59 protein-coding genes (1 of these 59 running past the window's edge) are annotated in these 55,634 nt (G+C 68.8%); 21 read left to right on the forward strand and 38 right to left on the reverse strand.

Annotation, left to right across the window (positions count from 1 at the left end; all coding sequences use genetic code 11):
- Positions 1–165: 165 nt before the first annotated feature.
- Positions 166–840: a peptidylprolyl isomerase gene (locus tag ACSMFO_RS36415; protein WP_436462106.1), complete on the forward strand. Its 675-nt coding sequence runs from the start codon at positions 166–168 to the stop codon at positions 838–840.
- Between the two features lie 42 nt (positions 841–882).
- Here ACSMFO_RS36415 and ACSMFO_RS36420 read toward each other — a convergent pair whose 3' ends face one another.
- Together ACSMFO_RS36420 and ACSMFO_RS36425 are read right to left on the reverse strand one after the other, a co-directional pair.
- On the reverse strand, positions 883–1,176 hold the full coding sequence (locus ACSMFO_RS36420) for a hypothetical protein (RefSeq protein WP_436462107.1): 294 nt from the start codon (positions 1,174–1,176) through the stop codon (positions 883–885).
- The gene (locus ACSMFO_RS36425; protein WP_436462108.1) at positions 1,173–1,400 is read right to left on the reverse strand and encodes a hypothetical protein; all 228 of its coding nucleotides are present in this window, start codon (positions 1,398–1,400) and stop codon (positions 1,173–1,175) included. Before ACSMFO_RS36425 ends, ACSMFO_RS36420 begins: the two co-directional genes overlap by 4 nt.
- 563 nt (positions 1,401–1,963) lie before the next feature.
- Here ACSMFO_RS36425 and ACSMFO_RS36430 point away from each other — a divergent pair.
- The 3 genes from ACSMFO_RS36430 (at position 1,964) to ACSMFO_RS36440 (ending at position 8,253) form a co-directional block, all read left to right on the forward strand.
- Entirely contained in the window at positions 1,964–3,052 is a 1,089-nt protein-coding gene (locus ACSMFO_RS36430; protein WP_436462109.1) for an acyltransferase family protein, read from the forward strand.
- A 143-nt stretch (positions 3,053–3,195) separates the two neighbouring features.
- Positions 3,196–6,804, forward strand: a complete 3,609-nt coding sequence (gene metH / locus ACSMFO_RS36435) for a methionine synthase (RefSeq protein WP_436462110.1) — start codon at positions 3,196–3,198, stop codon at positions 6,802–6,804.
- A gap of 12 nt (positions 6,805–6,816) precedes the next feature.
- Entirely contained in the window at positions 6,817–8,253 is a 1,437-nt protein-coding gene (locus ACSMFO_RS36440; protein ID WP_436462111.1) for a PLP-dependent aminotransferase family protein, read from the forward strand.
- A gap of 54 nt (positions 8,254–8,307) precedes the next feature.
- Here the strand turns inward: ACSMFO_RS36440 and ACSMFO_RS36445 are convergent, their stop codons facing one another.
- Entirely contained in the window at positions 8,308–9,036 is a 729-nt protein-coding gene (locus ACSMFO_RS36445) for an alpha/beta fold hydrolase (protein WP_436462112.1), read from the reverse strand.
- Between the two features lie 48 nt (positions 9,037–9,084).
- On the opposite strand from ACSMFO_RS36445, the gene ACSMFO_RS36450 reads away from it, so the two are divergent.
- Positions 9,085–10,335, forward strand: a complete 1,251-nt coding sequence (locus ACSMFO_RS36450; protein WP_436462113.1) for a cytochrome P450 — start codon at positions 9,085–9,087, stop codon at positions 10,333–10,335.
- Between the two features lie 52 nt (positions 10,336–10,387).
- On the opposite strand, the gene ACSMFO_RS36455 is transcribed toward ACSMFO_RS36450, so the two are convergent.
- Complete coding sequence (locus ACSMFO_RS36455) at positions 10,388–11,845, reverse strand: MFS transporter (RefSeq protein ID WP_436462114.1); 1,458 nt, start codon at positions 11,843–11,845, stop codon at positions 10,388–10,390.
- Positions 11,846–11,931: 86 nt separating this feature from the next.
- Here ACSMFO_RS36455 and ACSMFO_RS36460 point away from each other — a divergent pair, with 86 nt between their 5' ends.
- Entirely contained in the window at positions 11,932–12,318 is a 387-nt protein-coding gene (locus tag ACSMFO_RS36460; protein ID WP_073849040.1) for a MarR family winged helix-turn-helix transcriptional regulator, read from the forward strand.
- A gap of 108 nt (positions 12,319–12,426) precedes the next feature.
- Here ACSMFO_RS36460 and ACSMFO_RS36465 read toward each other — a convergent pair whose 3' ends face one another.
- Complete coding sequence (locus ACSMFO_RS36465) at positions 12,427–13,323, reverse strand: LLM class flavin-dependent oxidoreductase (RefSeq protein WP_436462115.1); 897 nt, start codon at positions 13,321–13,323, stop codon at positions 12,427–12,429.
- A 108-nt stretch (positions 13,324–13,431) separates the two neighbouring features.
- On the opposite strand from ACSMFO_RS36465, the gene ACSMFO_RS36470 reads away from it, so the two are divergent.
- The 5 genes from ACSMFO_RS36470 to ACSMFO_RS36490 all read left to right on the forward strand — a co-directional run bounded on the left by ACSMFO_RS36470 (position 13,432) and on the right by ACSMFO_RS36490 (position 17,169).
- Positions 13,432–13,860, forward strand: a complete 429-nt coding sequence (locus ACSMFO_RS36470; protein WP_436462116.1) for a hypothetical protein — start codon at positions 13,432–13,434, stop codon at positions 13,858–13,860.
- Positions 13,854–14,069 (forward strand): helix-turn-helix transcriptional regulator, encoded by a 216-nt coding sequence (locus ACSMFO_RS36475; protein WP_037342341.1) that lies wholly within the window; start codon positions 13,854–13,856, stop codon positions 14,067–14,069. The genes ACSMFO_RS36470 and ACSMFO_RS36475 overlap by 7 nt, the downstream gene beginning before the upstream one ends.
- Positions 14,070–14,083: 14 nt before the next feature.
- The gene (locus tag ACSMFO_RS36480; protein ID WP_436462117.1) at positions 14,084–15,046 is read left to right on the forward strand and encodes an NAD(P)-dependent alcohol dehydrogenase; all 963 of its coding nucleotides are present in this window, start codon (positions 14,084–14,086) and stop codon (positions 15,044–15,046) included.
- Between the two features lie 83 nt (positions 15,047–15,129).
- Positions 15,130–16,665, forward strand: coding sequence for an alkaline phosphatase D family protein (locus ACSMFO_RS36485; RefSeq protein WP_073849042.1), 1,536 nt, complete (start codon positions 15,130–15,132; stop codon positions 16,663–16,665).
- Between the two features lie 162 nt (positions 16,666–16,827).
- Positions 16,828–17,169: a hypothetical protein gene (locus ACSMFO_RS36490; protein WP_073849043.1), complete on the forward strand. Its 342-nt coding sequence runs from the start codon at positions 16,828–16,830 to the stop codon at positions 17,167–17,169.
- Positions 17,170–17,206: 37 nt separating this feature from the next.
- On the opposite strand, the gene ACSMFO_RS36495 is transcribed toward ACSMFO_RS36490, so the two are convergent.
- Both ACSMFO_RS36495 and ACSMFO_RS36500 read right to left on the reverse strand, forming a co-directional pair.
- Positions 17,207–18,070, reverse strand: a complete 864-nt coding sequence (locus tag ACSMFO_RS36495; protein WP_436462118.1) for an alpha/beta fold hydrolase — start codon at positions 18,068–18,070, stop codon at positions 17,207–17,209.
- A 29-nt stretch (positions 18,071–18,099) separates the two neighbouring features.
- The gene (locus ACSMFO_RS36500) at positions 18,100–18,924 is read right to left on the reverse strand and encodes an ANTAR domain-containing protein (RefSeq protein ID WP_395868912.1); all 825 of its coding nucleotides are present in this window, start codon (positions 18,922–18,924) and stop codon (positions 18,100–18,102) included.
- Positions 18,925–19,263: 339 nt separating this feature from the next.
- Here ACSMFO_RS36500 and ACSMFO_RS36505 point away from each other — a divergent pair, with 339 nt between their 5' ends.
- Positions 19,264–20,697, forward strand: a complete 1,434-nt coding sequence (locus tag ACSMFO_RS36505) for a PP2C family protein-serine/threonine phosphatase (protein WP_436462119.1) — start codon at positions 19,264–19,266, stop codon at positions 20,695–20,697.
- A gap of 6 nt (positions 20,698–20,703) precedes the next feature.
- On the opposite strand, the gene ACSMFO_RS36510 is transcribed toward ACSMFO_RS36505, so the two are convergent.
- From ACSMFO_RS36510 to ACSMFO_RS36530, 5 genes are all read right to left on the reverse strand, one after another.
- Positions 20,704–21,258, reverse strand: a complete 555-nt coding sequence (locus ACSMFO_RS36510; RefSeq protein WP_360125504.1) for an isochorismatase family protein — start codon at positions 21,256–21,258, stop codon at positions 20,704–20,706.
- Between the two features lie 67 nt (positions 21,259–21,325).
- Complete coding sequence (locus ACSMFO_RS36515; protein ID WP_436462120.1) at positions 21,326–22,153, reverse strand: poly(ethylene terephthalate) hydrolase family protein; 828 nt, start codon at positions 22,151–22,153, stop codon at positions 21,326–21,328.
- 373 nt (positions 22,154–22,526) lie between these two features.
- Positions 22,527–23,708: a cysteine desulfurase-like protein gene (locus ACSMFO_RS36520; protein WP_436462121.1), complete on the reverse strand. Its 1,182-nt coding sequence runs from the start codon at positions 23,706–23,708 to the stop codon at positions 22,527–22,529.
- An 80-nt stretch (positions 23,709–23,788) separates the two neighbouring features.
- Complete coding sequence (locus ACSMFO_RS36525) at positions 23,789–25,774, reverse strand: WD40/YVTN/BNR-like repeat-containing protein (RefSeq protein WP_436462122.1); 1,986 nt, start codon at positions 25,772–25,774, stop codon at positions 23,789–23,791.
- Positions 25,775–25,890: 116 nt separating this feature from the next.
- Positions 25,891–26,694, reverse strand: a complete 804-nt coding sequence (locus ACSMFO_RS36530; protein ID WP_378414407.1) for a sulfite exporter TauE/SafE family protein — start codon at positions 26,692–26,694, stop codon at positions 25,891–25,893.
- A 91-nt stretch (positions 26,695–26,785) separates the two neighbouring features.
- Between ACSMFO_RS36530 and ACSMFO_RS36535 the strand changes: the two genes are divergently transcribed.
- On the forward strand, positions 26,786–27,559 hold the full coding sequence (locus ACSMFO_RS36535; RefSeq protein WP_038509915.1) for an AraC family transcriptional regulator: 774 nt from the start codon (positions 26,786–26,788) through the stop codon (positions 27,557–27,559).
- A gap of 142 nt (positions 27,560–27,701) precedes the next feature.
- Here the strand turns inward: ACSMFO_RS36535 and ACSMFO_RS36540 are convergent, their stop codons facing one another.
- Both ACSMFO_RS36540 and ACSMFO_RS36545 read right to left on the reverse strand, forming a co-directional pair.
- The gene (locus ACSMFO_RS36540; protein ID WP_436462123.1) at positions 27,702–28,517 is read right to left on the reverse strand and encodes a DUF1206 domain-containing protein; all 816 of its coding nucleotides are present in this window, start codon (positions 28,515–28,517) and stop codon (positions 27,702–27,704) included.
- A gap of 92 nt (positions 28,518–28,609) precedes the next feature.
- A complete protein-coding gene (locus tag ACSMFO_RS36545) occupies positions 28,610–29,020 on the reverse strand; it encodes a hypothetical protein (protein WP_073849051.1) in 411 nt (136 codons plus the stop codon).
- A gap of 112 nt (positions 29,021–29,132) precedes the next feature.
- On the opposite strand from ACSMFO_RS36545, the gene ACSMFO_RS36550 reads away from it, so the two are divergent.
- Positions 29,133–29,708: a dihydrofolate reductase family protein gene (locus ACSMFO_RS36550; RefSeq protein WP_436462124.1), complete on the forward strand. Its 576-nt coding sequence runs from the start codon at positions 29,133–29,135 to the stop codon at positions 29,706–29,708.
- 33 nt (positions 29,709–29,741) lie between these two features.
- Here the strand turns inward: ACSMFO_RS36550 and ACSMFO_RS36555 are convergent, their stop codons facing one another.
- Positions 29,742–30,035: a hypothetical protein gene (locus tag ACSMFO_RS36555; RefSeq protein WP_051972394.1), complete on the reverse strand. Its 294-nt coding sequence runs from the start codon at positions 30,033–30,035 to the stop codon at positions 29,742–29,744.
- Between the two features lie 33 nt (positions 30,036–30,068).
- Positions 30,069–31,175, reverse strand: a complete 1,107-nt coding sequence (gene rlmN, locus ACSMFO_RS36560; protein ID WP_436462125.1) for a 23S rRNA (adenine(2503)-C(2))-methyltransferase RlmN — start codon at positions 31,173–31,175, stop codon at positions 30,069–30,071.
- A 219-nt stretch (positions 31,176–31,394) separates the two neighbouring features.
- On the opposite strand from rlmN, the gene ACSMFO_RS36565 reads away from it, so the two are divergent.
- The 5 genes from ACSMFO_RS36565 (at position 31,395) to ACSMFO_RS36585 (ending at position 36,147) form a co-directional block, all read left to right on the forward strand.
- Positions 31,395–31,529: a hypothetical protein gene (locus tag ACSMFO_RS36565; protein WP_257485210.1), complete on the forward strand. Its 135-nt coding sequence runs from the start codon at positions 31,395–31,397 to the stop codon at positions 31,527–31,529.
- Positions 31,530–31,616: 87 nt separating this feature from the next.
- A complete protein-coding gene (locus ACSMFO_RS36570; RefSeq protein ID WP_436462126.1) occupies positions 31,617–33,785 on the forward strand; it encodes a YcaO-like family protein in 2,169 nt (722 codons plus the stop codon).
- Positions 33,785–34,993, forward strand: a complete 1,209-nt coding sequence (locus tag ACSMFO_RS36575) for an MDR family MFS transporter (RefSeq protein ID WP_436462127.1) — start codon at positions 33,785–33,787, stop codon at positions 34,991–34,993. Before ACSMFO_RS36570 ends, ACSMFO_RS36575 begins: the two co-directional genes overlap by 1 nt.
- Positions 34,983–35,450, forward strand: a complete 468-nt coding sequence (locus ACSMFO_RS36580) for an N-acetyltransferase family protein (RefSeq protein ID WP_436462128.1) — start codon at positions 34,983–34,985, stop codon at positions 35,448–35,450. Before ACSMFO_RS36575 ends, ACSMFO_RS36580 begins: the two co-directional genes overlap by 11 nt.
- 88 nt (positions 35,451–35,538) lie before the next feature.
- The gene (locus ACSMFO_RS36585; RefSeq protein ID WP_436462129.1) at positions 35,539–36,147 is read left to right on the forward strand and encodes a PadR family transcriptional regulator; all 609 of its coding nucleotides are present in this window, start codon (positions 35,539–35,541) and stop codon (positions 36,145–36,147) included.
- Here the strand turns inward: ACSMFO_RS36585 and ACSMFO_RS36590 are convergent.
- Positions 36,093–36,929 (reverse strand): class I SAM-dependent methyltransferase, encoded by an 837-nt coding sequence (locus tag ACSMFO_RS36590; protein ID WP_436462130.1) that lies wholly within the window; start codon positions 36,927–36,929, stop codon positions 36,093–36,095. The two genes, ACSMFO_RS36585 and ACSMFO_RS36590, sit on opposite strands and share 55 nt — an antisense overlap.
- A gap of 115 nt (positions 36,930–37,044) precedes the next feature.
- Between ACSMFO_RS36590 and ACSMFO_RS36595 the strand changes: the two genes are divergently transcribed.
- Positions 37,045–37,890 carry a VOC family protein gene (locus ACSMFO_RS36595; RefSeq protein WP_436462131.1) on the forward strand — a complete coding sequence of 282 codons (846 nt, stop codon included), beginning with the start codon at positions 37,045–37,047 and terminating at the stop codon, positions 37,888–37,890.
- 12 nt (positions 37,891–37,902) lie between these two features.
- Here the strand turns inward: ACSMFO_RS36595 and ACSMFO_RS36600 are convergent, their stop codons facing one another.
- The 5 genes from ACSMFO_RS36600 to rpsB all read right to left on the reverse strand — a co-directional run bounded on the left by ACSMFO_RS36600 (position 37,903) and on the right by rpsB (position 42,034).
- Positions 37,903–38,799, reverse strand: coding sequence for a phosphatidate cytidylyltransferase (locus tag ACSMFO_RS36600; protein ID WP_436462132.1), 897 nt, complete (start codon positions 38,797–38,799; stop codon positions 37,903–37,905).
- Entirely contained in the window at positions 38,799–39,356 is a 558-nt protein-coding gene (frr, locus tag ACSMFO_RS36605; RefSeq protein ID WP_038509892.1) for a ribosome recycling factor, read from the reverse strand. The genes ACSMFO_RS36600 and frr overlap by 1 nt, the downstream gene beginning before the upstream one ends.
- A 51-nt stretch (positions 39,357–39,407) precedes the next feature.
- Complete coding sequence (gene pyrH, locus ACSMFO_RS36610) at positions 39,408–40,151, reverse strand: UMP kinase (protein ID WP_005154669.1); 744 nt, start codon at positions 40,149–40,151, stop codon at positions 39,408–39,410.
- A 93-nt stretch (positions 40,152–40,244) separates the two neighbouring features.
- Complete coding sequence (tsf, locus tag ACSMFO_RS36615; protein WP_038509890.1) at positions 40,245–41,069, reverse strand: translation elongation factor Ts; 825 nt, start codon at positions 41,067–41,069, stop codon at positions 40,245–40,247.
- A gap of 92 nt (positions 41,070–41,161) precedes the next feature.
- Positions 41,162–42,034, reverse strand: coding sequence for a 30S ribosomal protein S2 (gene rpsB, locus ACSMFO_RS36620; protein WP_007032886.1), 873 nt, complete (start codon positions 42,032–42,034; stop codon positions 41,162–41,164).
- A 382-nt stretch (positions 42,035–42,416) separates the two neighbouring features.
- On the opposite strand from rpsB, the gene ACSMFO_RS36625 reads away from it, so the two are divergent.
- The gene (locus tag ACSMFO_RS36625; RefSeq protein ID WP_436462133.1) at positions 42,417–43,022 is read left to right on the forward strand and encodes a murein hydrolase activator EnvC family protein; all 606 of its coding nucleotides are present in this window, start codon (positions 42,417–42,419) and stop codon (positions 43,020–43,022) included.
- A gap of 250 nt (positions 43,023–43,272) precedes the next feature.
- On the opposite strand, the gene ACSMFO_RS36630 is transcribed toward ACSMFO_RS36625, so the two are convergent.
- The 16 genes from ACSMFO_RS36630 to ACSMFO_RS36705 all read right to left on the reverse strand — a co-directional run.
- On the reverse strand, positions 43,273–44,208 hold the full coding sequence (locus tag ACSMFO_RS36630; protein ID WP_038509885.1) for a FliA/WhiG family RNA polymerase sigma factor: 936 nt from the start codon (positions 44,206–44,208) through the stop codon (positions 43,273–43,275).
- A gap of 20 nt (positions 44,209–44,228) precedes the next feature.
- Positions 44,229–45,224, reverse strand: coding sequence for a tyrosine recombinase XerC (locus ACSMFO_RS36635; RefSeq protein WP_436462134.1), 996 nt, complete (start codon positions 45,222–45,224; stop codon positions 44,229–44,231).
- Between the two features lie 105 nt (positions 45,225–45,329).
- Positions 45,330–46,469 carry a DNA-processing protein DprA gene (gene dprA / locus ACSMFO_RS36640; RefSeq protein ID WP_436462135.1) on the reverse strand — a complete coding sequence of 380 codons (1,140 nt, stop codon included), beginning with the start codon at positions 46,467–46,469 and terminating at the stop codon, positions 45,330–45,332.
- Positions 46,466–47,977: a YifB family Mg chelatase-like AAA ATPase gene (locus ACSMFO_RS36645; protein ID WP_436462136.1), complete on the reverse strand. Its 1,512-nt coding sequence runs from the start codon at positions 47,975–47,977 to the stop codon at positions 46,466–46,468. Before ACSMFO_RS36645 ends, dprA begins: the two co-directional genes overlap by 4 nt.
- On the reverse strand, positions 47,978–48,364 hold the full coding sequence (locus ACSMFO_RS36650) for a YraN family protein (RefSeq protein WP_038509877.1): 387 nt from the start codon (positions 48,362–48,364) through the stop codon (positions 47,978–47,980). It lies immediately after the preceding gene.
- A gap of 243 nt (positions 48,365–48,607) precedes the next feature.
- Complete coding sequence (locus ACSMFO_RS36655; protein ID WP_003096226.1) at positions 48,608–48,931, reverse strand: DUF2469 domain-containing protein; 324 nt, start codon at positions 48,929–48,931, stop codon at positions 48,608–48,610.
- Positions 48,928–49,707 (reverse strand): ribonuclease HII, encoded by a 780-nt coding sequence (locus ACSMFO_RS36660; RefSeq protein ID WP_038509873.1) that lies wholly within the window; start codon positions 49,705–49,707, stop codon positions 48,928–48,930. The genes ACSMFO_RS36655 and ACSMFO_RS36660 overlap by 4 nt, the downstream gene beginning before the upstream one ends.
- Positions 49,708–49,765: 58 nt before the next feature.
- On the reverse strand, positions 49,766–50,695 hold the full coding sequence (lepB, locus tag ACSMFO_RS36665; protein ID WP_038509871.1) for a signal peptidase I: 930 nt from the start codon (positions 50,693–50,695) through the stop codon (positions 49,766–49,768).
- Between the two features lie 31 nt (positions 50,696–50,726).
- Complete coding sequence (gene rplS, locus ACSMFO_RS36670) at positions 50,727–51,095, reverse strand: 50S ribosomal protein L19 (RefSeq protein WP_005154717.1); 369 nt, start codon at positions 51,093–51,095, stop codon at positions 50,727–50,729.
- 184 nt (positions 51,096–51,279) lie between these two features.
- Complete coding sequence (gene trmD / locus ACSMFO_RS36675) at positions 51,280–52,044, reverse strand: tRNA (guanosine(37)-N1)-methyltransferase TrmD (RefSeq protein WP_436462137.1); 765 nt, start codon at positions 52,042–52,044, stop codon at positions 51,280–51,282.
- Positions 52,044–52,556 carry a ribosome maturation factor RimM gene (gene rimM / locus ACSMFO_RS36680; RefSeq protein WP_037342315.1) on the reverse strand — a complete coding sequence of 171 codons (513 nt, stop codon included), beginning with the start codon at positions 52,554–52,556 and terminating at the stop codon, positions 52,044–52,046. The genes trmD and rimM overlap by 1 nt, the downstream gene beginning before the upstream one ends.
- A gap of 16 nt (positions 52,557–52,572) precedes the next feature.
- Positions 52,573–52,812, reverse strand: a complete 240-nt coding sequence (locus tag ACSMFO_RS36685; RefSeq protein WP_003103110.1) for an RNA-binding protein — start codon at positions 52,810–52,812, stop codon at positions 52,573–52,575.
- Positions 52,809–53,255, reverse strand: a complete 447-nt coding sequence (gene rpsP, locus ACSMFO_RS36690) for a 30S ribosomal protein S16 (protein WP_037342314.1) — start codon at positions 53,253–53,255, stop codon at positions 52,809–52,811. Before rpsP ends, ACSMFO_RS36685 begins: the two co-directional genes overlap by 4 nt.
- 157 nt (positions 53,256–53,412) lie before the next feature.
- On the reverse strand, positions 53,413–54,231 hold the full coding sequence (locus ACSMFO_RS36695; RefSeq protein ID WP_436462138.1) for a CPBP family intramembrane glutamic endopeptidase: 819 nt from the start codon (positions 54,229–54,231) through the stop codon (positions 53,413–53,415).
- 57 nt (positions 54,232–54,288) lie between these two features.
- Positions 54,289–55,038 (reverse strand): CPBP family intramembrane glutamic endopeptidase, encoded by a 750-nt coding sequence (locus ACSMFO_RS36700; RefSeq protein WP_436462148.1) that lies wholly within the window; start codon positions 55,036–55,038, stop codon positions 54,289–54,291.
- A 45-nt stretch (positions 55,039–55,083) separates the two neighbouring features.
- A protein-coding gene (locus ACSMFO_RS36705) for an amidohydrolase family protein (protein ID WP_436462139.1) crosses the window boundary here: on the reverse strand, positions 55,084–55,634 show its 3' portion. 523 nt of this gene lie beyond the right edge of the window; 551 of the gene's 1,074 nt are visible here — the last part of the coding sequence; its start codon lies beyond the right edge, outside the window; the stop codon is at positions 55,084–55,086.

Genomic DNA, 55,634 nt, shown 5'->3' on the forward strand with positions numbered 1-55,634 from the left:
ACAATCACCACCGCGGCCACACCGCACTCGCCGGCAAACCACCCGCCAGCCGCGTCCCCAACCTCCCAGGTCAATACACCTAGGCGCAAGGATGGGGGCCTTCATGTACTTGGCGAGGCGTGAACGGCTACCCGACGACCATCCTTTTGGGTTAGGTTCCCCCTCATGAAGCTGCGCTGGGGTGTCACCGCTGTCGTTTCCGCTCTCGCCGCCGTGTTCCTGCCCGGCGTCGCCACCGCCGCGCCCGCCACGGCGTCCCTGCCGATCGTGCGCTGCGAGTTCACGCCGACACCGGAAAACCCCGCGGCCCGCCCGGTGTTGCCGCCGCTCCCCTTCGCGCTGACTCGCGGCACCGTCGACGTCACCTTCCGCTTCAACTACGGCCCGGTGACCGTCCGGCTGAACCGCGCCGGTGCCGCTCCGTGCGCCGTCCACAACCTGGCGAGCCTTGCGCTGCAGCGCTTCTACGACCGCAGCCAGTGCTGGCGCCTGACGAACTCCTCGCGCCTCGGCGTCCTGCAGTGCGGAGACATCTACGAAGCCGAAAAGGGCGGGCCGGGCTACAAGTTCCCGGACGAGGTCGACGGCACCGAGACCTACGAACGCGGCACCATCGCCATGGGCAACCAGGGCCCCGGCACCAACGGCAGCGAGTTCTTCATCGTGCACTCGTTCGCGAACATCCCGAAGAACTACTCGGTGATGGGCAAGGTCGTGCGGGGCATGGAGGTGCTGGACCGGATCGTGGCGAACGGGATCATCCCGACGGATCCGAACGGTCCTGCCGATGGACTGCCCGCGAAGCCGGTGAAGATCCAGAAGGCGACCGTGGGCTTCTGATCAAGGGTAGGGATCTCAACCCGCAGAATTCGGCGAGCACGCTCAGGGCTGATGCCGGACGAAGTCGGGAATCCCGTCGGCCGACGCCGGATCCTTGATCGGGTACAGCGTCATCCCTTCCGGAGCGCGGGCACGCGAGATCTGAATGCCGTGCAGACACGCATTACACCAGAGATGGACCGTGGCGAGACGACTCTCCGGATAGCCGAGATACCTGACTTCCAACCGGTTCTTCTCGCAACGCGGACACGGATGGTGATCGATCCGGTCCGAACCTCCGTCAATGACGGAAATCAGCGTCGAAATCCAGCCGGTTCGCCGGGAATTCCGTTTCACTGCGGACAGCCTCGGAGTTGCCGGGCTCCTTCGAGCCCACCCACGCCCGCCAGTTCGATCTTCGCGCTGTGCGGCGAGTCCAGCAGCTCGACCGGCCGTTCGTAACGCAGGATCATCACGATGCGCAGATCGACCTTCGTCGACCTGTCATCCTCGAAGACCGCGGTGGAGAGAAAGTCGCCGACCGAGACCTGCTCACCACCGAGCCTGATCACTGCTGCCATGACCATCCGCACTTTCGGGTACTGCTGCCGTGGAACCACCATACGGAGTGGTTGTCGGCCGAGCGCAGCTCGATCGAACGCATCACTACCTTTCTCCGACGTCACGGGCGAATGAGTCGAAGTCGTCCCTGTTGATCGACTTCGTAGGCCCCGTCGAGGAAAGGTCCGCCCCGCAATCGGTGGACAGGTCCACAGACCGCGCGCAAAGCGAACATCGACTCTCCTCCATCCGATCCGAAAACGACAATCCGCCCTTCGACGACCCCGGCGAGTCGCGCGGGCAGAGCACCGAGCAGTCCCACGACCACATGTCTCACCGGATGCACGAAACCACCGTTGCCGATATCCGGCAACGACACTTGATCATGAAGGTGGCGATCCGCTTTCAAGGAAACAGATCACCATTGATGATGGTCGACCGTTACCAAATAACGGAACACGCTGTAGCGGCCTTTACTACACACAGAAAACACACAGCCCCCTCACAGGAACCAGTATTTCACCCTTTAGAGTGACGCATCCGCATCGGCCCGACTACCGGTGACGTTCCTGGGGGTTCAAGCATGATGACGCACGAGCAGTACCTGTCCACGAAGAGATTCCCGGCCCTCGACGGGCTGCGCGCGATCGCCGCGCTCCTCGTGGTGGTGTTCCACTACGGAGGACCGTCGTGGGCCATGGCCAACGGGTGGATCGGCGTCCACCTCTTCTTCGTTCTTTCCGGCTTTCTGATCACCACGCTGGCACTGCGTGAAGAAGACCGAAACGGCAGGATCTCGCTCGCGAACTTCTATATCCGTCGTGCGTTCCGCATTCTTCCCGTGTATTTCGCGGTTCTGGGCATCATCATCGTGTTCACCTATCTCCGCGGTCAGTACGCCTCCAGTGGGCTCGCCGGAGCGATGCCGTACTTCCTGACCTTCACCAACGAATTCGCCCACAACGCACCTTTCGGTCAGTCGTGGACGCTGGGAGTCGAGCAGAAGTTCTACCTCGTCTGGCCGTTCCTGGCCTTCGGCATCGCGGCGTTGAGCTTCCCGAAGCGGCTGGGTCTGGCGATCGGCCTGATCGCGCTCATGATCGCCCTGATCCCGGTGATGCCCTACGCCGGCGCTTACTCGCCGATCATCATCGGTTGCGCGCTCGCCATCGGCCTCCACTACCGCAAGGGCTTCGCGGTCCTCCGCGTCTTCACCCATCCCATCGCCTGCTTCGTCCTGCTCGCGGTTCTCGTCGTCCTCCAGATCCACATCACCGACATCGAGGCCTTCTTCCAAGACGGCGGCACGATCGGCGGCACCACGTACGCGGTGTTGGTCGCGCTGTTCGTCACGTCGCTGATCCCGCGCGGCCCGATCGCCTGGCTCTTCTCCACCCCTCCGATGCGGTTCATCGGCGAGCGGTCGTACTCCGTCTACCTCCTGCAGGGGGTGGCGGCGACGGTGGTCGCGCTGTCGATTCCCCAGCTGGGCATCCACCGGACCCTGACCGCGATCGCCGTGACCGTCGTCGCCCTCGTCATCTCCGACGTCCTCTACCGCTGGGTCGAGGTGCCGATGATCGACGTCGGCCGCAAACTGGTCGCCCGCCGCAGGCCCGCACCGCCTCGTCCCACGATCCGGGAAGCCGAACCCGCCCTGGCCAGCGGCTGAGCAATTCAGGCGAAGCGCCCTTGTGCGGGTCCGGTACTCTGGTCGCCAAGGTCGAGAGGCGCTGCAACGGACCGCGGGGTCCGCCACGCTCGGCCCCGGACTTCACCGCAAGGGCGCCTCCCACGACATGGGAGGAGCGCTGGATGGAAACGACCGCCCTGCGAAAGCTGCTGAACGAGCGCATCGTGGTGCTCGACGGCGCGTGGGGGTCGATGCTCCAGAACGCCGGCCTCAAGCCCGAGGACTACCGCACCGAGCGGTTCCAGGATCACCCTCGTGACATCACCGGCGACCCCGACCTGCTGAACATCACCCGGCCGGACGTCGTGCTCGACATCCACCGCCAGTATCTGGACGCCGGCGCGGACATCACGACGACGAACACGTTCACCGCCACGACCATCGGCCAGGCGGATTACGGGCTCGAGCATCTCGCGTACGAGATGAACCTCCGCGGCGCCCAGATCGCGCGCGAAGCGGCGGACGCGGCGGGCGGGAAGTTCGTCGCCGGGTCGGTCGGACCGCTGAACGTCACGTTGTCGCTGTCCCCCAAGGTCGAGGACCCGGCGTTCCGCGCCGTGACCTTCGACGAGGTGTACGCCGCGTACGCCGACCAGATCAAGGCGCTCGCCGAAGGCGGCGTGGACCTGCTGCTCATCGAGACGATCTTCGACACCCTCAACTGCAAGGCCGCGATCGCCGCCGCGCGTGACGTCGCGCCGCATCTGCCGCTGTGGATCTCGGTGACGATCGTCGACCTGAGCGGCCGGACGCTGTCCGGGCAGACGGTCGAGGCCTTCTGGAGCTCCATCGAGCACGCGGATCCGCTGCTCGTCGGCGTGAACTGTTCGCTGGGCGCCGAGGAGATGCGCCCGCATATCGCCGAGCTGTCCCGCCTCGCGGGCACGTACACGGCCTGTCACCCCAACGCCGGCCTGCCGAACGCGTTCGGCGGGTACGACCAGACGCCCGAGGAGACCGGCGGGCTGCTCGGCGACTTCGCCACGGCGGGGATGGTCAACGTCGTCGGCGGCTGCTGCGGCACGACCCCCGCGCACATCAAGGAGATCGCCGACGCCGTCCGCGGGATGGCGCCGCGGCACGTCCCGGAGCCGAAGGCGAACACCCGGTTCAGCGGGCTCGAGCCGTTCGAGATCGGCAAGGACACCGGGTTCGTCATGATCGGCGAGCGGACCAACGTCACCGGATCCGCCAAGTTCCGCAAGCTGATCGAGGCCGACGACCACCAGGCCGCCGTCGACGTCGCGCTGGAGCAGGTCCGCGGCGGGGCGAACCTGCTGGACGTCAACATGGACGCCGACCTGCTCGACAGCGAAAAGGCGATGACCACGTTCCTGAACCTCATCGCCACCGAACCCGAGGTCGCCCGGCTGCCGATCATGATCGACAGCTCGCGCTGGACGGTCCTCGAAGCCGGGCTGAAATGCGTGCAGGGCAAGGGGGTCGTCAACTCCATCAGCCTCAAGGAGGGCGAGGAGCAGTTCCTCCAGCAGGCCCGCCGCATCCGCGACTACGGCGCCGGCGTGGTCGTGATGGCCTTCGACGAGCAGGGCCAGGCCGACACGGCCGACCGCAAGGTCGAGATCTGCGGGCGTGCCTACGACCTGCTCACGAGTGAGGCCGGTTTCGTCGCCGAGGACATCATCTTCGACCCGAACGTGCTCGCGGTCGCCACCGGGATCTCCGAGCACAACGGGTACGCCAAGGCGTTCATCGACGCGCTGCCGCGGATCAAGGAACGCTGCCCCGGCGTGCACATCAGCGGCGGTATCTCGAACCTCTCGTTCTCCTTCCGCGGCAACAACGTCGTGCGTGAGGCGATGCATTCGGCCTTCCTGCTGCACGCCGTGCGCGCCGGGCTGGACATGGGCATCGTCAACGCCGGGCAGCTCGCGGTCTACGAAGACATCCCCAAGGATCTGCTGGAACTGGTCGAGGACGTGCTCTTCGACCGCCGCGAGGACGCCACCGACAGGCTGGTCACGTTCGCGGAAACGGTCAACGGCAAGGGAACCCAGCGCACGGTCGACCTCTCCTGGCGGGAGAACACGGTCGAGGCGCGGCTGAGCCACGCGCTGGTGCACGGCATCGTCGACTACATCGAAGAAGACACCGAGGAAGCGCGTCAGAAGCTGCCGAGGCCGCTCGAGGTCATCGAAGGCCCCCTGATGGACGGCATGAAGATCGTCGGCGACCTGTTCGGATCCGGGAAGATGTTCCTGCCGCAGGTGGTCAAGAGCGCGCGCGTGATGAAGCGGTCGGTGGCCTACCTCGAACCGTTCATGGAGGCCGAGAAGGAGAAGGCGCGCCTCGAAGGCCGCGTCGAAACCCGCCAGGGCAACGGAAAGGTCGTCCTGGCGACGGTCAAGGGCGACGTGCACGACATCGGCAAGAACATCGTCGGCGTCGTCCTCGGCTGCAACAACTACGAGGTGATCGACCTCGGTGTGATGGTCCCGGCTTCGGTCATCCTGGACACGGCCGTTTCCGAGGGCGCCGACGCCATCGGGCTTTCCGGCCTGATCACGCCGTCGCTGGACGAAATGGTCAACGTCGCCGCCGAAATGGAGCGGCGCGGGCTGAAACTGCCGTTGCTGATCGGCGGTGCGACCACCTCGCGCCAGCACACCGCGGTCCGCATCGCGCCCGCGTACGAACACACGACAGTGCACGTCCTCGACGCCTCCCGCGTCGTCGGCGTCGTCGGCGACCTGCTCGACGCGGACCGCGCCGAAATCCTCGACAAGAAGAACCGCGAGGACCAGGAAGACCTGCGTGTGCAGCACGCGAACAAGCAGCGCACGCCGTTGCTGACGGTCGAGCAGGCCAGGGCCAACCCGGAGAAGGTCTCCTTCGACGACATCCCGACGCCCGCGTTCACCGGCGTCCGGTACGTCTCGCCGTCGCTCACCGAGCTGCGCGAAATGATCGACTGGACCTTCCTGTTCCTGGCCTGGGAGCTGAAGGGCAAGTACCCGGCGATCCTGGACAACCCGGTGGCGCGCGAGCTGTTCGAAGACGCGAACACCCTGCTGGACCAGATCATCGCCGAGGAGCGGTTCCAGGCCAAGGGCGCGTACGCGTTCTGGCCGGCGCACTCCGAGGGTGACGACATCATCCTCGGATCGGGCGTCAAGTTCCCGATGCTGCGCCAGCAGACCAAGAAACCGCTGTCGCGGCCCAACCGCTGCCTGGCGGACTACATCGCCCCGGCGGGCGCGGGCGATCACCTCGGCGGCTTCGCGGTCACCATCCTCGGTGCCGAGGATTTCGCGGCCGAGTTCGAGGCGAAGCAGGACGATTACCGCGCCATCATGGTGAAGGCGCTCGCGGACCGGCTCGCCGAGGCGTTCGCCGAGCATCTGCACCTCCAGGCGCGGCGGGACTGGTTCGAACCGGACGCCGATCCGAAGCTGGAAGACCTGCACGCCGAGAAGTTCCGCGGCATCCGCCCGGCGCTGGGCTACCCGGCGAGCCCGGATCACAGCGAGAAGCAGGAGCTGTTCGACCTGCTCGACGCGGGCAGCTTCGGCATGGCACTGACGGAATCGTTCGCGATGACGCCGGCGGCGAGCGTCAGCGGGCTGATCTTCGCCCACCCTGCTTCGCGGTACTTCACCGTCGGGCGGCTGGGCAAGGACCAGATCGAGGACTACGCGGTCCGTCGCGGCCTCGAACTGTCCACAGTGGAACAGTGGCTCCGCCCGAACCTCGCCTACGACCCCGAATGACACAATGATCCGGTGACTGCCGAGGGCTCGGACTTCCTGCAGCTGGACATCGGGGACGCACCGCCGGGGCGCCGGTCGGACTGGCTGGCGTCGCGGTTGCGGCACGCCATCTCCGACGGCCGCCTGCCGGTCGGCAGCAGGCTGCCCGCGACCAGGGCGCTGGCCGCGGACCTGCGGGTCTCTCGTGGGGTGGTGACCGAGGCCTACCAGCGGCTGGTCGAAGACGGTCACGTCGCCGGACGCGGCCGCGCGGGCACGGTGGTCGTCGCGGCGCCCGCGCGGACGAAGGAGCAGGCGGCACCCGGTCCCCCGGCCGCTGGCACGATCTTCCAGCCCGCGCCCGGGATCGGCGTCTTCGACTCGCTGCGGTCGACCCCGGCGCGGATCGACCTGTCCCCCGGCGTGCCGGATCTGACGGCGTTCCCGCGGACCGCCTGGTTACGCGCGGAACGCACCGTGCTCAACGACCTCTCGGCGGCGGCCTTCGGCTACGGCGACCCGCGGGGCGCGCCCGCGTTGCGGCTGGCCATCGCGCACTGGATCGCCCGCACCCGGGGCATCACCGCCGACGCCGACGACGTGCTGATCGTCGCCGGTGTCGCGCAGGGTCTCGGTTTGCTGGCGCAGGTGCTGCGCGACAACGGGATGTCCGAGATCGCCATCGAGGATCCGAGTTCGCTGGGCGCGCGGCAGCATCTGCACGACCGGCGGCTGGCGACACCGCCGATCCGGGTCGACGAAGACGGGATCGACGTCGACGAACTCGTCCGCAGCGGCGCGCCCGCCGTGCTGCTCACGCCCGCGCACCAGTTCCCGACCGGTGTCGTGCTCGGCGGGGAACGCCGTCGCGAGCTGATGCGCTGGGCCGCGGACGGCGGGCTGATCATCGAGGACGACTACGACGCCGAGCACCGCTACGACCGCCCGCCGGTCCCCGCGCTGCGCTCGATGCTCGCCGAGCAGGTCTGTTACGCGGGCAGTGTGTCGAAGTGGCTCGCGCCCGCGCTCCGGGTCGGTTGGATGCTGGTGCCGCCGCGATACCGGGACGAGGTGGTCGCGGCCAAACGGTTCGCCGACCTCGGCAACGCCGTCCTCCCGCAGCTGGTGCTCGCGCATCTCATGGAATCCGGCGAGATGGAACGGCAGCTGCGGTTCGTGCGCAAGCGGCATCGCCGCCGCCGGGACGCGATGATCGACGCGCTCCGGACGCATCTTCCGGACGCCGTGGTGCACGGCGCCGCCGCCGGGCTCCATCTGACGATCACCTTCGACGGCGAGTTCTCCGACCTCGACTTCGCCGCCTCCGCGCTGGAGCAGGGGGTGAAGGTGCAGCCGCTGTCGTGGCACTGTCAGCGGCCGATGAATCCCGGCCTCGTCCTCGGGTACGGGGCGAGCCCGGCGAGCGACATCGCCGAGGGCATCGCGACCCTCGGCCGCCTTCGGCGCTAGCCACCCCCGCGTTTCGTCCTCTGAATGCGGTGGTTCGACGGCGAACTACCGCATTCAGAGGACGAATTGCCCGAGGAAGGCCAGGAGCACGGCCGGGTCTTCGACGTGGGCGTTGTGACCCAGTCCGGGAAGCTCGACGGAAGCATCGCTGAGCGCGCGAAGCTGTTCGGGCCGGCTCATGGGGTCGTGCTCACCGGCGGCGAGGGCGACCGGGCAGCGCGCCGCGCCGAGCAGGCCGGGCATGTCGGGAGCGCCGACCGCGAACGCGCGGGGGTCCAGGGCCAGTCGCCAGCCGCCCTCGGTTTCGACGATGCCGTCGGGATCCGCTTCGGCCAGGCCGGTGAGCCCGGCGATCTTGAGAAACGCTCGTTCGGCGTCCTCGCGGGCCGGGAACACCCTGGGCGGTTTCGCCGCCATGTCGGCGGCCTTCGCGAGGTCGGTCTCGCTCCAGTCGACCTTGACGCCCACCGCGAGCAACCCGTCGACCCGGAGCCCGAACCACCCGCTGGCCAGCACGAGCCCGACCACGCCGCCCAGGGAGTGGCCGATCACCAGCAGCGGACCGCGTTCCGGGAGCGCCTCGGCGACCGCCGCGGCCAACCCGCCGAACGAGTAGTGCGCCGAGTGCGGTGAGGCCCCGTGCCCTGGCAGGTCGGGCGCCAGCCAGCGGTAGCCGGGTTGCAGCATCAGGCCGTCCCAGACCGCGCCCGTCGCGCCGAGGCCGTGCAACAGGAGCACGGCGGGGCCTTCGGTTCCGGCGGTGCGCATCTTCAGCTTGTCCACCGGACGGATCTTTCCTCAGTCCCCGGTGCGCGGGCTAGTGTCGACGCCGTGATCACCGATCCGGACGTGTACACGCGGGGCGTGCCGTACGAGCACCTCGCGGCGCTGCGCCGGAAGTCGCCGGTCGTACGCGTGGACGATTTCTGGGCCGTGCTGCGGCATTCGGACGTCAAGCACGTGCTGAAGAACCCGAAGCAGTTCTCGTCGCACCTCGGCGGGACACAGATCCGGGATCCGGCGACCGAGCAGGATCTCGGATACGTCCGGCGGATGATGCTCAACATGGATCCGCCCGAGCATGCCCGGCTGCGGGGCCTGCTCACGAAGGCGTTCACGCCGCGCGCGGTCGACAGGCTGACCGAGCGGATCCAGGGCTGGGCCAGGGAGCTGATCGCCGGGGTCCGGGACAACGGCGAGTGCGACTTCGCCACCCTCGCCGCCGATCTCCCGTTGCTGACGCTCGCCGAGGTCTTCGGGATCCCCGAACAGGACCGGCGGCTGATGTACGACTGGAGCAATCGCGTGATCGGCTACCAGGACGCCGATTACGCGGTGAGCGCGACGGTCGACGCGGGCGACGTCACCGATCTCGCGCGGGCGGCGCTGGCGGTGCGGCCGGTTCCGGGACCGGACGGCGCGATGCCCGATCCGCGCACGCGGGCCGGGATGCCGGATCTCTACGCGTACGCCACCGCGCTCGGCGAGTACAAACGCCGGCATCCCGGCGAAGACGTGATGAGCAACCTGATGGGGCACGTGGAAGACGGCGGCCGGGTGTCCATCGCGGAGTTCGAGAACCTGTTCTGGCTGTTTTCCGTGGCAGGCAACGAAACACTGCGCAACGGCATCCCCGGTGGGATGCTGTCGTTGCTGTCGCATCCGGATCAGTACCGGCGGCTGCTGGCCGACCGTTCGCTGCTTCCCGGTGCGGTGGAAGAGATGTTGCGCTTCTGGACGCCGGTCATGCACTTCCGCCGGACCGCGACCGAGGACGTCGTTCTGTCCGATGTGGACATCCGCGCGGGCGAGAAGGTGGTCGTCTGGTTCTCCGCCGCGAATCGCGACGAGACCGTCTTCGAGGACCCGGACCGCTTCGACATCGGCCGCACTCCCAACGACCACCTGACCTTCGGGCACGGTCCGCATTTCTGCCTCGGCGCCCAGCTGGCGCGGGTGCAGCTGCGCGCGATGTTCGAAGCGGTCCTGGATCTGCTCGGCGAGGCCGAACTCGCCGGTGAACCGGTGCGGTTGCGGTCGAACTTCCAGAACGGGCTGAAATCCTTGCCGATCCGCTGGTAGCGAAGGGCCCCTTCCCGCCCCCGAGCGCGGGAAGGGGCACCTCACCCCCTGATCATTCGGCCGCGGCGTACTCCGGCTCGGCGATGGCGGAGCGAGCTTCGGCCTTGCGCAGCCCGACGACTCCGGACAGCGCCACCAGGACACTGATCACGGCGATGCCGGTGACGACGGTCAGCGCGGGCGCCAGACCGTTCAGCAGCGCCGCCGGGCCGGTGGCCCCGCCGGAGTTGCCGGTCAGGACCGCGGTCACCACGGCGAGCCCGATCGCGCCGCCGACCTGGATCGACGTGTTCAGCAGTCCGCCGGCGAGCCCCTGCTCGTCGTCGGAGATGCCGTTGGTCGCCTGGATGTTCAGCGACGAGAACGCCAGCATGAAGCCGATGCCCAGCAGGATCATGCTCGGCAGCACCGAGCCGGCGTAGCTGGAGGTTTCGTCGATCCGCAGGAACAGCGCGTACCCGATGACATGGGCGACGACACCGGCGAGGATCGTGCGCGGGGTGCCGAGCCGGTCGATCAGTGGCTCGATCCGAGGCGAACCGAAGGCCACGATCAGCGCGGCGGGCAGGAATCCGAGCGCGGTCTGCAGCGCGGACCAGTGCAGCACGTTCTGCAGGTACAGCATCACCACGAACTGGAAACCGATGTACGCGCCGAAGAACGTCGCGCCACCGAGGTTGGCGCGGGCCAGCGGACCCGAGCGCAGGATGCCGAGCCGGAGCAGCGGGTGCTTGCTGCGCTTCTCGATGAACACGAAGGTGGCGAGCAGGGCGAGCGCGAGGGCGAACGAGATCAGCGTCCGAGGCGCGGCCCAGCCGATCTCCGGCGCCTCGACCACGGCGAAGACCAGCAGGAGCGAACCGGCGGCACCGGTGATCGCGCCGGGGAAGTCGTAGCCACCGCCCGTCTGCGGCTCGTAGGACGGGATCAGCTTGATCGCGGCGACCAGCGCGGCGATCGCGATCGGCACCGGCAGCAGGAACGTCCAGCGCCAGCCCACCTCGGTGAGCAGGCCGGAGAAGACGAGGCCCGCGGAGTAACCGCTGGCACCGAACACGGCGAAGATGCTGATCGCCCGGTTGCGGGCGGGACCTTCGTGGAAGGTCGTGGTGATGATGGACAACGCGGCCGGTGCGGTGAACGCGGCGGCCAGGCCCTTGATGAAGCGGGTGGCGATCAGCAGCGCGCCGTCGTCGACGAGACCGCCGAGCAGGGAAGCGAGCGCGAAGACCGCGACGGCGACGAGGAAGACCCGGCGCCTGCCGAGCAGGTCGGCGGTGCGGCCGCCGAGGAGCAGCAGGCCGCCGTAGCCGAGCACGTAGGCGCTGATGATCCACTGCAAGGCGCCGGTGGAGAGGCCGATGTCGGCCTGGATGGACGGGAGGGCGACGGCGACCATCGACACGTCGAGCGCGTCGAGGCCGACGACAACGGACACAGTGAGCAGGACACCCCAGAGGCGCGCGTCCCACCTTGTCGAGCTGGTGGACAGCTGCACGGAAGAACTCATGATCCGTACAGTACATGCACACGCATCTAATGCAAGTGCATTTAATGACTTTGCATAAAATTCATGTGCATGCTAACTTGGGCCGCGTGAGCGACGTCGCCGAAGAAGACCTGCTGCGGGAGTGGCACGACCTGTCCGCCCGGCATGCGGCGGTCTTCGGTCGGCTCGAGTGCCGGCTGCAGGAGCGCCACGGGCTCGGCGTCACCGAGTTCGAAGCCCTCGAACGGCTGGTCACCTGCGTGGTCGGCAAATGCCGCGCGGCCGACCTGACCGAGGTCGTGCACTTGAGCCAGAGCGCCACCTCACGGCTCGTCGCCCGTCTCGAGCGTGAGGGCCTCGTCCAGCGCGCGCTCTGCGAATCGGACCGGCGCGGGATCTTCGTCGTCGTGACCGACGAGGGCCGTCGCCGCTACGAAGAGGCGAAGCCGACGCACCGGGCGACCCTCGAAGAGACCCTCACCATCGACGCCTGACACCGGCGGGTCTCCGCCCCTTTGGCTTGTACATGAAGGCCCCCTTCACTGCGTCCAGCGCAGTGAAGGGGGCCTTCACGTACCTTGCCACTCACGAGGCGATCGTGGTCAGCCCCGCGCCAGCTCCTCGCGAACCGCGGGGACGACTTCGTTCCCCCAGCGCCCGAGCGCGCTGTCGGTGGAGGTTCCGTCCTCGACCGGGAAGTAGATGAACCCCGCCGCGCCGTGGTCGCGCACCGCCGAGACCAGTTCCTCGGCCCATTGCTCCGGTGAACCACCGATCCAGCGCCCGTCGTCGTCACGCGGGGACGCCACCGGGTTTTCCGTTATGCGGCCGGGGAAGTTGTAGATGGTCGCGATCTCACCGGGGTCCCGGCCCGCGTCGACGGCCGCCTGGTCGATCACCGGACGGGATTCGGCGAACCGGGGGCTGAGCCAGTCCGCGGCGTGTCCCGGGATCCAGCCGTCGGCCAGTTTCCCGGTCACCGCGAGGGATTTGGGCCCGACCGCGCCCGTCCAGACCGGCGGCGCGGTCGCGGCGGCGGGCACCAAGCCGTCGACGGAGTAGAACTCCCCTTCGAACGTCACCGGCGCCCCGCCTCCGGAAAGCGCCTTGATCAGGGTGATCGCCTCCCCCATCGCCCGGACCGCCTCGGCGGGCGTCCGGTGCTCCACCCCGAGCTTGGCGATCTCCCGCCAGAGCCCGCCCGCGCCGATCCCGAGCGCGACGCGGCCGCCCGAGAGCGCCGAAAGCGACGTGATCGTCCTCGCCAGCATCGGCGCGGGACGGCTCGGCAGGTTGGTGACGTTGACGGCGGCCGTCACGCGCGACGTCCTGCCGAGGATCACGCCCAGTGCCGCGTAGGCGTCCAGCCGGTCGGCGAAGTACGGGTGATCGGACAAGCTGACCAGGTCGAGTCCCGCGCGGTCGGCCTGTTCGGCGTGCCGCAGAAGGTCGTCCACCTCGCCGACGCCGGTCTCGAGGCCGAATCCGAACAGTGCCATCACCACTCCTTGAGTTCGCAGTACGCACTATTTGTATCACGAACTAGTTCTCGGTGTCGAAGTAAAGAATCTTTGACATGATGTCCAGAACTCTTTACCTTGGATTTCGTGGCACTGGAAGAGAAACGCGCGTGGATCACCGCGGTGGTCACGATCTGCGCCTACGTGGTGTATCTGATCGTCGTCCTCAGCCGAGCGGGCTCCGGCCCGCTCGTCGACGTCTCCTACGTGGCGACGTTGCTGTGGACGATCGGGGCGGCCATCGCGGCCACGATCGTGCTGAACATCGCCGTGACGATCGCCGCGCCGCGTGACGACGACCGCAAAGACCAGCGAGACCGCGAGATCGGCCGGTTCAGTGACCACATAGGACAGTCGTTCGTCGTGATCGGCGGTGTCGCGGCGCTCGTCATGGCGATGGCGGAACTGGACCACTTCTGGATCGCCAACACCGTCTACCTCGCCTTCGTGTGCTCCTCCCTGCTCGGCTCGCTCGCGAAGATCGCCGCATACCGCGAGGGGTTCCAGGCGTGGTGAAACCGACCAAGGTCACGAACTCCATCCGCGCCCTGCGATTCGCCAAGGGCGAGATGACCCAGGCCGAACTCGCGAACCGGATCGGCGTGACGCGCCAGACGGTCATCGCGATCGAGCAAGGCCGCTACTCGCCGTCACTCGAGATGGCGTTCCAGATCGCCCGGGCGTTCGGCGTCGGGCTCGACGATGTTTTCCAGTACCCGGACTAGGAAAAGAGGCAGCCATGAAGGCGATCGTCCAGAACGAGTACGGCACCACCGACGTCCTGCAACCCGCCGACCTGCCCGAACCCGAAGCAGGACCGGACGGCGTGGTCGTGCGAGTCCGGGCGGCGGGGGTCGATCCCGGCGTCTGGCACCTCATGGAAGGCTCGCCGTATCTGGTGCGTCTGATGGGTTTCGGGGTACGGAGACCGAAGGCCCGCGTTCGCGGGATGGACTTCGCCGGTGTCGTGCACGCCGTCGGCGGCGAAGTGACACGATTCCGGCCCGGCGACGAGGTTTTCGGTACCTGTCAGGGATCCTTCGCCGAGTACGCGTTGACCACAGTGGACAGTATCGCCCGGAAACCGGAGCGGCTCGGCTTCGACGAGGCGGCCGCCGTTCCCATCTCGGCCTTCACCGCGCTCCAAGCGCTCCGGGACAGGGGCCGGGTCGCGCCCCGGCAGAAGGTCCTGATCATCGGCGCGGGCGGCGGCGTGGGCACCTTCGCGGTGCAGATCGCCAAGGCGTTCGGCGCCGAAGTGGACGGCGTATGCGGCACGGGCAAGGTCGACCTGGTGCGTTCGCTCGGCGCGCCCCGGGTCTTCGACTACACCCGCGAAGACTTCGGCGGCGGCTACGACCTCATCGTCGACACCGCCGGCAACCGGTCGCTGACCTCGCTGCGGAAGTCCCTGACTCCGCGAGGCACTCTCGTCCTCGTCGGCGGGGAGACCGAAGGGAAATGGATCGGCGCGGTGGGCCGCACTCTGCGGGCGCTGGTGCTCGGGCCGTTCGTGAAGCAGAAGCTCCGCGGCCTGATTTCCACGGAGAACCAGGACGATCTGCAGACGCTGCGCGCGCTCATCGAGGCGGGGAAGGTCACGCCGGTGATCGACCGCGCCTATTCGCTGGCCGAGGCGCCCGAAGCCGTCCGCTACGTGCGGGACGGGCATACGAGCGGCAAGGTCGTCATCACCGTCTGATGTTCTCCCCCGCGTCGACCTCCGGCCATCTCGGCGGTGTTCGGTATCGGAGAGCGATCCGCCGAGCGCCGAGGAGACCACCGATGTCCGTCAACCGCCGGGACCTGTTGCGAGGCGCCGCCACCGCCGGTGCGCTGGGGCTGGCCTGGCCGTTGAGTTCGCGGATGACGGTCGCGCAGGCCGAGGAGGCCGCCGTCGCACTGGGCGCGACCTGGGACGAGGCGCCGTTCACGCTCGGCGTCGCGTCCGGCGACCCGGTCCCGTACGGCGTCGCGCTCTGGACCAGGCTCGCGCCGAAACCGATGGAGTTCGAGCAGCCGCTGGACGACACCGTCGAGGTCGGCTGGGAGGTGGCCACCGACCGCGGCTTCCGCCGTCGCGTGGCGCGTGGGACGGCGGCCGCCACCGCCGGGGCCGGACACAGCGTGCACGTGCCGGTGTCCGGGCTGGAGCCGGGCTCGCAGTACTACTACCGCTTCCACGCGCTCGGCAAGGTCAGCCGGATCGGCCGCACCCGCACCGCGCCGGTCGGGCCGGTCCGGCGGGTGCGGTTCGCCTCGGCGAACTGCCAGGCGTTCCACGACGGGTTCTACGCGGCGCACGCCGGGATCGCGCGGGAGGAGCTGGACTTCGTCGTCCACCTCGGCGACTACGTCTACGAACACGGGCAGGTCGGCGGCAACCCGCTGCGCGACCACGAAGGTCCCGAGGTGCTGACCCTGCCGGCGTACCGGCGGCGCCACGCGCTCTACAAGTCCGACCCCTCGTTGCGGGACGCCCACGCGGCCCACCCCTGGTTCATCACCTGGGACGATCACGAGGTCGTCAACGACTACAGCGGCACCACCCCGTCGTTGCGGGCGCGACGCTCGGCGGCGTATCAGGCCTGGTTCGAGCATATGCCGGTGCGCCCGGACCACCCCTCGACGCCGAGGATCCACCGTCAGCGCCGCTGGGGCGACCTCCTCGACCTGTCCATTTTGGACCTGCGACAGTACCGCTCGGCGCAGAACCTGCCCGACGGCACGATCCTCGGCGCGGACCAGAAGGCGTGGCTCAAGGACCAGGTGACCGGGGCCGGCGAGGCCTGGCACTGCTGGGTGAACTCGATCATGCTGAGCCAGCTGGCGAAGCCCGGCGGCGGCTACATGTTCACGGACCAGTGGGACGGCTTCCTCGCCGAACGCAAGGAGGTGCTGACCCACGTGGCACAGAGCGGCCTCGAAGACCTCGTGGTGATCACCGGCGACTGGCATTCCGCGTTCGTCGACGACATCCGCCCGGACTTCGCGGATCCCACCACCCCCGTGATCGGCACGGAGTTCACCGCGCACTCGGTCACCTCCGGCGCCTACTCCCCCGAGTGGAACGCCACGAACGGACCGAAGATGGGCGCGGCCAACCCGCACCTCAAGTACTTCGAAGGCGACCGGTACGGCTACGACGTCTACGAGGTCACCCCGCGCCGCTGGAGCACGCACATGCGGGTGATCGGCGACCGGCGCGACCCGCGTTCCCCGGTGAGCACCCTGACGACGTTCCACGTCGACCGCGGCCGGGCCGGGTCCTATGAGGACCGGTCCACCAGCACGTCTCCGGCACAGTACCGGCGGCGCTAGGCCAAAAGGGGAGCCGGGAACTCAGAAGAGGGGCGGCGACGCCCTTTCGGAGCAGCGCGGTTCACCGCACGCGTTCTCGTTTCACCTGCCCGATGAATTCACGACAATTCTTCCGTGCGGCTAATCTGGCCTTTCCACTGGGAACCAGACGCGGGAGAAACAATGAAGAAGAAAATCGCCGCTTTAGTCATGGCCGCCTTTTCGGCGGCCGGATTCCTGGCCGCCTCGCCGGCCGCCGCGGCGACCGAAGGCCAGTTCCCGCCCTACGGATGCGACAGCAGTCGCTACGGAATCCTCTTCGGTGAGGGCATTTCGATGACCTGCTTCTCGCTGCCGAGACACTCGGAAACGTACCGGGTGGTCGCCCACTGCGCGTCCGGATCCTCCTTTTGGTACACCGTCGGCCATTGGGTGCCGATCGGTTTCGGCCCGTCGACCGCGGAATGTCACGGCGCACTGCTTTCGAGCGCCTACGTGGCCGGATATCACGTAGACGACTTCTAATATCCGAATGCAACGATGTTGATCTTGGCGGCGCCTTTCAGCGTCCGCTCCCGGCTGGTCCCCACCGGCCCACTTCCGCGGTGAGCCACCGATGCAGGGAAAACGCCAGTTCGACCGGCGCGTCGTACTGGATCAGATGCCCGGCATCGGGAATGACGTCCAGAAGGGCACCCGGAATCGCGTCGGCGAGCTGTTCCGCGCGATCCACCGGTATCCAAGTGTCGTCCGCGCCCCAGATCACCTTCACCGGCAACTCGAGTTCCGGATAGCGGTCCTGGATCTCATCGGTGAACCGGACGTCCGCCTCGGCGATCTGCCGGTAGAAGGCGCGTTGCCCCTCCTCGTCCAGCCAAGGCCCGGTCAGGGTGGCCAGTTGCGCGCCGGTGAGACCTCGCTGGGAGGCCGTCCCGATGTAGGACTCGAGCGCACCCTTGTGCACCGTCGGGGGCTGCGCCTGGAAGACCTCGGCGTTCTCGGCGACGAGCCGGAAGAACTCCGAACCCCATGGCCGCAGCGCGACGACGTCCACCAGCGCGAGCGAGGCGTACTCCGCACCGTGCAGCAGCTTCGCGCGCAGCGAAACGGCTCCGCCGTAGTCATGGGCGATCACGTGCGGGGCGGCCAGCCCCCAATACGTGAGCAGGTCGGCGAAAAGCTCGCCCTGCGTGCCGAGATCGACGGCGTGGCCGGGATCCTTCGACGAACGACCGTATCCGGGCATGTCCCAGACGTGGACGGCGAACTCCTCGCTGAGCGCTCGCGCGAAAGGCGCCCACAGTTGCGCCGACCACGGTGTCCCGTGGCACAGCACCACCGGGGCGCCTTCGCCGAGGCGCTCCCACGCCACCGAACGGCCACGCCACTCGAACGTCCGCGACAACTCCAGTTCGCCGAAACCCATGATCGCGATCGTAGTAGCGGCCGTCCCGCTCAGTCGGGCAATTGCAGTTCCGTATGCCGCTTGGACAGCATCTCCGCCAGTTCCCGGAGTTTGACGTTCATGTTCTGCGACGTATGCCGCAGCACCTCGAACGCCTCCGCGGCGTCGATCCCGCGCCGTGCCATGAGGATGCCCTTGGCCTGCCCGATCGCGTCCCTGCTGTCGAGCGCCTGCTGGAGCTGCTCCTCCTGGAGCTGCCCGCGCGTGACCGCGTGCGTCGTCGCCAAAGCCAGCGACGCGTGCGTCGCCAGAAGCAGCAGCACGTCGCGGTCGGCCCTGGCGATGCCGTGCGGACGGCGCGAGTAGACGTTCAACGCGCCGGACAGCTGCGAACTCGACGCTTCCGGCAGCAAGGCCGTCGACACCAGCGAGTGGAACCCGAGCGCCGCGGCGGCAGGGCCGAAACGCGGCCACCGGGCGTCTTCCGCGAGGTTGTCGCTGAAGGCCGCCGCCGGTCCCGAAACCCGCGCCGCTTCGACACAGGCACCCTCGCCGTACTGATACTGCAGCTGGTCCAGTTCGCCGGCGATCTCGTCGGTCCCCATCGGCGTGTGGAACCCGCCGTCGGGATCGAGGAGGGTGACGCTGACCAGATCCGCGCCCGGCACCAGATCACGCGTCGCGAAGACCACCCGTTCGAGTACCGCCGCGATCGAACCGGAATCCAGCAACGCCCTGGTCAGGGAGACGAACTGGTTGACCAGTGGCCCGGCGAGGAGCCGGGCGCCGTTTTCAGAGGTCACCGGCAGTTCGCCGTCGCCGACATCCTCGACGAATCGGTTCTTGTCCCGCTGCCAGTCGATTTCATCGTCCAAAGCCCGCCTCTCCCACTTCTGCACATCGGCGTGATGCACCACGGGAGCCACCGGCGAGAACCGGCGCCGAGCGCGCACCATCAACCGCCGCAACCAACCCGGTTACCGGCGGATCGGCGCTAACTTCTCAACGCTCAGAACCGCTTTCGGAAGCCGACCTTAGCCGAATGCGATCACCCCGCCTACCGCGACCCACGTTCGGCCCGTCGTGGATCGTCTCTTCCTGGCACGCGGCCGACGAACCGATCGGCCACCTGGCGTAACGCGACGCCTTGTCGGTCATGTTTCATCCGGGGTCCCGGTTGGTACCCAGGCCCCGTAACACCGAGCACTCCGGGGGTGGTCATTCTGTCCTCGCTCCAGGCCGAGGAGCAGCGACGGATCGTCGCTGCCTGCTTCGCGCGCACCGGCCTCACGGTGGAGCAGCTGTGGCTGAGGTACTTCGCGCTCGGTGGTGACGTCAGCGAAGTCGAACTGGAGGCGTTCCTGCAGGGACTGTTCCCCCTGCCCCGGATCCAACGGGACATGGTGGCCCACGCGGTCAACGAGCGCCTCGACGAGATCTCCGGCGCGAGACGGGCACCGTACAGCCGCGAGCCCAGTGAGGACACCCGCCCCCGCGGTCCGCTGGCCGCGCTGGTGGGCCTTCTCGACGGCGCCCACCGGGTCGCCCCGGAGCGGCTGCCCGAGGTCATCGCGGCGGCGGGGCGCGCGCTGGACCTCCGGATAGCGGTCTACCTCGCCGACTACGACCAGCACCGGCTCATCCCGTTTCCCGAGCAGTCGCCCGGCCGGGTACCGCAGGCGATCGAAACCAGCCTCGCCGGTCAGGCGTATCGGCAGGCGGACACCGTGCTGGCCGAAGACTCCGCCGGGCCGCGCTTGTGGGCCACGCTGCTGGACGGCGACGAGCGCGTAGGCGTGCTCGAGGTCGAAGCCGGCCCGAACACCGACCTCAACGACCCCTCGCTGCGCACTCAATGCCATTGGCTCGCGTCGCTGTCCGGCCACCTCATCGCCGCCGCGATGCGCTACGGCGACGGCCTCGACATGACTCGCCGACGACGGAGGCGCGATCCCACCGCCGAACTGCTCTGGCAGCACCTGCCCCCGTTGACGGCGGCGACGCGCGACGTCGTGGTGGCAGGCGGAGTCGAGCCCGCCTACGACGTTCGCGGCGTCACGTTCGACTACGCCCTTTCCGCAACGACGGCATGGCTGGCGATCTTCGACGCGGGCCGCGACACCGAGTCCTCGGGCCTGGTGGTGTCGGCGGCACTCGCGGCCTACCGGTCCGCCCGCCGTGAGGGCCAGGGCCTGCACGGCCAGGAGAGCGCTGTCGACAAAGCGCTTTCGACGCAGTTCGGTGTCGGCGGGTCAGTTCGCGGGACCCTGGCCGAAGTGGACCTCGCCCACGGGGACGTGCGCCACCTCGAAGCGGGCGGGGAAGCACCGTTCGTGTTCGGCAGCGGGCACGAACAGTCCACAGTGGACAGTTTGCCGCGATCGCCGTTCGGCGCCGGGACGCCAGGCCGGGTCTCGACCGCCCGACTCCAGCCTGGAGATCTCCTCGTCCTGCACACCGAAGGCCTCTCGGAGGCGCGTTCCGCCGACGGCGCACGGTTCCCTCTCGCCGGGAGCCTGGGCGCCAACGCCGGACACGTGCCGCCCGAGATCGCCCGCCGCGTGCTGCAGGCGGCGAAGTCCCACTGCCACAACACTTTCGCCGGTGACGCCGGTCTGCTACTCGCTCACTGGCCGGGAACGCCGTGAAGCCGCTCAGCCGCTGAAATCGACGTCTTCACTCATCACCGTCCCTCCCTTTCGGCCCGGCGCGGCCTGATACCGCCAGTACAGGTTCGTGTGCGCGATGACCAGTTCCGGTGCGATTCCGCCCCACTCGGTCTTGTCCACGGTCGTGTGCGCGTCGCCGACCAGCGTCGCGTCGTACCCGCGGACGATGGCGCCGTGCAGCGTCGAACGGATGCAGGCGTCGGTCTCGGCCCCGACGACCACGAGCCGTCCGACACCGCGTTCGGCCAGCACCTTCTCCAGGTCGGTGTCCTCGAACGAGTCACCGTAGGACTTTTCGACGACCGGCTCGGCTTCCTCCTGGTTCAGTTCGCCGACGATGCGCCATTCTTCGCTTCCTCGCACGAGCCCGTCGTCGGAGTGCTGCACCCAGACGACCGGGACGCCTTCCCGCCGTGCCCTGCCGACGAGACCGCCGATCTTCGCGATCACGGCGTCGCGCTCGTAGCCCTCGTCGACGACGGCGTTCTGGACGTCGACGACGAGGAGCGCGGTGTTCGGCCGGTTGTCGAGAGTGGTCATGACGGGTATCCCTCCAGGTCAGGCTGCTGAGGCAGACCCTAGCCCGGACCACCGACAAGAACGGCGATCATGCTCCCGGAACGGCCAGCGCCTTCGTGTTGCGCTGGACATCGGACCACGCGCCGTCCCGGCACAACCCGCAGGAGGGGCCGAAGAACTCCGCGCGGGCCCGCTCGTCACCGGAAAGCCAGAACCGGAACCACGCCGTGATGGCACCGCGGAACCCGCCTCCGTCGCCGACGGGCGTGAAGTGGGTCGCGCCGCGGAGTTCGCCGTAGATCGCGGGGACCTGGTCCGTGAGGCGGTAGCGCGGGATGACCAGCAGCCCGGGAATGACGATGGTGTCGAACTGGCCGCCGAGGAAGAACGAAGGACCCTTGAGTGCCGTGGCGGAGCCCTGCGGCCCCGGTTCGATCGGGATCGTGGTGGTGACGCGCGCGTCGGCGCCGGCGGCGATCGCTCCGCCGCCGCCTTGCGAATGGCCGGTGGCGCCGATGTGCGCGGTGTCGATCTTCCCTTCGTAGCGGCTGCCGCGACGGGAGTTCTCGGCGATCAAGGTCGCGGCACCGGCCAGCATCTCCTGTCCCGAACCGGCGTTCGGCGTGTCGGCCGCCGCGACGACGAAACCGTGGGAGGCCAGATGCCGCAGCAGGCCGTCATACGTCTTCGGGTTCGCGCCGGTTCCGTTGCCCCACAGGATCACCGGATGCCTCTCCAGCCGCGAAGGCCGGTACACGGTGTGGGCGCTGTCGAGGGCTTCGACGGTCACCGCGTAGGGGCCTGGTTCGCTCCATCGGGTGTCGATACCGGTCGCGGCCGTCGCGGCGGGTGCGAGGCCGACGGTGGCGAGCGCGACCATCCCGGCGATCAGTGTCCGTGCGCGAAGTCTCCCCATGATGGCCACCCGTCCCGTTCCGCCTGGACCCCGTTGCCCACGGCGTTCCTCTCAGGGTGTCGGCCCGGTCACCGTACGTCCATGGGGCCGATCACAAGATCGGGCGGACGAGTCTTGTGATCGGCCCCAAAGCGAGGATCAGCCGATGAGCTGCCACAGATGGCTCGGACAGGCGCGGGGCCGTGAGTGTTCGAGTTGCCGGGGAGAGACGAGGCAAACGTGTCGGGGTCGATGAGGGGCGATGGCTCCGTTCACCGCGTCTAATGCGGCGAAGGGAGCCTTCGCCCCGGTCACTCACCCGCCCCGGCCAATTCGCCGCCGGCACCTTTGACTTACTCCTCAATAGAACCACCCAAAACACCACGACCCGTCTTCACCCGAACGTCGAAAGCCCGTCCAGCAACCTGTCGACGTCGTCGATGCTGGTGTACGGTGCCAGCCCGACCCGGAGCGCCGGATCCTCCAGCTTCAAGGCCGCGAAGACCTCGTGGGCGTAGAAGGATCCCGCCGGCGCGACGACGTTCCTTTCGGCGAGATGCCGTTGTGCCTCGCGCTCCCGGCCACCGAGGCCCATCAGCACGGTCGGGGTCCGGTCCGCCGCCTTGCAGTGGACGGTGACGGCGTCGCCCAGCCCTTCCTCCAGCCTGGCGCGCAACGTGTTTTCGTGCTCGTGCAACGAGTTCATCGAATTCGCGAGCCGTTCTCGCCGTGATCCGCCCGCTCCGGGGTCCAGCGCGGCGAGGAAGTCCACCGCCGCCGTCGCGCCCGCGAGCATCTCGTACGGCAGCGTCCCGAATTCGAATCGCTCGGGCACGGTGTCGGGCGACGGCACGAGCTTGTCCGGCTCGACGGTTTCGAGCAGGGCGGGCGACGCGCCGAGCACGCCGCAGTGCGGGCCGAGGAACTTGTACGGCGAGCAGACGAAGAAATCCGCTCCGAGCGCGGGCACGTCCACCAGTTCGTGGGCGGCGTAGTGCACTCCGTCCACGAACACCAGCGCCCCGGCGTCGTGGGCGAGATCGGCGATCCGGCGGATCGGCGGCTTGGTGCCGAGGACGTTCGAGGCCGCCGTGACCGCGACCAGCCTCGTCCGTTCGGTGAGGACGAGGGAATCGAGGTCGAGTTCCGTGGTTTCGGGGTCGATGTCGAGCCAACGGACGGTCATTCCGGCGCGTTCGGCGGCCTGGACCCACGGCCGGACGTTGGCGTCGTGGTCGAGACGGCTGACGACGATCTCGTCGCCCTCGCGCCAGCTTTTGGCCAGGTGCCGGGAAAAGTCGTACGTCAGCTGGGTGGCGCTGCGGCCGTGGACGACGCCTTCGGCAGGCACACCGAGGAAGTCCGCGTAGGCGTCGCGGAAGCCCGAGACGGCGTTCTCCGCGTTGAGTTCGGACGGACTGACCTTGCCCCGGTTCGACAACGGACCGGTCAGCGTCCCGGCGATGGCCTCGGCGACGGGCCGGGGTGTCTGGGTACCCGCGGGTCCGTCGAAGAAGGCGGTTCCGTCGGCGAGGGAGGGGAACTGGAGCCGGAGGGCGGCGACATCGATGGCCATGTCCCCGACTCTGACATCCGGCGAGGCACGCGTAAACGCTTCGTGGCCGGAACTTCCTCCGGCCACGAAGCGTCTCGGACTCAGTACAGCGTCAACCGGTACGCGCCGGACTGCGCGGTGCCGGCGAACAGATACCGGCCGTCCGCGCTGATCGCCAGGGAAAGCACCCTGGAATCGGGCAGCGCGCCGGGCACGGGCGACCAGGTGCGGCCGAAGTCCGTGCTGCGCAGCACGCCGCCGCCGGTCGCGTTGCTCGCGAACCACACCCGGAAGTCGAACGGATGCGGCAGGATCCGGCTGATCTCACGGGGGTCCTCGCCGTCGAAGACCCGGCGGAACGTCTTGCCGCCGTCTTCACTCAGGTGGATGCCCGCGCCGCCGATGAGCACGCGGCCGCCACCCCATCGGCTGATCGAGATCGAACTGACCGGCTGGCTGGTCACGTGGGTCCAGGTCTTGCCGCCGTCGTCCGACCGGGACAGGCCGTCGGAGTCCCCGCCCCAGACCCGGTCCGGGTTCCACGGATCACCGGCGAACGCGATGAAGCCGTTGTCGGTCGCGAGCTTCTCCCAGGTCTTCCCGGCATCGTTGCTGCGGTAGAGCACGTAGCCGCTGGGAGCGAAGGCCGAGACGAGCACCCGGTTCGGGTCGGCCGGGTGGGCGAAGATCGCCCTGGGGAGGCCTTCCTTCGCCTTCGCCGCGAATTCCCAGGTCCGTCCGCCGTCGCCACTGCGGAGCACGTCGAGCGAGAACCCGTTCCGGGTCACCTGCCAGACGACGTCCGGGCGGCCCGGCGAGACGGACAGACGCGCGTCCTCGTGCAGCCGGTCGGCCGGGTGCGACTGCCAGACCCGGTCCGTCGCGGCCACCTTTCCGCGCGGGAGCGGCGTGTTGTAGATCTCCTGCACACCCGCCGCGACGACGCTCTCGCGCAGCAGGTTCCCGGTGGTCACGAGGTCGCGGATGGATTCGCCCGGGACGCCGATCTGCTGGTAGCCCCGCTTGCCTTCGTCCGCGTACACGCCTCGATAGAGCGAGGAGATCAGCGTCGTGGCGGGTTTGCCCGGCCCGGCGGGGAGGTCGATCATGTCGCTGACGCCTTCGCCCGCCGCGGGTACCGGTTTACGGGACCAGGTGCGGCCGAAGTCCGCGCTGACGTCTATGTCGTTATACGTCGACACGTACAGCCGTCCACCGAGGAAACGCGGTTCGCGCAGGGTCTGCTCGCCGGGATCGCGCCGCAGCACCGTCCAGGTCTTGCCGCCGTCGGTGGAGCCGTGCAGTTCGGGGCCGACCGTGACCACGAAGCGCTTGCCGTCCGAGGCGACCTGGTTGATCTCGCCGTTGGTCCGGTAGACGAGTTCGGCCTGCGGTTCCTTGCCGCTGACCCCGCGGACCACCCAAAGGGCGTACTCGGGGAGGACTGTCGTGAGGTAGGCGTCGTCGCCGACCATCGTGAGCTTGAGCGCGCCGACCGGCGAGGCGTTGCCCTCACGCGGCCAGGTCCTCGGCACGTCGTTCCAGTGCTCGCCACCGTCGGTGCTGACGCTCAGCGAATCCATGTTCTGCACCACGACGACCCGGCCGGTCGGGTCCGTGGCCATGCCGAACGCGCCGTCGGGGTACCACTCGCGCAGGGTTTCCCAGGTCTGGCCGCGGTCGGTGGTCCGCACCAGCATGCCGCGCCATTCCCCGAGGAAGCCCGCCGGTTTGTTGCCCACCGCGAGCATCCGGTCCGGGTTCGCCGGATCGACGAAGAATCCCTGGATGGAGGTGTCCTGCGGCAGTCCGCGGCGCACACTCCAGGATGCGCCGCGATCGCCGGAGAGCCACAGGGCGGGCGGGCTCGGCTGCATCATCGCGAGGCCGGCGGGCGAAACGGCGAGCATCCCGCCGACGCTGTTCGGGCCGACCGGTTCCCAGCCGCCGCGCGGCTTCCCGGTCGCGTTGACGTCCGAGGGCGGTGCCTGGGGTTCGGCGGTGGCCACCGACGTCGCCCCGGTGGTGCCGAGAACCGTCAGCAGCCCGAGAACGAACATGCGTTTGGTGATCGATCTCAGTTTCATGCGGGAGATCTTGGCGCAAGATCCGGAAAAGAGATAGAGGATTCGTCGGATCTTTGCCTGGCGATAACCCTTTCCCACCTTCGATACGCCTTGTCAAGACTTGACTTACCGAAAACTCATCGGATGACTATGGCGATCAGCGCGGCGGCGAGCAGGGCGAGGTACGCGATCGCGTGCGCGCGGTCCGGGATCCGGCCGACCACGCGGCGCGTCACGGCGATGGTCGGGAGCGATCCGCACAGCAGCGCGCCCGCGGCCACGAGGTCGACGTAGCCGACGTGAGCGCCGCCCGAGGACGTGCCCGTCGCCGCGAAGGCGTAGACGGCCGTGCCGATCACCGCCACGGGCAGGCTCAGCGGGTTCGCGAGCGCGGTCGCGTCAGCCATCGGCAGTCCCTTGCGCCGCATGAGCGGCACGGTGAGGACGCTGCCCCCGACGCCGAGAAAGCTCGCCACGGCACCGATCCCGGTCCCGCCCGCGATGGTGGTGACCCCGCCGAGAGCACGCGGTCCGTCGTCCTCACGCCTGCTCACGAAGCCCTTACGGGCGACGCTGTCGGCGATGGTCAGCGCGAGGTAGGCGACGAAGAGCCAGCGCAGGACACCCTCGTCGGCCACGGTGGCGGCGAAGGAGCCGAGCACGGCGCCCAAACCGATGAAGGCGATGAGCGGCCACAGATAGTCGCGCCGGAGCCGGCCCGTCCGCAACTGGGCGAGGGTCGCGCTCCCGGCGTTGACCACCATCACGGCGGTCGACGTGGCCACCGCCACGTGCATCGCGTCCTGTGCGTGCTCCGGATCCGCGAGCGCGAAGGCGTAGACGACGGGCACGGTGATGAACCCGCCGCCGAATCCGAAAAGGACGGTGGTGACGCCGCTCAGGCAACCGAACCCGAGGAGCACCGAGATCTCGATCAGCACTCCCTCGACGGTAGGCCTCGGCGGCACGGCGGGCATTCGAAAGGTCGCCAGTTTCTTTCGTGGATCGGACACCCGGCGTAGTCTCGGTGAGGTGCGTGACATCCCCATCGACGAGGTCGACCATCTCGACCGCGCGGTGGTGGCGATCCGCACCGATTACCCACCGGGGCACCGGATCCTCCCGCATCGGCACCGGCGGGCGCAGTTCCTCTACAGCGCGACCGGGTCGATGCGGGTCGAAACGGCCGACGGCACGTGGACCATCCCGACCCGGCGCGCGGTACTCGTCCCGCCGGAGACCGTCCATCAGGTGTTCACGACGACCGTGAGCACCCGGAGCCTGTACATCGAGCCGAAGGCGGTGCCGTGGTTCCCGCGCCGCTGCCAGGTCGTCGAAGTGTCCGCGCTGCTCCGGGAACTCCTGAACGAGGCCGTCGGCGTGCCGGAGCTGTACACCGCTCGCGGACGAGACGCCGCGGTCATCGGCCTGACCCTGCACGAGATCCGCCGGTCCGCGCCGGTCCGGCTCGACCTCCCGCTGCCGAAGCACGAACGGCTGCGAGCCCAATGTGAGTCCTTTTTGGACGCTCCGGACATCCACGATCCCGCGAGCGAGTGGGCGAACCGGCTGCACGTGAGCGAACGGACGCTGAACCGGCTCTTCACCGCGGAGACCGGGATGGGTTTCGCCCGCTGGCGGCAGCGGGCCTGCGTCCTGCATTCCCTGTCACTGCTGTCGGACGGCCTGCCCATCGCCGCGATCGCCGCCTCGCTCGGCTACGAGAGCCCCGCCGCGTTCTCGACGATGTTCACCCGGCTTCTCGGCACTTCACCGAGGGACTATCGCGCCGCGTCCGCGCTCTGAACCCGGTGTCTCGCCCAGGCGAACAAGGGAGTTCACGCATGAGCAAGAACGTACTCGTCACCGGCGCCGCACGAGGGAAACCGCCGCCGCATTGGGTTCCCTGGCGGAATCTTCGCCGGATTCCGACCACGCCTGACGGCGCTCATCCACGCTGTGCTCGTGCCGCCCCGACGCAGTACACACCGAAGGCCGCGACCCCGACCGCCACCACGATGAGGAGCACGGTGCCGAACGGCTGGGCGGCCAAGGTCCGCAGGGCGGCGTCGAGCCCGCCGGAACGGGACGGGTCATGCGTCAACGCCGCGTACCCGACCAGTACGGAGACCACTCCGAACACGACACCCCTTGCCACGTAACCGATCCTGCCCAGCCGCTCCACCCATCGCCGGGTCCCCGACGGGAGCTTCGCGAGGTCGAGGTCCTGCTCGAAGGTCCGGCGTATCCCTTTCACCGCCGAGCCCACCGCGACGCCGAACACGATGACGGCCACCACGATCACCAGGAACGGGCCGGCGGGCAATCCGAGCAGCCACGCGGTGAACTCCTGCTGCTTCTGGTCGCCGCTGCCCTGTTCCCCCGCCCCCAAGGCGACCTTGGCCGCGTACACGCCGAGCGAAATCCCCACCAGGCAGCGCACTCCGGACGTCACCCGCTTGACGGTGCGAGTGCGCTGCTTGTCGATCCACGTGTAGCCGACGGCGGCCAGCAATCCCTGCCACAGGCCGTAGGCCACCAGTCCCACCGCCAGCACCCACAACAGCACCCCGCCCACCGGGGTCGAACCGACCTCGGTGATCGCGCCGCGTCCGTCGGCCTCCTGTCCGCCACCGCCGACGGCGACACGCACCGCCAGGTACCCGATGAGCAGGTACACCAGTCCGTAGCAGCCCATGCCGATCCGTCCGAGCACCTGGACGGCCTTGTTGTGGCGCACCTGTCTCGCCTTGGTCGTGGACATCCGGTCCACCTCCTCAGAGTCTCCATCGAGTGTCGCCGCCGAGGGTGAAGACCGCCGCGTGACTGGTCCGTCCGGCCCAGCGCGAAGGAGGCTTAAGCGGACAGCCAGTCGTCGGTGTCGCGATGCCTGCCGAGACCGACGGCGTCGAACTCGTCGAAGTGGTCGCCCTTGAGCACGCCCAGCCGTCGAAGCGCCTGGGAGATCGGGCTGCCGTCGGCCGGGTCGGGTTCGTCTTCGTCGACCTGCAGCGGGCCGAGAACGGTCTCGCCGCCTTCCCACACCTGAGCGAACTGCGTCCCGGCGCCACCGAAGTACTCGGCTTCGACGTACGCCACGGCCCCGTGCTCGGAGCACTCGGCGAGCGGGCCGGTGTCGAATCGCGTCTCGGCCACCGGCATCAGCGACAGGTCCTGTCCGAGCGGCACGAGCCTCGCGCCTTCGAGCGAATCGAGCACTCGGCGCCGTGCGGACTCGGTGACGATGACGGCTCGCAGGCAATACATGCCCGCATCCTGCCAGTTCGCCGTCCCGCGAAGATTTTTCCGCCGACGATGTCTATCCGCGCCGCCCGCGTTCGTAGCCAGGGTGAGAGACGAACTCACCCGAAGGAGCATCATGACCGCGACCTACACGTTCGACGTCTTTTCCAGCCTCGACGGCTACGGCGCCCACACCGGCGATTGGGGCGGTTACTGGGGCAAGCAAGGCCCCGAATTCCTCGAACACCGTCTGGCCCTGTACTCCGAGGAGCAGCGGATGGTCTTCGGCGCCACCACGTTCCGGACGAACATGGAGATGCTCAACGCTGAGATCCCGGACGTCGAGGCGCTGGATCCGTGGGTCTCGCGGCTGAAGCACCTGCCGGCGACGGTCGTCTCGACGCCCCTGCGGGAGCCGCTCGCCTGGCCGGACGCGACCGTCGTGAGCGGGGACGCGGTCGACGTCGTCGCCCGGCTCAAGGAGGAGTCCGCAGTGCCGCTGCGCTCGCACGGCAGCCTGTCGATGAACCGGGCGCTGATGGCCGCCGGCCTGGTCGATCGCGTGCAGGTGACGGTTTTCCCGGTGATCACCGGGAAAACCGGGGCGGACGCGATCTTCCGCGGTGCGGCCGACTTCGACCTCGAACTGCTCGAGAGCCGGACGTTCGACGGGCGTGTCCAGGAGCTCGTCTACCGGCCGACTCCGCACTGACCATCCACAAAGGACGGTCGCGTCGATCCCCGCCTACGCGGTGATCGACGCGGCCGGTGCCCCGAGCCAGGGCGCCAGCAGGGCTTCGAGGTCGGCGTCCGACAGCGCATACGGTCCGCCGTGGAACTCGTGCCACCGCGAAGCGTCCCGCGCCGCCGTGTACTCCACCTCGAACGCCCGCATCAGGACGTACATGAAGGTCACCGAGCTGAACCGCTCACCGAGCAACGTCCTGGCCTCGCGCGCGACACCGGTCGCGCCATGGCCGAGCACGTCCGCGAGCTTGAGCTCCTCCGCAGCCGGGTCCAACAGGCTGGGGGCATACATCACGACAAAATCTCCATCACTGAAAGGAAGAACTCAGTTCTCGGCGGCGAGCTGACCGCACGCCGCCGCGATCTCCTGACCACGCGTGTCACGCACCGTGCACGCCACACCGCCCGCGTTCACCAGCCGGACGAACTCCCGCTCCACCGGCTTCGGCGAGGCGTCCCACTTGCTTCCCGGCGTCGGGTTCAGCGGGATCACGTTCACGTGCACCAACTGGCCCAGGTGCTGGCGAAGCCGCTTCGCCAGCAGTTCGGCACGCCAAGGCTGGTCGTTGACGTCCCGGATCAGCGCGTACTCGATCGACACGCGGCGGCCGGAAGTGTCCGCGTAGCACCGGGCCGCGGACAGGACCTCGTCCACCGACCAGCGCTCGTTCACCGGCACCAGCGTGTCCCGCAGTTCGTCGTCCGGCGTGTGCAGCGAAACCGCCAGGCGCACCTGCATCTTCTCGTCCGCCAGCTTCCGGATCGCCGGCGCGAGACCCACCGTCGACACGGTCACCGAACGCTGACCGATCCCGAGGCCCTCCGGCGAGGGATCGGTGATCCGCCGGACCGCCGCCACCACCCGCTTGTAGTTCGCGAGCGGCTCGCCCATGCCCATGAAGACGATGTTCGACAGGCGGCCGGGACCGCCGGGCATCTGTCCGTCGCGCATCACGGCGGCGGCGGAGCGGACCTGGTCGACGATCTCCGCGGTCGACAGGTTCCGGTCGAGGCCGCCCTGTCCGGTCGCGCAGAAGGGACACGCCATTCCGCACCCCGCCTGGCTCGAGATGCACAGGGTCGCGCGGTCCGGGTAGCGCATCAGCACGCTCTCCAGCAGCGTCCCGTCGTGCGCGCGCCACAAGGTCTTGCGGGTGGTCCCGTCGTCGCAGGCGAGCGCCTTGATCTCGGTGAGCAGCGTCGGCATCAGATCGCCGACGAGCTTCTCCCGCGACGCCGCCGGGATGTCGGTCATCTCCTCCGGGTCCACCGTGAGCCGCGAGAAGTAGTGGTTCGAAAGCTGCTTCGCGCGGAACGGCTTCTCACCCAGCTCGGCGACGGCCGCGGCCCGCTCGGCGGCGGTGAGATCGGCGAGGTGGCGCGGCGGGAGGCCGCGCTTGGGCGCGTCGAAGACGAGAGGGAGGGCAGTCATAGCCCAACCAGTGTCCCATGTCCACCTGCGACGCGCCCTGGCCGCCCCGGATCGCTGTTCCCCAGGTCACGTGAACCGTGCCCGGACCGACCCCTGCGTCGTTCACGCCGGATCGTGCGGATCGCACATCAGGAGACGTCCGGGGGTCACGTCCGGCGCCAGACTTGTTCATGTCGCGCCACGGAGCGTGACGACCCCGAGTGAACTACAGGAGGAACCATGATCTCGACCTTCGAGCGTCCCGCCGCCGTCGTCGTCCACAACCGCGCCGTGGTCCACAACCGCGCGGTCGTCCACAACCGCGCCGTCGTGCACAACCGCGCGGTCGTGCACAACCGTTCCGCCGCCAAGTAACCGGCCGACAAGCCGCCCGCGCCGCCGCGATCCCGGCCACGGGGATCGCGGCGGCGAGGCGGGAGTCCAGGAAACGATGGGGTTGCCATGGGGTCCGAAGAGGTCAGACCGCGGCTCGACGGGATCGAGATCACCGATCTCGAACCAGAGCTCTGCTTTCTCGTCACGCCCAACGGGGGACAGTTCTACATCGCCGCGCCCACCGGGGAATTCCGCGCCTGGGCGAGCCGTTGCGACGGCACCCGGACCCGCGCCGAGCTGCTGGACGGCATGGATCCGGACTACGCGGAAATGATGGACATCCTCGAAGCGGACGGCTGCCTCCGTCCCGACCGGGGCACCGAGGCCGGCGACGTCGCCGCCGCCTCGATCGTTCTCACCGGCTCGCCCGTGCTCATCGAGCCGCTGGCGGAGATCCTCGACGCGGTCGGGTACGCCAGCGTCGAAACGGTCCCCTATTTTCATGACCTGTCCGAAATGGACCTGAACAATACCGTCGTGGTCTCCGCCTTCGATCACCCCGCCTACACCGAATTGATCGCGCTGGACGCGTTGTGCGCCGGAAGCGGGGTGCGCTGGCTTCCGTTGCGCCGCGAACGCGGCCGGGTGATCGCCGGACCCGCGATCACGCCCGGCGGCATCGATTTCGCCGACGTCGTCGCGCGGCGCCGCTCCGCCGCGCAAGACCCGCGCGTCGTCGAGGCTTTCCTTTCCGCCTCCTCGGACTCCACCCCGCTTCGGCCCGGCGACGCCCGCTGGGCGCTGACCACCCTCGCCGTCCATCTCGAGCGCTGGCTCTCCGGCGGGCGATCCGCCATGACCACCGGCGAGATCGAACTCAACCCGGCGGACCTCACCGAGATCCGCCGCCCGATCCTTCCCGTCCCCGACCGGGCCCGGACCGTTCCCACCGTGACCGATCCCGAGCTGCTGGTGGACGATCAGACCGGGATCGTGACCGGCGTCGGCGAAATCCCGCCCACTCCGGGAATGCCCGCCCGGCTGCGGGTCTGCGCGGTCGACGTCGCGGACATGCGCCGGGTGACGAACTGGCCCAACGACCGTCAGGCCTTCGGCACGTCGTGGTACGACTTCGACCTCGCACGGCAGTCGGCCATCGGCGAAGCGGTCGAGCGGTACTGCGGAAGCTGGCTCGCTCCGGAGCGCGAAGTGTGCTTCGGCAGCTACAACCAGTTCCTCCGCTACGGCGTACCCGCGGTCGACCCTCGACGGCTGAACCTCTATTCGGCTTCGCAGTACCGGTCGCCGGGGTTCCCGTTCGCGCCGCTCACCCGGGACACGGATTGTTCGTGGGTGGAAGGCTTCTCCCACACCACCGGCGAACCCGTGTGGATCCCGGCTTTCCTGTTCTCGAACGAACGCCGACCCGGGGAAGCGCATTTCGCCGACCCTCTGATCGCCGGCCTCGCGAGCGGGACCACCGAGGAGCACGCCGTCACGTCCGGCCTCGAAGAGGTTCTCGAGCGCGACACGACCATGCTCTGGTGGGCCAACGCACCACGACTCGGCCGTCTCTCGATCCCGGACGAGATCCGGTCGCTCATCGCCGACGCCACCGACGACTACGAGGTCGCGCTCATCCACCTGGACAACGAGTTCGACGTCCCGGTGATCGCCGCGGCGGTGTTCGACCGGGTGAAGCGCTGGCTGTCGATCGGCTTCGCGGCCCGGCCGGACGCACTGGAGGCCGCCAAGAAGGCGCTCGCCGAAGGCTTCACCCTCCAGCACACCTGCCACGCACTCGACGACGAACGCGAGCTGTCCGGTATGCGCCGGGACCTGCCACATCTGGACAACCTCAAACCGCACCGGGCCGATCGGCGCTACCTGGACTCCTATCGCCACGATTTCGCCGACGTCGCGGATCTCCTTTGCCAGCAACAGATTTACCTCGACCCACGGGCCGCGAAGCGAGTGAAGCCGTGGGTCATGGACCTGCCGAGCCGCGACTGGGCCGACCTTCCCGCCCTCGGCGAGCGGCGGCTCAAGGCCTACCAAGCCCGCGTCGAAGGCCGGGGGTTCGAGGTGATCAGCGTCGACCTGACGACCTGTGACGTCGCGGCCGCCGGATTCCACGCCGCGCATACGCTCGTGCCGGGCCTCGTTTCGAACTTCCCCGCCGGATCGCCGTTGTGGGGGAACGGAAGGATCGCCGACGCGGCCGTGGAACTCGGCTGGCGGGACGAACCTCTCGCCGAGCACGAACTCAACGTCTTCCCGCTTCCCCACGCGTGATGGCCACCGCGGACCTGCTCGGTCTCCCGAGCACACGCGGCCGGTTCCCGCTCATCGCGGCGCAAAGCGTCGACGCGCTCGGGACCGGTCTGTTCCTCCCGTTCGCCGTCGTGTACTTCCACGCGGCCAAGGGCCTGTCACTGACGGCCGTCGGAGCGGCGCTGTCGATCGCGGCGCTGATCGCGTTGCCGTCGGGGCCGCTCGCGGGACGGCTGATCGACCGGTTCGGACCGGGCCGGATGGTGATCACCGCCAACCTGATCCGGGCGGTGACCTTCACCGGCTACGTCTTCGCCGACGAGGCATGGCATCTGGTCGTCCTGGCCGCGGTGACCTTCTGGGGCGAGGGCATGTTCTGGCCGTCGACCGGCGCACTGGTGGCGCAGGTGGCCGATGACGGCCAGCGCGCCCGCTGGTATGCGATGGAACGCGCGCTGCGCAACGTCGGCATCGGGCTCGGCGGGCTCCTCGGCGCGGCGATGGTCGCGTGGGGCGGCACCGCCGGCTACACGGCGATCGTGCTGGTGAACGCCGCCAGTTTCGTCGTCGCCGCGGTTCTGGTCGCGTCGTGGCGCGCCCCGGCAGGCACCCCGCGCGAGACCGAACCGGAGGCCGCTCCCGCCGGCGGCTACCGGAAGGTGTTCGCCGACCGGATCTTTCGCGGCGTTCTCGTGACCGTCTTCGTCTTCGCGTTGTGCGACCTGGCGTTGACCGTCCTGCTGAGCGCCTACGTCCTCGACGGCCTGAAGCTGCCGGCTTGGCAGCCCGGGGTCCTGTTCACGGTCAACACGGTGCTGATCGTGCTCGCGCAGACCGTGGTGTCACGCCGGGTCGAGCGGCGAAGCATGCCGCGCACACTCCGGCTCTCGGCCGCGGTCTGGGCGATCTCGTTCGCCCTGTTCGCGCTGGTACCCACCGGAGAGTCCACGGCGGCGTTCCTCGTGCTCGCCCTCGCGATGATCGTCTTCACCTGCGCCGAACTGCTCCAGGCGCCGACCAGCAGCGCGCTGACCGTCGCGATCGCCCCGGCGCGGCTGCGCGGCCGCTATCTCGGCCTCGAAGAACTCGTGTGGAGCGCGGCGCGGGTGATCGCCCCGGCGATGTTCACCTGGTTGCTGTCGCACGGTCCGGCTCTGCCGTGGCTGGTGCTGATCGGCTTCTGTGGCGTTGCGATCGTGGTGCTGGGCAGACTGAACCATGCGCTCTGAGCTGGCCGACGTCTACCGCCGCGTCTACCGCGAACCGCCTTACCTCGAAGACGAGGACGACGTCGCCCGGTTCGGCGTGCTGTTCGCCGAACACGCCGCGCTCGCCGGGTTCGCCATGACGATGGTCCGCGAAGCCGGAACGATCGGCGGCTTCGCTTACGGAGTCCGGCAAGAAGCCGGCTGGTGGCCCGGCCGTGCGACGGCTCCGGCTCCCTCGTGGCTCGACGGCGAGGAGCTGTTCTACGTGTACGAGCTGGCACTCGTTCCCGAGCTCCGTGGCCGAGGGCTTGGCCACGCCCTGCTCGACGACCTGCTGAAAGAGCGGCCCGAACGGTTCGCCGTACTCGCGTCACGCGTCGAGGCGCCGGCACGGCGGCTCTACGACCGTTGGGGATGGCGGAAGGTCGGCGAGTTCGACTCCGGCGGCATCGACCTGCTCGCGCTCGACCTCTCCTGAGACCCAGATCACTCAAAGAGGGTTGTCGTACGACTGTTTCCGATATATCGTGAATGAGTCGGAACATTACGAAGAGAGGATTCAGCTCATGCGACGACGACCTTTCCCTCCAGAACACGGCCGACCCGCCTTCGGGCCTTGGGCTCGCGGCGGCTTCGGCGACTTCCCCCCTGGCCCGGGCGGACCGGGCCACCGGCACCGGCACGGACGCCGCGGTGGCCCCGGACGGCGCGGCAAACGCGGTGACGTCCGCGCCGCGATCCTGGCGCTGCTCTCAGAGCAGCCGAGGCACGGCTACGAGATCATCCGCGAGATCGGCGAACGCAGCGGCGGCTTCTGGAAGCCGAGCCCCGGCTCGGTCTACCCGACGCTGCAGTTGCTGGCCGACGAAGGCCTGGTGATCAGTAAGGACGAGAACGGCAAGAAGCTGTTCGAGCTCACCGAATCCGGCCGCGCCGCGGCCGAGCAGCAGGACGCCGTCCCGCCGTGGGAGCAGATCGCCCACGACGTCGACCCGGTCGAGGTCAACCTGCGCAAGGCGGGCGCGACGCTGGCCGCGGCGGTCGCCCAGGTCATGCACGCCGGCAGCGAAAGCCAGCAGGCCCGCACCGTCGACGTGCTCAACGAGGCACGCCGGACGATCTACGGCATCCTCGGTGAGGCCGAGGACGCCACTCCGGACGAGGACACGGAGTGACCAGTCACGACGAGGCCGGTGGGCTTGGCGCGTGTGTGCACGCGATAGCCCACCGGCAGCGTCACCTGCTTCTCCCCGGTACCTGACGAAACCTCGTTGAGCCGCCGGACCTCCGCGATCGCCTTCGCCGCGACCGGAGCGCTGAACTCGATCTTCAGCACCGCTTCCATCGCGGCGGCGTCTTCGAACAGCCACCGCGTCATCACCTTGCGGCAGTCGAATCCCTGACGCGCGAAGAACTTCTCGACCCCGGGCGGGTCGTAGTGCGGCAGATCCAGCCGCATCCAGCGGCCGTAGGGCTCACTCGTCACATCGAGATCCACGATCATCATCAGCCCACCCGGGCGCAGCACCCGCTCCGCTTCGCGAAGACCGGGTTCGCAACCGGGGCCGAAGAAGTACGCGGTGCGGGCGTGGACGACGTCGAAAGCCGCGTCCGGCAAGGGAAGCCGCTGCGCACGCCCCTGCCGCACCTCGACGTTCGCCAGCCGCTCCACCCGGTTCCGCGCGTCACGGACGAGCGGCTCATGGGGTTCGACGCCGACCACCGACCGCGCCGTCGCGGCGAACCGCGGCAGGTGGAAACCGTCACCACAGCCGATGTCGAGGACGTCCGCCCCGGACCAATCGCGGGCCCCGGTGAGCACGCGCCAGATCTCGTCGTCGACGTCCTGCGCGCGGTTTTCGACCTCGTAGGCCTTTTGGTAGTACCAGATGTTCGGACTCGGCAGCACCTCCTCGCCGCCGCGGCGGGAGGAGAGGGCTCGGGGAAACCAGCGCACGGAAGCTCCAACGAAGGGACACCGGGCCGGGTTCCGGGGTATCCGGGCCGAAATCTTTGACGGAAACAATGCGGTCAGCGACTAGACTTTACTCCCACCGGTAAGGGAGAACCGCATGTCGCTTGGCTCGGCCGCCCACACTTCCGTCATACCTTCGGGAATCCCGTGCTGGATCGAGCTCGCGTGCAGAGACGAAGCGGCCGCACAAGCCTTCTACAGCGGGCTTTTCGACTGGGAGTTCACCGTCCAGCGTGATCCGGCGACGCCGACCGGCCGGTATTCGATCGCGACGCTCAACGGCGTCCCGACCGGTGGTCTGTACCGCGCGGGCGCGGACGGACCGTCCGGCTGGAGCGTCCACATCTCGGTGCACCAGGCGGCGGCCGCCGCCGAATGGGTGGACAGTCTCGGTGGCCGGGTCACGCTCGGGCCGATGGCGATCCCCCAGCGGGGCAACATCGTGCACGCCATCGACGCGTGCGGCGCGCACGTCGTCTTCTGGGAGCCGCCCGCCACCTGGGAGTTCGCGACGGGGGTGCCGAACACCTTCAGCGGCGCGGATCTCAACACCCACGACGGCGCGGCGGCGGACCACTTCTACTGCCGCCTCTTCAACTACACCAGCCACCAGATCGGCGACGGCGCGGCGCTCGACTACGCCGCATGGCTCATCGAGCACGAACCGGTGTTGTACCGGTACGTGATGGGCTCGGAATACCGGCCGGACACTCCCCCGCACTGGATGGTCTATTTCGCCCTCGACCCGGCTCGCGGCGCGGACGCCGCGGCCGGCCAGGCGCTGATGCTCGGCGGTGCTGTCGTGGTCCAGCCCTACGACACCCCGTACGGCCGGATGGCGATCCTCGCCGACCCGGACGGTTCGGTCTTCGCCGTGATCGACCACTCCCGGGCCGTCGAGGGCTGGGGTACCGCCGAAGTCGACGATCCCTACGACGACTGAGCCGGGCAGAGGCTAGACGGGGACGAACGCCGAGAGCAGCAACCAGGAGACGACGGCCGAAGGAAGCAAGGAGTCGAGCCGGTCCATCAAGCCGCCGTGCCCCGGCAGCATGTTCCCCATGTCCTTCACGCCGAGGTCGCGTTTGATCAGCGACTCGACGAGGTCGCCCAGCGTCGCCGTGCAGACGATCGCCGCACCGAACAGCACGCCCTGCCAGGCGTGGCCGTCGAGCAGGAGGCTCAGGGTCAGCGCGCCGGCGACGACACCGGCCACGAGGGAACCGGCGAAACCTTCCCAGGTCTTCTTCGGGCTGATCGTGGGCGCCATCGGGTGTTTGCCGCCCAGCACACCGGCGATGTAGCCACCGGTGTCCGAGGCGACGACACCGATCATGAACGCCAGCACCCGGCCGACGCCGTCGGCCGGTGGGACGAGCATGGCGGCGAAGGCGCCGAAAAGCGGGATGTACGCGGTAGCGAAGACCGACGCGCTGATGTCGCGCAGATACCCGTCCGCGCCGCCGGGCAACCGCCACAGCAGGCAGACGAGCACCGTCAGCACGAACGCCGTCAACGCGCCCTCGCGGCCGTACGGCCACGCGAGCCAGATCATCGCCTGACCGCCGACGAGCACCGGGACCAGGGCGATCCGGATGCCCGCCGCGCGCTTCAATGCCCCGGCCAGCTCGATCGTGCCGACCGCGATGGCGATCGCGATGATGCCGATGAACAGAAAGCGCACGGTGAGCAGGGACGTGACGATCGCCGCGCCCAGCAGCAGCCCGACCCCGATCGCGGCGGGCAGGTTACGGCCGGCGCGGGAAACCTTTTGCACCGGTTCCGGCTTCTCCGCCGGAACCGGTTCCGGGTTCTCCACCCGGTCCTCGCGTTCCTCGCTCACCTGGCTCATCAGACCTCGAGTAGCTCGGCTTCCTTGTGTTTCACCAGCTCGTCCACCTTGTGGGTGTAGGTGTCGGTGAGGTTCTGGAGTTCCTTCTCGGCGTGGACGACCTCGTCCTCGCCCGCCTCGCCGTCCTTCTTGATCCGGTCGAGCTCTTCCTTGGCCTTGCGGCGGACGCTGCGGATCGAGACGCGGGCGTCCTCACCCTTGGACTTGGCGACCTTCACCATCTCCTTGCGGCGCTCTTCGGTGAGCTGCGGGATGACGATGCGGATCACGTTGCCGTCGTTGCTCGGGTTGACGCCGAGGTCCGACTCGCGGATCGCCTTCTCGATGGCGTTGAGCGAGGTCTGGTCGTAAGGCTTGATCAACGCCATCCGGGCTTCGGGGATGTTGACGCCCGCAAGCTGGTTCAGCGGGGTCGGCGCGCCGTAGTAATCGACGACAACGCGCGAGAACATCCCGGGGTGGGCCCGGCCGGTGCGTACCGACGACAGGTCCTCCTTGGCGACGGACACCGCTTTTTCCATCTTCTCCTCGGCGTCGAGGAGGGTCTCGTCGATCACGGCAACTCCCGTTGTTGTGTATGCGTACCGATTACGGAGATCAGAGCAGGACTACGCGGGCACCCCGTCGGCGGGGGTGTCGACCAGGGTGCCGATCCTTTCACCGCTGACCGCACGGGCGATGTTCCCCTCGGTGAGGAGATTGAACACGATGATCGGCATGTTGTTGTCCATGCACAGGCTGAACGCGGTGGCGTCGGCGACCTTGAGGTCCCGTTCCAGCACCTCGCGGTGGCTGATCTCGTGGAACATCTCGGCGGTCGGGTCGCTCTTCGGGTCCGCGGTGTAGACGCCGTCGACGGCCTTCGCCATCAAGACGGCCTCGCAGCCGAGTTCGAGCGCGCGCTGCGCGGCGGCGGTGTCCGTCGAGAAGTACGGCATGCCGACCCCGGCGCCGAAGATGACGACGCGGCCCTTCTCCAGGTGACGCTCGGCGCGGCGCGGGATGTACGGCTCGGCGACCTGCCCCATGGTGATGGCGGTCTGCACCCGGGTGGGCAGGCCCTCCTTCTCCAGGAAGTCCTGCAGCGCCAGGCAGTTCATGACGGTGCCGAGCATCGCCATGTAGTCCGCGCGGTCGCGGTCCATGCCGCGCTGCGACAGTTCCGCGCCGCGGAAGTAGTTGCCACCGCCGATCACGACGGCGATCTGCACGCCCGTCCGCGCGACGTCGGCGATCTGCTGGGCGACCGAGTGCACCACATCGGGATCGACCCCGATGGAACCGCCGCCGAACATCTCGCCGCCCAGTTTCAGCAGCACCCGCCGGTATCCGCCTTCGACCCGGACACCCATGTCGCCCTCCCTAATGCTCTGAAACCCGACTGTGCCCCGTCCCCGATGGACGGAGACGGGGCACAGTGGTGGTTCTTGTGTTCCGCGCCTGGATCAGGCCTGGCCGACCTCGAACCGGGCGAACCGGCTCACGGCCACGCCGGCCTCGTCGAGCAGGGCCTTGACGGTCTTCTTGTTGTCCTTGACCGACGGCTGCTCGAGCAGGACGTTGTCCTTGTAGTAGGCGTTGACCTTGCCCTCGATGATCTTGGGCATGGCCTGCTCCGGCTTGCCCTCTTCGCGGGCGGTCGCCTCGGCGACGCGACGCTCGTTCTCGACGATCTCGGCCGGGACCTCTTCGCGGGTGAGGTACTTCGCCTTGAGCGCGGCGACCTGCATTGCGGCGCCACGAGCGGCCTCGGCGGCGGCTTCGCCCTCACCGGTGTACTCGATGAGCACGCCGACGGCGGGCGGGAGGTCCGCACCGCGACGGTGCAGGTACGTGGTGGTGGTGCCCTCGTAGGCGGCGACACGGCGCAGCTCGAGCTTCTCACCGATACGGGCGGCCAGCTCCTGGACCTGCTCCTCGACGGTCTTGCCGTCGAGCGAGGCGGCCTTCAGCTTCTCGACGTCGCTGGTCTTCTCGGCCTTCGCGACCTCGACGATCTTCGCGGCGAGGGCCTGGAAGTCCTCGTTCTTCGCGACGAAGTCGGTCTCGGAGTCGAGCTCGATCAGCACGCCGCCGTCACCGGCGACGAGGCCCTCGGCGGTGGCGCGCTCGGCGCGCTTGCCGACGTCCTTGGCGCCCTTGATGCGCAGGAACTCGACGGCCTTGTCGAAGTCGCCGTCGTTCTCCTCCAGCGCCTTCTTGCAGTTCATCATGCCGGAGCCGGTCAGCTCCCGGAGACGCTTCACGTCTGCGGCGGTGTAGTTCGCCATCGTGGGTGTGTCCGTCCTTTTTCAGGTACGAGAAAGTCTTTTGGGGAATTCACTCGTGGGGCCGCCCGGAGGCGGCCCCACGAGCGGGTGGATCAGGAGGAGGCGGTGGCCTGCTCGGCCGGGGCCTCGGTCGGCGCGTCGGTCGCGGCGGCGGCTTCCTTGGCGTCCGCGGCGGCGGTCTCGGAGCCGGCGAGCAGCTCCTTCTCCCACTCGGCCAGCGGCTCGTCCGTGGCGACGCCCGCCTCGGGCTTGGCGTCGGCGGAGGAACCGTTGCGGCTGGAGCGGGCCATCAGACCGGCGGCGGCGGCCTCGGCCACGACCTTGGTCAGCAGCGCGGCCGAACGGATCGCGTCGTCGTTACCCGGGATCGGGTAGTCGACCTCGTCCGGGTCGCAGTTGGTGTCCAGGATCGCGACGACCGGGATGTTCAGCTTGCGAGCCTCGCCGACGGCGATGTGCTCCTTCTTCGTGTCGACGATCCACACGATGCTCGGCACCTTGGCCATGTCGCGGATACCGCCGAGGGTCTTCTCGAGCTTGTCCTTCTCACGGGTGAGCGTGAGGATTTCGCGCTTGGTCAGGCCGGCGAAACCACCGGTCTGCTCCTGCGACTCGAGCTCCTTCAGGCGGAGGAGACGCTTGTGCACCGTCTGGAAGTTGGTCAGCATGCCGCCGAGCCAGCGCTGGTTCACGTAGGGCATGCCCACGCGCGAGGCCTCGGAGGCGATGGCTTCCTGAGCCTGCTTCTTCGTGCCGACGAACATGATGGTGCCGCCGTGCGCGACGGTTTCCTTGATGAACTCGTACGCACGGTCGATGTACGTCAGCGTCTGCTGCAGGTCGATGATGTAGATGCCGTTGCGCTCGGTGAAGATGTAGCGCTTCATCTTCGGGTTCCACCGACGGGTCTGGTGCCCGAAGTGCACGCCGCTGTCGAGCAGCTGCTTCATGGTGACGACGGCCATTGCCGGAATCAACCTCTTCTGTGTCGTGCGCGCCCGGCTCCGCCGGAACGCGCTTGCTCGGTTCGTCGCTCTCGGCCGGGTGGCCGATCGCCCTGGTGCCGATGCTCGGGCCCGGACCCTGTGGCGAAGTGACCTCAGGGACCGCCGGGCCGTGTGCCCCCGCCTGTCCTGACCCTCCGTGAGGAGATCGGCCATCGGGAGCGCGCACGTGCACGCGAAGTCAGTCCGCTGCCGCGGACCGCGCAAAAGAGTCTACTCCCTGTCGCCACCGGGTACCGCACCGGCAGCCCCTGATGAGAGGGGTTGTCCACAACCGCCTCGGTTATCCACAGATTCCCCCGGCGCGCCCCGCACGCCACGCCGGTCCCCCAGCCTGGAACACATGACCATGACGACCTGTTCCCGCCCCGTCACCAGGCACTCCTTCGCCCTCGACCGCACCGGCGGGAGGCACCGCCGCCCTGGGCGTCCCCGGCGGCTTCCCCGCCTCGCGATCCTCGCGACCCTGCTCGCGATCTTCGCGTCGGCGGCGATGCCGGGAACGGCCAGAGGCGCGCCCGCCCCGCAAGGCCGACTCTCGTGGCCGCTCTCGCCGGTACCGAGCGTCACCAGGTACTTCGAGCCGCCCTCGACGCCGTACGGGCCCGGCCATCGGGGCGTCGACCTCGCCGCGGCACCGGGCACGAACGTGCTCGCTGCCGCCGAAGGGGTGGTGATGTTCGCCGGGCAGGTGGCGGGCCGCGGCGTGGTGTCGATCGACCACGACGGAGGGCTTCGCACCACCTACCAACCACTCGTCCCGACGGTCACCGCGGGTGATCAGGTCTACCGAGGACAGGTACTCGGGACGCTCGCTCCGGGTCATCCCGGCTGCCCGGAGCCGGCGTGCCTGCATTTCGGCGTCCGGCGGGGCGAGGAGTACGTCGATCCGCTCGCCTTGATCGGCGAGCCGTCCGAGATCCGGCTCAAACCCTGGGAAGGAGATTGAGTGACCGGTGCGGAACGGCTCGGGCAGCCGGGCCGCCTCCGTCGCCGCGGCGTCTCGGGTGCGGGAGCGCGATGGCCGTCCTCCGCGGTGCCGCCACGTGCTTCTTCTCCGCAAAATGCCGTGCTTCGTGTGTCCTAGCGGAGGACACGCGTGATTGGGGGCCGCACACACGTGATTGGACGGCGCACACACGTGATTGGGGAGCGAACACGCGTGATTGGAGGCGGGACTCGCCGTGGCGCGTGGGGGGCTAGGCCTGCTCGACCAGTTTGGCGCGCAGCCGCATGACGGCGCGGGTGTGCAGCTGGCTGACCCGTGACTCGGTGACGCCGAGGACCTTGCCGATCTCGGCGAGCGTCAGGCTCTCGAAGTAGTAGAGACCGACCACGATCCGGTCGCGTTCGGTGAGCTGCGCGATCGCCTGCGCCAGCTGGCGGCGGTTGTCCTGGTCGACCAGGACGGCCACCGGGTCGACGGCGCCGTCGTCGGGCAGGGTGTCGACCAGCGAGCCGCTGTCCTTGCCCGCTGCGACGAGGTCTTCCAGTGCGATGACGCTGGTCAGCTGCATCTGCCCGTAGAACTCGCGCAGATCGTCGACGCTGATTTCGAGCTCGGCCGCGAGTTCGGCGTCGGTCGGTGTGCGGTTCAGCCGGGCGCCGAGGCGTTCCAGGGCGCGCTCGGCCTCGCGGGCCTTGCTGCGGACCGCCCTCGGTACCCAGTCCTGGGACCGGAGATCGTCGAGGATCGCGCCCCGGATGCGCTGCATGGCGTAGGTCTCGAACCGCAGCCCTCTGGCGGGTTCGAACTTCTCGATCGCGTCGACCAGGCCGAAGATCCCGGACTGGATCAGGTCACCGACGTCGACGTGGGTCGGCAGCCCGGTGCCGACCCGGCCGGCGACGTACTTGACGAGCGGGGCGTAGTGCAGCACGAGCCGGTCGCGCACGACCTGGTCCGGCGACTCGGTGAACTCCCGCCACAGCGCCTGGATCCCGGCGTCCACCTCGTAGCCGGTCCGTGCTTCGGGTGCGACGGCAGGACCGTCCCCGCCGGGACGATGTTTCCCGGCGGCTTCGGTGACATGTGGGTCGGCGGTCATCGGACCGCCGTTCTCAGCATGCGACTCAGCGTGGTCTCCGTGCTCGTGCGGATGCGCGTGCGCCGCCGGTCCGGGCCGCCGGGTCACCTGCCGAGTTCTCCCCGGCATCATCGGGCCCGGGGGTGCGCGCGGTCGTGGATCGCCTTCAGCCGATCGACGGTCACATGAGTGTAGAGCTGCGTTGTAGCCAGCGTAGCGTGACCAAGCAGTTCCTGAACGCTTCGAAGATCAGCGCCGCCTTCGAGCAGATGGGTGGCCGCTGAATGCCTCAGGCCGTGCGGCCCCATGTCGTTCGCGCCCGGCACCGAACCGACGGCGTCGTGGACGATCCGCCGGGCCGCCCGCGGGTCGAGCCTGCCGCCCCGCGCCCCCAGGAAGAGCGCCGCTTTCCCCGGCTCCTTCGTTTCGACGGCGAGCTTTCCCCTGCCCTCGTCCAGCCATGCCCGCAAGGCCGTTTCGGCGGGGACGCCGAACGGCACGACACGTTCCTTGCCACCCTTGCCCAGTACGAGCACGACCCGGCGGGAGAAGTCGACGTCGCCCACATCCAGCCCGCACAGTTCCGAGACGCGTACGCCGGTCGCGTAGAGCAGTTCCACGATGGCACTGTCCCTCAAAGCCACCGGGTCGCGCTGTTCGGCACCGGCGGCTGAGAAGCGCATGACGTCACTCGCCTGCTCCGCGCGGAGGACCCCGGGAAGCTTGCGGTGCGCGCGGGGCGCCACCAGGCGTCCACCCGGATCCGACGCGAGGGCCCCGCCTCGGTGGGCCCAGGCGGTGAAGGTGCGGGCCGCCGCAGCACGCCTCGCCAGCGTCGTCCGGCTGGCCCCTTCTTCGCGTTGCCGGGCGAGCCAGCCGCGCAGTGTGCCGATGTCGAGTTCCTCGAACCGGCCGCCGTTCCCGTCGACGAATCCCAGCAGCGACACCACGTCGCCGAGGTAGGCACGCACGGTGTGCGCGGAGAGCCCTCGTTCCAGGGAAAGGTGCCGCTCGTAGTCGTCGATCAGCTTCCGGACAGGCTCCGGCAGCGCGGCACGGGCGGCGCGCAGATCGGGTCTGCGGGCGCGTTTCCCCGTGCCGTGGGGACCTTCGGTCGACGGCATGCCGATCACGCTGCGCGATGTACGGCGGATGGTCAAGTATCGCCGCACCCTGTTGCGGTGTCCGTGGTCGGATCGTGCCGGGATGGCGCCTCAGGTGTAGGCCAGTCAGGTCTTGGCAGCTCGTTTTCGCCACCCTGCGTCACTCCTTTCCGCGAAGCCGTCGAGTTCCAGTTCGGGAAGCAGCGAGCGGACGCGTTCGACCGGGATGCCCGACTCGGCCGCGAGTCTTTCCTCGGGTCTCGCCGACCGCGTGGACAGGGCGTCGTGCACGCGCAGCGCCTCCGGACCGAGCCGATCGGTGCGGTGGCGCGGTTTCGACGGATCCGTCCCCTCCGCCCCGAACCGTCCGGCGGTCTCGAGGATTTCGTCGACCGAGGTCACCAGCGTGGCCTCGCCTTCGCGGATCAGCGCGTGGCAGCCGGCGGACATCCCCGACGAGACCGGGCCCGGCATGGCCATCACGACCTTGCCCAGGGCCCCGGCCGTACTCGCGGTGTTCCGCGCGCCGCTGCGCCTGCCCGCCTCGACCACGACGGTCCCTTCGGTGAGCGCCGCGATGAGCCTGTTCCGGACGAGGAACCGATGCCTCGCGGGCGTGGTGCCCGGCGGATACTCGCTGACCACCGCGCCGACCTTTCCGATGTTGCGCAACAAGGTCGCGTGCTGCGCCGGGTACTCGACGTCGGCTCCGCAGCCGAGCACGGCGACCGTCGTCCCGTCCGCGCTCAACGCGCCCCGGTGGGCGGCGCCGTCGATGCCGAACGCCGCTCCCGAGAACACCGGGATCCCCCGGCTCGCGAGGTGATAGCCCACTTCGGCCGCGTTGTGCTCGCCGTATCCGGTCGCCGCGCGGGCGCCGACGATCGCGATCGCCTGGTCGACCGCTTCGCCGAGCTTGACCGGACCGCGGACCCACAACGCCAGCGGAGGCGCCATGCCGGAAACGCCCCTGCCCTGCGCCACGGCCAGCGAAAGCAACGGCCAGGCAGGCCATTCGTCGTCTTCGGGGATGACGAGCCTGGTCTCGTCGGCCGCGGCGCGCTCCAGATCCCGCTCGGCGTAGTCGTGCACTCGCCGGGCGGCCGTCTCGTCGCGCACCTTCGGCGGGCAGTCGGCGCGACGCACCCGTTCCGCGGCGGCGACAGGGCCGAATTCGCCCACGAAACCGGCCAAAGCGGGTGCCGGGGGCTCGGCCACACGCAGGAGGTACGACCGGGCGAGGCGTTCGGCTTCGAGTTCACTCATCCGGATGACCTCTCCCGGAAGTTCAGCGCCGCCGCGACCTCGTCCGCCTCCGGCTTGTCGGCCCCCTTCAAATCGGCGAGCGTCCAAGCGATGCGAAGGCAGCGGTCGGCGCCGCGCGCGGTGATCGCGCCCCGCTCCAACGCGCGATCCAGCAGCGCCGTGACCTGCGACGGCAGGGCGAACTCGCGGCGCAGCGCGGGACCGGGCACTTCCGCGTTCGTGAGCCAGCCTTGCTCCGCCCAGCGTTTCCCGGCACGCTCGCGTGCCTCCAGCACCCGCTCCCGGACGGCCGCCGACGCCTCGGGCGGCTCGCTCAGATGCGCGCTGAGCGCGGACAGCGGGCGCAGCCGAACCCGCAGATCCACCCGATCGAGTAATGGCCCGGACAGGCGGCCCAAGTAGCGCCTTCGCACGGTCGCCGAGCATGTGCAGTCGGCGTCCTTCGCCGGAGCGCAAGGGCAGGGGTTGGTCGCCAAGACCAACTGGAAACGTGCCGGGTACCGCACGGCGCCCTTGACCCTCGCGATCCGCACTTCGCCCTCTTCGAGCACCGTGCGCAGCGACTCCAGCCGCTCCTGGCCGAACTCGCACACCTCGTCGAGGAACAGGATTCCCCGGTGCGCGCGGCTGATCGCGCCGGGCACGGCCAGGCCGCTTCCGCCGCCGATCAGGGCGGGCACGCTGATCGAATGATGCGGCGCGACGAACGGCGGCACGGTGACGAGCGGTTCGGCGCGGGAGAGCGAACCGTCGATCGAATGCACCGCTGTCACTTGCAGCGACTCTTCGGCGGTCAGTCGCGGAAGCAGACCGGGAAGGCGTTTCGCGAGCATCGTCTTGCCCACCCCGGGCGGGCCGGTCATGAGCAGGTGATGCCCACCGGCCGCGGCCACCTCAAGCGCCCATCGCGCTTCCGGCTGCCCTACGACGTCGGCGAGGTCGGGTACCTGTGGCGGCGCCTGGACGACGGACGGTTCGGGGAGGGTGAGCTCCCCTTCGCCTTTGAGCCAGTCCACGAAGTCGCTCAGCCGCGCTACTCCACCGACCTCCAGCCCGTCCACAAGAGCGGCTTCGAACAGCGACTCGGCGGGAACGACGGCCCGTCCGTACCCGGCGTTGCGCGCCGCCAGCAGCCCCGGCAGGACCCCGCGGACCGCCCGTACCCAGCCGTCGAGGGCGAGCTCACCGAGCAGCACGGTGTTCAGCAGTTTCGTCGCGGGAACCGAGCCGGTGGCGGCCATGACCGCCGCTGCGATCCCCAGGTCGTAGCCGGACCCCACCTTCGGGAGATTCGCCGGCGACAGGCCGAGGATCACCCTCTCGTCCGGCCAGGTCCGCCCGGAATTGCGCACGGCGGAACGGACCCTGTCCTTGGCCTCTTTCAGCCCGGTGTCGGGGAGGCCGACCATCGTCACCTTCGGCGATCCGCCGCCGATGTCGGCCTCGATCTCGATCATCCTGCCCTCGACGCCGAGAAGCGCGACCGACCAGGCCTTCGCCAGCGCCATTCAGAACGCCGCCTTGATATGCCGCACCCTAGGCGGGGCGTCAGGCGAGGCGACGATCGCGATGATGTCGTAGCGGACCGGGGCCCAGCGGAGCATGAACTTGCGCTGCCATTGATAAGCGAGACGGCGGATGCGATCCGCCTTGTCCGGGGTCACCGCCTCGGCCGGGGTGCCGAAACCCAGCCCCGTCCTTGTCTTCACCTCGCAGAAGACGAGGCGTTTCCTGTCGGTCGCGATGAGATCCAGTTCGCCGTCACGACAACGCCAGTTGCGGCTCAGGACGACATAGCCCCTCTTCTCCAGATGCCGGACCGCGAGGTCCTCTCCCCAGCGGCCCAGTTCGATCCGTGGTGCCCCGGCGGGCGGCTGTTCGGCCGTGCTCGTCATCTCGATCCCCCTCAGCGATCGTCACAGTGCGTGTGCGATCAACGCTGCCAGGGTGAGGGGGTGGGGGACAGACCTGATTTGGGCGCCTGTGGACAACCGGGGTGTTGTGGATGGTTCGGCCGCCATGGGGGCTTGTCGGGCGGGATCGTCGGTGGGCTGTGCTATGTGGCCCCGGGCAGAAACGTGAAGGCCCTCTTCACGGCGCCAAACGCCGTGAAGAGGGCCTTCACGTACTTAGGGGGATCAGCCTGAGAACGGTCCGTCTTCCGGCAGCCGGAGATCCGGTTTGTCGAGTTCCTCGACGTTGACGTCCTTGAACGTGATGACCCGGACGTGCTTGACGAACCGGGCGGGCCGGTACATGTCCCAGACCCACGCGTCGGACATGCGGACCTCGAAGTACACCTCGCCGCCGCCGTCGCGCACCTGCACGTCGACGGCGTTGGCCAGATAGAACCGCCGCTCGGTCTCCACCACGTACGAGAACTGGCCGACTATGTCGCGATACTCGCGGTAAAGCGAGAGCTCCATCTCGGTCTCGTACTTCTCGAGATCCTCTGCGCTCATGAAATCCGCGCCCCTCCTCGCGATTTTGCTGCTGTTCCAGCGGCGGAGCGTTCATTGTTACCCACGTACGGGCCGAGGGCACGTATCGGCACGCTCGGGTTTTCCAGTGCCGCGACGGTCAGCACGACCGGGTGAGGCGGCCGCACCCGGTGCGCGGCGGCCGCGGTGGCCACGTTGGCGTACGACCAGCGATGGACCGGACTCGGACCGTGAGTGTCCAGCGCGGCGCCGTGGTCGGTGGTGCTGTACCCCTTGTGCACGTCGAAACCGTAGTGCGGGTGGACGTCGTGCAGGTCGCTCATGATCCGGTCCCTGGTGACCTTCGCCAGCACGGAAGCCGCCGCGACGCACGCGACGGCCTTGTCGCCTTTGATCACCGGGACACTCGGAGCGGGCAGCCCGGACACACGGAACCCGTCGGTCAGGACGTAACCGGGCGTGTTCCGCAGCGCCGAGACGGCTCGCCGCATGCCTTCGAGGTTCATGACGTGGATGCCGAACAGGTCGACCTCGGCCGCCGGGATGACGATGACCGAGTAGTCGACGGCTCGCTGGACGACCCGGTCGTACACCCGGTCACGGGCCTTGGCCGTGAGCACCTTCGAGTCGGTGAGCTCGGGCAAGCGGGCGGCATCACCGGGACGCAGGACGCAGGCGGCCACGACGAGCGGGCCGGCGCAAGCACCGCGCCCTGCCTCGTCGACTCCGGCGACGGGCCCGAGGCCCCGCCGGTCCAGCGCACCCTGCAAACCCCAGAAGAGGTCGCCACGCACCACTGCCCGCGGCGGCCGAAGCGGCTCGGCCGGTGTGAGCGGTACAGGAACTCTCAAGGCCCTACCGCCTCCGGTCGACCGCCTTGCGCACTCCGGCCGACATCCGCCTGCCGAGGAAGAGCACGGGCCACGCCGCGGCGATACCGACTCCCAAGGGGAGCCCCTGCTGCCAAGCCGGGGCGCCGAGCGCCAGCGGCTGAGCGTTCGCCTGCGGGTTGTGGTCCGAAACGCCACCCCAGCGGCCGGGCGGGAGCACGATGACCCGTGCCTTGCCGATGATGTTGTCCACCGGGACGGCACCGTTGACCCCACCGCCACCCTGGATACGGGAGTCGCTGGAGTTGTTGCGGTTGTCGCCCATCACCCAGACGTAGCCGGCGGGCACCTTGACCGGCTCGAACGTCCGCTCGGTGGGGGCCATGCCCTCTTCCCAGTGGACGTACGGCTCGTCGAGTGCCTTGCCGTCGACGACGACGCGGTTGTTGTCGCAGCATTGGACCGTCTGGCCGCCGACCGCGATGATCCGCTTGACGAAGTCGCGCTCGTCCGGCGGCGCGAACCCGATCAGGGAACCCAGCGTGCGGAATCCGGTGACGAAGATGTTGCTGGACTCCGGCGTGTCGATCTCGCCGACCCAGGCGGGCGGGCCCTTGAAGACCACCACGTCGCCAGGGCCGGGATCGGTGAAGTCGTACGTGATCCGGTCGACCAGGATCCGGTCGCCCGTGCATCCCGAGCAGCCGTGCAAAGTGGTCTCCATCGATCCCGAGGGGATCATGTAGACCTTGGCGAGGAACTGCTGGATCAAGATCGTCAGCACGAGCGCGACGACGATCAGGATCGGCAGTTCCTTCCAGAACGACCGCTTCTTGTTGACCTTGCCGAATTTCTTGGAACCGGATCGGCCCCGGCGGGAGGCCCGCGTGGGGCGCTCCTCTTCGGGGCGATCGGGCTCGTCTTCGGAGGTGTTCTGGGACACGGGTTCGACCACGACGCCAGGTTACCTGTAACCGGGTGGCTACCTACTTGGCGGAGGTCGTCTCGCGGTTTTCGCGGCGTTCCTTGATCTTGGCGGCCTTGCCGCGCAGCTCGCGGAGGTAGTACAGCTTCGCCCGGCGGACGTCGCCGCGCTTGAAGACCTCGACCTCGGCGATGTTCGGCGAGTGCACCGGGAAGGTGCGCTCCACGCCGATGCCGAACGACACCTTGCGGACCGTGAAGGTCTCGCGGATGCCGCCGCCCTGGCGACGCAGCACGACGCCCTGGAAGATCTGGTTGCGCTCGCGGTTGCCCTCGATGACGCGGACGTGAACCTTGAGCGTGTCGCCCGGTCGGAAGTCCGGGATGTCGGAACGCAGTGACTGCGCGTCCAGCGCGTCCAGGGTGTTCATCGGTGGTCCGTCCTCGTCTTCGTATGGCTTACGTGCAGCTTGGGCGCGCAGTGTCGGGCACTGCGACCTCCCCGGGGGCTGATGGCGTTCCGGCGAACCTCGCGGCCTTGACTCGTACTGACAGCACCTGTCAAGTTATCGCGCGTCCGCTCACGCCAACCTGTCAAGTATTGCAGACCAGGAATCAGGTGTTCGACCCGGCCTGGTCGCTGCCCTCGTCCAACCGGTCGAGGACCTTGAGATCGTGCTTGTCGAGACTACCTTCCGGCAGCAGGCCGATCAGTTCGGGCCTGCGCCGGACGGTGCGTTCCAGCGCCTGGTCGCGGCGCCAGCGGTCGATCAGCGCGTGGTTTCCCGAGCGCAGCACGTCGGGTACGGCCAGGTCGCGCCAGACCTCCGGCCGGGTGTAGCTGGGGCCTTCGAGCAGCCCGTCGGAGAACGAGTCCTCCTCGGCGGAGCGGGAGTTGCCGAGCACCCCGGGCAGCAGCCGGACGACGGCCTCGACCATCACCAGCACCGCCGCCTCGCCGCCGACCAGCACGTAGTCGCCGATGGAGACCTCGTCGACGGGCATCCGCCGCGCGGCGTCGTCGATCACCCGCTGGTCGATGCCCTCGTAGCGGCCGCAGGCGAACACCAGGTGTTCCTCGGCGGCGTACTGGTGGGCCATGGCCTGGGTGAAGGGCCGTCCGGCGGGGGTCGGGACCACGAGGCGGGTGTTCTCGCCGCAGATCTCGTCCAGGGCGGGGCCCCAGATCTGCGGTTTCATCACCATGCCGGGCCCTCCGCCGTACGGGGCGTCGTCGACGGCGCGGTGGACGTCGTGCGTCCAGTTCCGCAGGTCGTGGACGCCGACCTCGATGAGGCCGCGGTCGATCGCGCGCCCGAGCAGCGCGGCGCGGAGCGGATCGAGGTATTCGGGGAAGATCGTGACGACGTCGAGGCGCATCAGGCGTCCAGCAGGCCTTCCGGCGGGTCGAGGACCACGCGGCCGCCCGCGACGTCGACGGCCGGGACGATCGCCTTCACGAACGGCACCAGCACCTCACGTCCGTCGTGCTCGATCGACAGCAGTTCACCGGCGGGCGAATGCACGATTTCGAGCACCTTGCCGACGACGGTGCCGTCGGCGAGTTCGGCCCGCAGGCCTTCGAGTTCGTGGTCGTAGAACTCGTCGGGGTCTTCGGTCGGCGGCAGTGTCGAGGTGTCGGCGATCAGCAGCGCGCCGCGGAGGGTCTCCGCGACGTCCCTGGTCAGCACCTCTTCGAAACGCACCAGCAGCCGCCCGCTGTGTTCGCGGGCGGCTGCGATGGTGAGGTCTCTGCTGCTGCCGTCACGCAGCTTCGTCGTGACGGCCGAACCGACCGCGAACCGCTGTTCCGGCGAGTCCGTGCGCACGTCCACCGCGAGTTCCCCGCGGATTCCGTGCGCCTTGGCGATACGGCCGACTACGACGTCCATCCCGTTCAGTCCTTGGTCAGCGATCGGTGTCGACGACGTCCACGCGGACGCCGCGGCCACCGATGCCGCCCATGACGGTGCGCAGGGCGGTCGCGGTACGACCGCCCCGGCCGATCACCTTGCCGAGATCGTCGGGGTGCACGTGCACCTCGAGCGTGCGGCCACGGCGAGTGGTCAGCAGCTCGACCCGGACCTCGTCCGGGTTGTCGACGATCCCGCGCACCAGGTGCTCGAGGGAGTCAGCGAGGAAGCTCACGCCTCGGCCTTGTCACCCTCGGCGGCTTCGGCCTTCTCGGCCTCGGCCTTCTTCGGGGCGGACTTCTTCTTCGGCGTGGTGGCTTCGGCGGAGGCCGAGTCACCGGCGGCCGCGAGCGCGGCGTTGAACAGGTCCTGCTTCGACGGCTTCGGCTCGGCGACCTTCAGGGTGCCCTCGGCGCCCGGGAGACCCTTGAACTTCTGCCAGTCACCGGTGATCTCGAGGATGCGCTGGACCGGCTCGGTCGGCTGGGCGCCGACGGACAGCCAGTGCTGGGCCCGCTCGGTGTCGACCTCGATGAAGCTCGGCTCTTCCTTGGGGTGGTACTTGCCGATCGTCTCGATGGCCTTGCCATCACGGCGGGTGCGCGCGTCGGCGACGATGATGCGGTAGTACGGCGCACGGATCTTGCCGAGACGCTGCAGCTTGATCTTGACGGCCACGGGTGTGGGTACTCCTCAGTTCTCTCTGATGCATGTGGAAGGCGCACGCCAGCCGAGTGGGGACACGGCTGCGCACACCCGAAGGGTGAGCTCGGGCGCGGTGAGAGGGTCCGGCCAAAGCAGGCAAGCGTACATTCTGCCAGACGCCGACCGGCCGTCAGAACGCGGCTATCCCGAGCGACGCGAGCAGGATGGTCACGGCCGGGAGGAAGTTGTTCACCTGGTGGGCGACCACGCTGCCGAGCAGCCGCCCGGTGAACACCCTGGCCAGCCCGATCGGGATCGCGATCACCAGCAGCAACGTGGTGCGCAGCGGTTCGAGGTGGCTCGCCGCGAAAACGGCCGTGGAGACCAGGAACGCCGCGATCCTCCCCCAGCGTTCGGTGCGCCAGGTCAATCGCTCGACCGCGCCCCACAGGAGGCCGCGGTAGATGATCTCCTCGCAGATCGGCCCGACCAGCCACAGGTAGATGAACATGACGACGGCGGCCGAGACCGACATCCGCCGATCCTCGACGAGCGCGCTGATCGCCGAGGTCGCGTTCTCGTTGCCCACGACCTGCGTCCAGGCCCAGGCGGCGAGCGAGGTGAACCCGAGCCCGAGCACCCCGAGTTTGAGGCCGACCTTGACGTCGGCCCAGCTCCAGCCGATCCGCAGGTCGATGAACGGGCCGTTGCCCCGCAGCCGGGTGATCAGCAGCGCCACGCCCGCCGCGATCATCGTCGGCAGCATGGTGCCGAGCAGCACCATGCGCATCGGCAGGGGCTGGCCGGGCTGGACGTCGCCGAGCAGGACGCTGATGAACGCCGCCGACGCCAGCAGGACGGCCTCCACCAGGAGGAAGGCCCCGAATCCCCAGCGATGCGGCGGTGGCGTGCCGGGCGCGGCCACCTCACCTCCGGCACTGACTTCTTCTGGGAGCTCATCCGGCGGCGCGGCCTCGGGGATCGGCTCCCTGGGCTGAGATACGGTCACGCCGATCCTCCGGTGATCGTTCGGTTACTCAAAGACTCTAACCGCCTGGACCGGCGATCACCTCGCCGCGAAGAGCAATACAGCCGGTGGGAGGTTGTTGGCCGCGTGCGCGATCACGGAAGCGCTCACCCGGCCGGACAGATAACGGGCCAGACCGATGGCGATGCCCTGGCCGAACAACGCGATCGTGCGCGCGGCCTCCCCGTGCAACTGGGCGAACACCAGAGCGGTGACCAGCAGGATCACCCAGGAAGGCAGGCGGTGGAAGCCCATGGCGTTCCACAGCGTGCCGCGGAAGAGCAGTTCTTCGGTGACCGGAGCGGCGAGGACGACGATGACCGCGGCCAGCACCAGCCAGATCGTGTCGCCTTCGGTGGTTCCCGACAGTTCGGTGATCGGCCCGGGCGAGACGTCGGAGAAGGCCCGGTCGTCGCTGTCGGTCCCGTAGACGGCCAGCAGGAGCAGGTTGAGGAGATAGCCGGCGGCGAGAGCGGCGGCTCCGCAGGCGAGCCCGATCCGGACGTCGCGCCACGTGGGCTTGAGTCCGAAGTCCGCGCGAAGACCCTGGCCCCAGACGCGTGAACCGACCGCGGGGCCGAGGCCGAGCACGAGGGTCGGCAGGAACGCGAGGATCAGCAGCGGGCCGACGTCACGGAGTTCGAGCGGGTCGTAGCCGCCGAAGCGGCCCGACATCAGGAAGCTCATGACGAGCGTGACGAGGTGGTATCCGGCGATGCCCGCGAAGAACGCTACGAATCCCCAGTGCGCTCCGAGTACCAGACGCTCGCGAGCCTGCCCGTCGTCCACCACGCCTCCACGCTAGGTACCGCTCCCGTCACGGATGGAGTCGGGTCAGGCGTAGATCTTGCCACGCAGCACGATGTGGCTCGGATGGCGGAGCACCGCGAGATCCTCACGCGGATCGGACGGGTAAACGAGCAGGTCGGCCGAAGCGCCATCGACGATTCCCGGTACGCCGAGCCAGTCGCGAGCCGCCCACGAAGCCGAAGCGAGCGCCTGCTCCGCGGACATGCCCGCCTTGTGCAGTGCCTCGATCTCGTCGACGAGCCTGCCGTGCTCGACCATGCCGCCCGCGTCGCTTCCCGCGTACACCTGGACGCCGGCCTCGATCGCCGTCGAGACCATCTCCCCCACGCCGGCGTGCAGCGCCCGCATGTGGTCCGCGTACACCGGGTACTTGCCCGCCTTGTCCGCGATGCCGGGGAAGTTCTCGATGTTGATCAGGGTCGGCACGAGCGCGATTTCCCGCTCGGCGAGGACGCCCAGCTGGTCCGCCGAGAGCTCCGTGCCGTGTTCGAGGCAGTCGATCCCCGCGTCGATGAGACCGGGCAACGCGGCTTGGCCGAACACGTGCGCCGTTACCTTGGCGCCCTCGGCGTGCG

This window comes from Amycolatopsis sp. w19 (assembly GCF_051373225.1).
GTDB lineage: Bacteria > Actinomycetota > Actinomycetes > Mycobacteriales > Pseudonocardiaceae > Amycolatopsis > Amycolatopsis japonica.

Bases quoted from the DNA above. Each gene is read 5' to 3' on its own strand.
- ACSMFO_RS36490 (WP_073849043.1), top strand. From the start codon at position 16,828: ATGAAGAAGAAAATCGCCGCTTTAGTCATGGCCGCCTTTTCGGCGGCC.
- tsf (WP_038509890.1), bottom strand. From the start codon at position 41,069: ATGGCGAACTACACCGCCGCAGACGTGAAGCGTCTCCGGGAGCTGACC.
- ACSMFO_RS36525 (WP_436462122.1), bottom strand. From the start codon at position 25,774: ATGAAACTGAGATCGATCACCAAACGCATGTTCGTTCTCGGGCTGCTG.
- rlmN (WP_436462125.1), bottom strand. From the start codon at position 31,175: ATGACTGCCCTCCCTCTCGTCTTCGACGCGCCCAAGCGCGGCCTCCCG.
- ACSMFO_RS36480 (WP_436462117.1), top strand. From the start codon at position 14,084: ATGAAGGCGATCGTCCAGAACGAGTACGGCACCACCGACGTCCTGCAA.
- ACSMFO_RS36425 (WP_436462108.1), bottom strand. From the start codon at position 1,400: ATGGCAGCAGTGATCAGGCTCGGTGGTGAGCAGGTCTCGGTCGGCGAC.
- ACSMFO_RS36510 (WP_360125504.1), bottom strand. From the start codon at position 21,258: ATGACCACTCTCGACAACCGGCCGAACACCGCGCTCCTCGTCGTCGAC.
- ACSMFO_RS36580 (WP_436462128.1), top strand. From the start codon at position 34,983: ATGCGCTCTGAGCTGGCCGACGTCTACCGCCGCGTCTACCGCGAACCG.
- ACSMFO_RS36550 (WP_436462124.1), top strand. From the start codon at position 29,133: ATGACCGCGACCTACACGTTCGACGTCTTTTCCAGCCTCGACGGCTAC.
- rimM (WP_037342315.1), bottom strand. From the start codon at position 52,556: ATGGACGTCGTAGTCGGCCGTATCGCCAAGGCGCACGGAATCCGCGGG.
- ACSMFO_RS36540 (WP_436462123.1), bottom strand. From the start codon at position 28,517: ATGTCCACGACCAAGGCGAGACAGGTGCGCCACAACAAGGCCGTCCAG.
- ACSMFO_RS36555 (WP_051972394.1), bottom strand. From the start codon at position 30,035: ATGTATGCCCCCAGCCTGTTGGACCCGGCTGCGGAGGAGCTCAAGCTC.
- trmD (WP_436462137.1), bottom strand. From the start codon at position 52,044: ATGCGCCTCGACGTCGTCACGATCTTCCCCGAATACCTCGATCCGCTC.
- ACSMFO_RS36635 (WP_436462134.1), bottom strand. From the start codon at position 45,224: ATGCCGTCGACCGAAGGTCCCCACGGCACGGGGAAACGCGCCCGCAGA.
- ACSMFO_RS36495 (WP_436462118.1), bottom strand. From the start codon at position 18,070: ATGGGTTTCGGCGAACTGGAGTTGTCGCGGACGTTCGAGTGGCGTGGC.
- ACSMFO_RS36455 (WP_436462114.1), bottom strand. From the start codon at position 11,845: ATGAGTTCTTCCGTGCAGCTGTCCACCAGCTCGACAAGGTGGGACGCG.
- ACSMFO_RS36430 (WP_436462109.1), top strand. From the start codon at position 1,964: ATGATGACGCACGAGCAGTACCTGTCCACGAAGAGATTCCCGGCCCTC.
- ACSMFO_RS36650 (WP_038509877.1), bottom strand. From the start codon at position 48,364: ATGACGAGCACGGCCGAACAGCCGCCCGCCGGGGCACCACGGATCGAA.
- ACSMFO_RS36415 (WP_436462106.1), top strand. From the start codon at position 166: ATGAAGCTGCGCTGGGGTGTCACCGCTGTCGTTTCCGCTCTCGCCGCC.
- ACSMFO_RS36655 (WP_003096226.1), bottom strand. From the start codon at position 48,931: ATGAGCGCAGAGGATCTCGAGAAGTACGAGACCGAGATGGAGCTCTCG.
- ACSMFO_RS36545 (WP_073849051.1), bottom strand. From the start codon at position 29,020: ATGTATTGCCTGCGAGCCGTCATCGTCACCGAGTCCGCACGGCGCCGA.
- ACSMFO_RS36570 (WP_436462126.1), top strand. From the start codon at position 31,617: ATGGGGTCCGAAGAGGTCAGACCGCGGCTCGACGGGATCGAGATCACC.
- rpsB (WP_007032886.1), bottom strand. From the start codon at position 42,034: ATGGCCGTCGTCACCATGAAGCAGCTGCTCGACAGCGGCGTGCACTTC.
- ACSMFO_RS36515 (WP_436462120.1), bottom strand. From the start codon at position 22,153: ATGGGGAGACTTCGCGCACGGACACTGATCGCCGGGATGGTCGCGCTC.
- ACSMFO_RS36645 (WP_436462136.1), bottom strand. From the start codon at position 47,977: ATGGCGCTGGCGAAGGCCTGGTCGGTCGCGCTTCTCGGCGTCGAGGGC.
- ACSMFO_RS36575 (WP_436462127.1), top strand. From the start codon at position 33,785: ATGGCCACCGCGGACCTGCTCGGTCTCCCGAGCACACGCGGCCGGTTC.
- ACSMFO_RS36600 (WP_436462132.1), bottom strand. From the start codon at position 38,799: ATGAGCCAGGTGAGCGAGGAACGCGAGGACCGGGTGGAGAACCCGGAA.
- ACSMFO_RS36595 (WP_436462131.1), top strand. From the start codon at position 37,045: ATGTCGCTTGGCTCGGCCGCCCACACTTCCGTCATACCTTCGGGAATC.
- rplS (WP_005154717.1), bottom strand. From the start codon at position 51,095: ATGAACACCCTGGACGCGCTGGACGCGCAGTCACTGCGTTCCGACATC.
- ACSMFO_RS36625 (WP_436462133.1), top strand. From the start codon at position 42,417: ATGACCATGACGACCTGTTCCCGCCCCGTCACCAGGCACTCCTTCGCC.
- ACSMFO_RS36585 (WP_436462129.1), top strand. From the start codon at position 35,539: ATGCGACGACGACCTTTCCCTCCAGAACACGGCCGACCCGCCTTCGGG.
- pyrH (WP_005154669.1), bottom strand. From the start codon at position 40,151: ATGGGTGTCCGGGTCGAAGGCGGATACCGGCGGGTGCTGCTGAAACTG.
- ACSMFO_RS36565 (WP_257485210.1), top strand. From the start codon at position 31,395: ATGATCTCGACCTTCGAGCGTCCCGCCGCCGTCGTCGTCCACAACCGC.
- ACSMFO_RS36520 (WP_436462121.1), bottom strand. From the start codon at position 23,708: ATGGCCATCGATGTCGCCGCCCTCCGGCTCCAGTTCCCCTCCCTCGCC.
- ACSMFO_RS36485 (WP_073849042.1), top strand. From the start codon at position 15,130: ATGTCCGTCAACCGCCGGGACCTGTTGCGAGGCGCCGCCACCGCCGGT.
- dprA (WP_436462135.1), bottom strand. From the start codon at position 46,469: ATGAGTGAACTCGAAGCCGAACGCCTCGCCCGGTCGTACCTCCTGCGT.
- ACSMFO_RS36465 (WP_436462115.1), bottom strand. From the start codon at position 13,323: ATGGCACTGTTCGGATTCGGCCTCGAGACCGGCGTCGGCGAGGTGGAC.
- metH (WP_436462110.1), top strand. From the start codon at position 3,196: ATGGAAACGACCGCCCTGCGAAAGCTGCTGAACGAGCGCATCGTGGTG.